This is a genomic window from Thermocladium modestius, assembly GCF_055398215.1.
Genome location: NZ_AP043731.1, coordinates 1,584,431 through 1,638,755, shown reverse-complemented (window position 1 = coordinate 1,638,755; position 54,325 = coordinate 1,584,431). Strand labels below are relative to the sequence as shown.

The following is a 54,325-nucleotide window of genomic DNA, read 5'->3' as shown; positions in this document are numbered from 1 at the left end:
TAGGAAGCTGGCCAGGCTTATGGATGAGGGTATCTGGGCTGTAGTATTGGGGCCTAGAATGGTAGGAAAGACTAGCTTGATTAAGGCCACAGCCAAGGGATTCAGATCAATCTATGTCAACCTATGGGGAGCCAGGGGATTAAACGATCTCCTTGAACGAATGATAAGGGGACTCCCAAGGGACTCTATGGGAAGGAAGATGCTCTCCGGCTTGGACTCAATCACGCTAAGCCCAATCCCGTCGATAACTATAAAGAACAAGAGCAAGATAATAAGCGATATACTAGAAGAACTTGGGAGCAGAGGAAAGGTGGTGATTATACTGGATGAAGTGCAAGAACTTAGATCCGTCACCAAACCACTTTGGGATCTCCTATCATATATATTTTACACGTTTCGGAATATTTCCTTCGTGTTCACCGGATCCATGACAGGCCTAATCAAGGTGATACTATCGCCGCCAAATGGCTCTCCCCTAGTCGGGAGAAAACCAGTCAAGCTTGAACTCAACCCATTCACTGAGATCCAGTCAAAAGAGTTCTTGAGACGCGGATTTAGCGAGGCAGGCATGTCAATCCCGAATAATATAGAAGAAGTGCTAGTCGAGTTGGATGGAATACCCGGCTGGCTCACTCTTTATGGCCATCTAAGGGTTAATCAAGGATTAGACCATTCCAGAGCGCTGGAGGAGACCAAAATAGAGGCATGCAAAGTTCTCAAGGAATCCTTTCTCCACTTTCTAGAGGATAAGAGAAACAAAGAGCTCTACCTAGAGGTAATAAGAAGGATGCCGGGCAGATGGAGCGAAATAAAGAGGGGACTAGACGTGAGCGATGAGATTCTAAGCAACGCGTTGAGATCCCTTCAGGATTGGTTTTTCATAAAGAAGGTAAATGAGGTCTATGATTTACATGACAAGATTATGAGGTACTGCGCCATAAATGACCTACTTCGTTGAACTTTCGATTTCAAGAACAACTATTCATGAAATTAATGCACAGTCATTCAATCACCCATCAAGTTCTTCACGTACTCATGTGTCTTGACCAATTTCTTTCTAGTCTTCTCGTAGTTTCTAGACCCTTTCTTTTTTCTAGATAAAGACCTTTGCAATATCTTTATCCTCCTCTTCACTTTATCGAAAACTTTGGGGTTCCCTATCGCCACGCCGTCCGAGGTTTACGAGTTTCTCCACTCCTAGATCTATCCCAACCACCCTCCCAGTCTTCTCAAGGGGCTTCTTCTCCACCTCAGTCTGAAATATGGCGTGCCAACCAGTGGAGCTCTTCTTTATTATGACTCCCTTTACCTTGCCTTCCAACGGTCTGTGGAGGAGTACTTTTACCTCGCCTATCTTAGATAGAACGAGTCTATCTCCCTGAACTTTGAAACCTGACTGGTTGTAAGATGACCTTCATGGCCTTCTTATACCTCAGTTTCCTCACTCTCCTCCCTTTCTTCTTCAGTTTGTGAAGAGCGTTGACATTATACCAAAGCTGATTGTTCACCATTTGGAGGGCTTTGGAGTGGACCAGTTCCTTCCCTTCTATTTTCAAGTCCTTCAACATTGCCTGAGTTTCCCTGGGCGTCATCTTCCTACTCTCTTTCCTCGCATTGCTCACTGCATCTAGCAAGGCGTTGTATACTTTAGCTTCGATTTGCATTGTTTTGAGGAGTTTCTCCTCTACTTCCCTCGCTGGGTAAACTGTACTTGAACGAGAGTTGAATTACGTCGCTCTTTTCCCTTGGCCCTCCATGCTTTCTCAATGCCTCAAGCGTTGCTTGTCCGCTTTTTGGTAGCTATAAGAAGGTTTCTATGAGGGGGCTATCCATCCCCTCCCTGACGGAAGGGGACTTCCGCCCCCCTTAACCCCCAGAAAGTTAAATGGGAATTAAGCCATGATTACTGACCGCGCGGCCAACGCTAAGGACTCCACCGACTCATCTGACTTAACGGGCTTCAGCACCGTTATCCTTCCATCCTTCAGATCTATGAAGCCACCGCTCCTCAACCTCTCAACCACGTAGTCCGCAAATTGAGTACCAAGCCAATAATTCATGGTTCTATATACCTTGGAGTACCTCAGCTTCAAGTTGCCTCGCTTGGATGCCTCCTTTATTAAAAGCAATGCCAGCTTAGCGCTGGCCTGTGGGGACAGCATGAATTCCATAAATAAAACAATGCTTAAAATTGTTACTGTCGACTTAATGGTTTGATAATTGAAGGTTAAATCCATTCATTGAGGCTAGACGCCCCAACGGCAGGCCTAGGTTGATGGAGAAGGATGCAGTCGGTTAAGGCGGCGAATCCCCTTTTTAAATAGGCATTAAAGCACGTACGGCGGCTCCAGCTATGAGGAGGGGATGGCTGGCTCCCTCACCGCCTTAAAGGGGCGAGGCTTGCTGTTCTTTATCAATGTTTATCTAGCATTTCCCTCAGCGTCTCGTGAATTGCTATCGCGCCGTACCCCCGCGCCAGCTTGGATATGGATAATTTGACGTATTTGATCACGTCGCCGCTGAGCTTGGACAGTCTATCCACGACGTAGAGGGGAAGAGGGTATCCCTCCCTCGTCGTCAATTCCCCAATTAGAGCAAGAACGGATGGATCTAAGGGCTCGGTTGCCTCCACGTACATGGGCAGTAGGTGGGGCTTGTATTGAACATAGAAGGACGAGAGATCACCGTCGGAAATGGGCACGGTGAGCATGACCCCGGCGTACCCATCAGCTCGCCTGTTCTCCTCCATAGCCACGAACAACGGCATCCTCTCATCAACATCAAGCCCCGAGTACCTATTCACCGTAACATCCTTCGAGTGAGCCAGCACGGCTGCCCCTCTATTTCTGGCCGTGGATAACAATACAGACTTGGCCCTCAAGTACTCCCCGCTATCCGTGTTGAGCCTCACCGTTCCATCCAGCAACACGACGCACTCACCCCGAGAGGCGGAGAGCAGTTGAGCAGCCACGTCGAATTCCACCGCCCTCGCCTCCACCGACAGCTCGATCGATTTCCCCAACAGGAGGGGCTTCAATACGGTAATCCTGGACTTACCCATGAATTCCATTCCAACGGCATTTATAATGCCTAACCTAGCGCCCGCGTACGTCACCTCGGCGAACCCGGAATCCACCGCTATGAGGCACTCGACGCCGTTGGGAGGGGCTTGAGGCGCCCTGATCAACTTGCCTTCCAGCTCATGAATATACGCCCTATTCTCCAGCCCCGGCAGCTGAACCTCCACGAACTCGTATATACCCCTCACGAATTGGTCAAGGATAGACGCGCCGCCTCACCTCCCTCAATATGGCGTGCAGTAGTCCCGAATCGATTAGGGATTCGCCGTCCACCACGCCGGCCTCCCTGAGCACTTGAAGCGTAGGGCTGGGCAGATCAACTTCAACCAGGCTCTTCGACTTCAAAAGGGACTCCAACCCCATCAATGTCACGGAGGCGCCGCGCCTTCTCTCCCCGACTACAATGCCGACCAACTTATCGACGCAGTACTTAACCCGCTTGTCTCCAGCCTCCCTGACACGCGCGTTCATTAGCTCGGATAATTCGGCTAGCAATTCATCGAATAGGGCGGATAGGTAAATTGTGAGGGGAACACCATTCACTATCAATCTATCCCCAACCCATTCAATGCACTTATCCTTGACGGTGCAGATTATTGACTTGAGGGGAACGCCGTCTATTATCAACGGCGCGGCGTCGCTGCCCCTATTGATCACCGTGACCAGCCCAAGGCCTGGGTTCTTGCCGGTCATGTCTATGATCACATCATGGGGTTCAGATGACTCCAGGCAGGGAACTCGCTTGCATATGGGGTACCGCTTCGCAGTGATTATCGCCACATCAAGAGACATACTTCTTCTCTACCAACTTGGCCCTCCAGAGAACCTCCAGGTAATTAATTACCTGTTGGGACTCCATTCCCAGCGATCTGCCGGCCTCTATCTCATCGATGCCAACGTTGGGTCCCTTAAACGCTATGTACCTGACCAGGGGAAGCGGCGCGTTGAGCTTCACCGCTATTTCGCGCAGCTTGGCATCCACGTCGGCCTTGATCTTGATCAATCTATCCAACTGCTCTCCCCCGTCTTGATCCACCGGGCCTAGGTCTATTACTGGGGCATGCATTACCGCCTTCGCCTCCAGCCACCGTGCAGCGTTGGAGTACCTCGCCAATACCTCCCTGGCCCTCTCAATGCCTGTAGCCAACGATCCACGTGCCTGTCTAACCTTGCTGCTTAAATCGGCATATATTCCATTTAATTGATCGACGACGCCCATCCTGGCCAGCTTGGCTAGGTCATCCATTATTCCATCCATATCTATGTCCTCCAGGGAGGGGGCCCAGTCCTCCGCTAGCTTGGAGAGGCGGCGAGCGGATTCCGCAAGCGATCTGTATTCGTTTAGCATAGATAATATGCTGGAGATGGACTTAGCGACCTCCAGGATTTTGGCGTACTCCTCCTTGGCATCCTCCATTATGGCCTCCAGGGACTTGCTTGCCGCGTCGAGCGACATACCGTTTAGTTTTTCAATAGAATCGGCCATTGTAGACGCAAGCTCATTATATTTGGAGCGAAGTATATCCATTATGCTGGGGGGAATCAAGGCCGCGTAGCGATCCAGCTCCGACTCAAGGGCATTGAGCAGCGACGCGCAGGATTCCAACGATGCCTTGGCCCTCCCCAACTCATTGCTCAGCGATTCCCTAGCCTCATTCAATGCCTCCTCCACATCGTCCAACGCGAGCCGGAGCGAGGCGTATTTCTTCAATTCATCCTCGCCGGGTTTCACGACCGTGGCGAGCATTTTGCAATCATCAAGCATTCCCTGCGCCCTGCGAATCAATTCCCCGGAGCCAGGCAGCTTAACCCGAACCCTCCAATCCCCAGCCTCCATAGTGACCTGCTCCTCTCCATACGATGAGATGATGCCATCCAATTCCTTACACATGGCGTCGATTCCAGCCTTGAATGATTGCGAGGAGATGGGAAGCATCTTATCGCCCACCTGTATGAGGAGGCCCCTCATCCTCATTAATTGAATTAAATCGCCCTCCCTGAATTCCCTCCATAATTGAACCGGCAGTATAGCCGCTATTATGGACTCCAACTCCCTCTGCGTCGCTTGCCTCCCCGCCCTGCTCAGGTAATCCAGCACAACTCGCTCCACCAGCGAGATGCAGGGCTTATCGCCGCACTTGAATGAGTCGGGGAGGTCCCTCGCATCGCCGCTTATCCACTGCTCAACTATCCTTCGAATCCCCTCCCTCTTGCTCTCCCTGCGGCGCATGCCGATCGTATACCTCAACAGATCGCTCCGTAACTCCTCCTTGAATGAGTTAAGCCTATCGAGGAACGCCCGGGCTCGCTCCACGAACACCCTATACTCCGCGGGCGGATTGGGCTTGTCCATTAATGCCAGCCCCATAACGGTTTGCCGCGCCTCATCCAACTTATCGGAGCCGATTGGAACCACCATGACGTGGCCATCAACTGGAAATACGTCCTTCCAGCGCAGCTTGGACAACGACTTCTTAATCAAGTCCTCCAAGTCCCTCGTCAAGAGAGAGGAGCTGGCCGCGATAAGTATCAATCCATCCACTGGCTTGATGGACTGCCCCATCCTCACTTCCCCCCTAAGCACCACCTCATCCATTACCCTCTCCGCGGCTGGGCCCCACTCGATTCCTACGAATCCAAGCCTGGCATCCAGGGATTGCTCGCTCACATTTATTACCATGTTTCCCTGGGCGCCGAGTTGAGCGGAGCCGGAGATCAACCTAATCAAGTGCTTCAGCACAGCCGGCGCGCCCTCCTGGGCTAATTCCCGCATTATCGGCTCCACGTCGCCCAGCCCAGTCGACCCCCTCTGCTTGAACATAGCGCGGTGTATGTCCTTCTTCAACTCATAGGCCCTCACGTACTTGATGCCCAGCCTTCGAAGCTCCTCCTCCGCGGCGGTTGGGAGAACGGCGTGCAGCATCACCCGCTCCCCGGAGTAGCGGGTGTAATGGGAGCCGTACTCTATTGATAGGTCCCTTAAATCCTTGAATGCTATGGGAAGCAAGCCAAACAGCATCCGTACTCCATTTAGCCCAGCAACAGCCTTGGAGTCGCTTGGATCGATCTCGGCCACCAATACCTCCTCCGCTATACCGCTCACAGCCAATGCCTGGGGAGAGACTCCCAATGCATCGATAGAAACGGGGATCCCGCTCAATATAAGGGGAGATAGGTCCACGTACGTCTCCAGCAATTCTCGGAGTAGGTCCGAGTCCATCCATTTCAGTTCATCCAACGCAAATGACGCCAGGACATCCGCCGTCAATTGGCGGCCGGACTCAACGACTCTGTCCAGCAACTTGGCGGTGAGCTTAATCATGTTCCTCGGCGTTACCGTGCCCCCCTCCCCGCTGGCCGCTGCTAGGTAGAGGAAGGAGAGGGCCTCCCTGGTGAGAGGCCATAAATCGCCTCCCCCCGCCGCTGTCTTGAGGTCGTTGAATGATCGTGTTGAGTAGGCCGCCAATCTATTGGATATTATGGCCTCGTAGAGCCAATACGGGAACCTCTCGTCTATTATGATCTCCCTATACACCCTTCCCTTGGTTATATCGAAGAGGTCCGGCACATTGCTCTTGAGGATGTTATAGTAGAGGTGTGGAGTGAAGGCGGCTATAACCATTACCCCCGATAGATCCGCCGCATCTATGCCCAGCTGGTGCGCGTAGTTGCGGGGCTCGAGCAGCGCCCGCATTATGGTGCTCATGTTTACTATCAACTTCTTCACGTCGTCGTTGATGCCGCCGCTTATTGAGACCAGCCTCGTCAATTCATCGGCTTCATCCAGCATCACCACCAAGTGCTTGCTTCCACGCTTTGCGTCGAGTATCTTGCCCATTATGTTGAAGTCGAGGCCTATGCTCAAGCTGAGCCTCACCACCTTGATCCCCCGTCCTTCTATCAATTCCTGCGACGCATCCAATAACTCAGTCTTTCCCCAGCCGTAGGGGCCTATTATCACGGCCAATATGTTGTCCTGTCCCTGCAGGAAGGCGGAGAGCACCTTCTCCACCTCCCCGAGCTCCCTCTCCATGCCCACCGCGGAGTACCTCCGCTTTATTGAGGGCAATCCACTTGGGTTGAGGGGCCTATCCACAAATCCAAACGCGGAGTAGCTCATTATCGAGCAATTCTTGCCTGTTGAGTTAATTAAGTAAACATTTAAAATCGAGACGAGGGGGAACGGCATGGATATCGGGATACTCAGGGCATACGACTTGGATTGGACCCCCGAGGAGGTAAGGGATCTGGAGGACGCAATAAGGAGTCGAGGCCATTCCCCGAAGAGGGTTTACGTGGACCTCCTAAGGATCGACTTGGGGAAAGGCATCAAGATACGACAGCAAATAGGCCATCACTTGGACGACGACGTGACCGGGCTTCCCGGCGCCGTGTTGAGACACATGGGAACGATAAGGGACTTCGAGCAGTTCCACTACAGGATATGGGCGGCCAAGGCAATGGAGCGCGCCGGCACAGTCATCAGCAACCCCGTCGATGCCTGGGTCACCGCCGGCGATAAGTTCGCAACCGGCTTGGAGTTGGCGAGGCAAGGCCTCCCAGTCCCCCCACCACCGTGACGGAGAACATAATAACCGCCTACTGGGCCGCCAAGGAGTTGGGGCCCATGGTGGTTAAGCCCCTCAGGAGCGCAATGGGGTACGGCGTTGCGAAGATCGATGATGCAGATGAGGCCATGCATTTCTTCAGCTTCCTAACCAACATAAGCAAGCCAATACTGATCCAGAAATACATGGAGAAGGCAGGGGGAGGTGATTACAGGGTGGTGGTGGTGAATGGTCAGGCCATAGGAGCCGAGTTCAGGAGGGGAACCGGGTGGAAGAGCAACGTGGCGCAGGGAGCCACTCCCCTCCCAGCGAGGCTTGGCAGCGACGCGCTGGAGCTGGCGGTGAAGGCAACGGAGGCGCTGGGGCTCGATTATGCCGGGGTTGACTTAATGGAGACTCGGGAGGGGTTCATGATACTCGAGGTGAACCCGACGATGGCGTGGGCAGGATTCAAGAGGGCCACTGGCATTAACCCGGCCGGTCACATAGTGGATAACTTAATAAGAAAGATAAAGCGGTGAACTTCAGTTGCCATCCACCGTGAATATGGAGGCATCCAGCGATTCGGCGGCTAACTCATCCATTGATTTAAACGGTCTCCTAAGCAACACCTTGTTCACCCTATCCCTCGTGAAGCCGGGAAGCATTGAGAGCAGCTTGCTGGACGCCTCGTTTATGTTGATTGGAATGGAGATGCCTACAACGCTCCTGGGCCCGTGATCCACCACCACGACGTCCACCCAATCGCCGAGCCTAAGCCCTTGGGGGATAAATATCAACAAGGGGTACGAGCCCACCTGCCTCGCGTAAACGCCGCCCGGCGCCTGGGCCTCCACGTAGGCCTCCCTCAGAATGATTCCCCTTGGAACTACGCGCCTTATCATTTCCAGGTCAAATCTAGTCCTGACCCAGTTCTTCAACGATAGGAAGTACCTCTTGTGCTTCTCCAGCATTGACCTAATGGATCCCCGCTTGCCCCATAGGGGGGTTGGCTCCAGGACCAGAACCTGACGTAGATTCACCCTCCTAACCAACACGTTTGACTCCAACACCTTGCTCAGGAACTCCCTGTTGAGCATGTACGTTTCCTTGGTTTCCCCGGGCAGGCCGGCCACAAAGTTGATTCCAGGAAGCAAGTGAGGCAGGCCATTATGGCCGAGGACCCTCCCCACCTCATCCACGAGCTTCATAGCGGCCAAGGCCTCGTCCGGCTGCGTCTTCAAATTATTCAGCTTAATCACCTTGGGATCAGCGCTCTCAATCCCCATGGCCGCCACATCCCCCGGCGTGTGGTGCCTAATTATTGCCTTCAAGGCCGCCCTGCTCTCCTCCGGCCAATTATATATCGTGCCTGGATTCACGTTATCTATGTGAAGCACCCGTAGGCCCGGCGCCGCCGCCCTTATGCCTCTAAACAACCGCTCCACCGCGTCGGGGTCTGGGCGGGGGAAATCCAACCGTCCCGTGTCCCTTGCCTTATATGAAAGTATATCTGCCTGCCTCCCCACCCTGAAGTGCCTAACGCCGGCGACGTGGAGGGCCGCCACCTCGCGCGCAATTGCCTCCTCATCCCTGTACTCAACGCCGCCGTACCTGACAGTGGCGCAGAAACTGCATCCGCCGCTGACGTATCTTGGGCATGACCTGTAGGTCTCCAGTTCAACTATTAAATTGCGGCCGTGATTTGGGTGCTGAACCGCTATCCTGGCCCCCCTCACCGCGAACTCATTGATGGCAGCATACGATGAGTGAACCATAGCTGGGCTAACCCCCTCCAGCGAGAACCTCCTCGACGCTATCTCGTGAACCACTAGATCCAGGTCCCCGCTAACCACCAAGTCGTAATACTTGGAGAAGAAGGATCTGGGCACCGCTATGGATCCACCGCCGGCCCCAAATCCAAACCGGGCCACGGGGCCTCCAAGTACCTTGGGAACCCCCAGGCCGCCCACTCGAATCAACTCCCTCAACGTTATGGGCTCCCCGCCCAAGTATTTCCCCGGAGTGACTATCCCAGCCATCACCACCAACAACTTGGAGCCGCTTACCAGATCGGCGAAGGCATTCCAATCCCGACGAGCCTCGTCCACGGTAATGTATCTGACATCTATTGATGGATCCACCGACCAGATGGCGCCCGCGACGTACCTGGCATACACGTCGAGGTACGGGGGAACCCCCAGGCCGGCGGGCTCATCATCATACCCATCCAATAATACTACCCTATCCACCGATGCCCGGGGCAGCATAAGACTTAAATCTTGCTCCTGCACGCGAACTTGGATGAGGAAGTGATTATAAGGAGGTGAGCTGAAGCCGAACTCGTGATGATGAGGCATTTGGTTGATGCGATGATATGCGCTGGAATTGCTGACCAAGCTAATGCCGACCCCCTTGAGCGGTGGTTGCCGTTTTGCTTTGTCACGTAGCTATGGCGGCTTGCCTAATGCTCCTCAACACGGATCTAAATATGTCCCGGGAGCGGTTGGAGACGACCAACGTGACGACCAAGTAGACCAGCGTCGTTAACAGGAACGCGGCAAGTATCTCGACTATCGTTATGTAAACATCGTGGACCAGCTTGAATCTTACATGCTGCGCCGCAATGTACACCAACGCAGCCGACGCGAGCGTTGGCGCCACGTAGTCCCGCAGTAAGTGGTGGAGCGGGAGCTCCACTTGCATCTTGCGTATCCTCATTGTCCTCAGCGTGAATGATGTGGAGAACGCTATTATATTGGAGATCGAGAATGCCATCACTATCGCGAAGGGCAGGTGCTTTATCAAGAAGTAAATGGGGATCGCAAGCACTATGTAGAGGGACGCCCTAACCAAGTGCAATAGCTTCGAGAATCCTATATGGGTCCCCCAGTATGTGCCGATGCCCACCTCGCCCTTGAAGTCCGACTTATCCACGCCGCTGATCAGGTTATCAGTGAAGGTATTCACCAATGACACGGTATTCGACACTAGGAAGAAGAGGATTGGAAGGTAGAGGGGACCTATTAAGTCCAAGTCATTAGGCCGCAGCAAGTCTATTATCAAGGGCTCGAAGCTCGCCACCGTCAACACTATGGACGTGTTTATGAAGAGGGAGAGCAGCATGTCCCTGTAGACAACCTCCAGCCTGCCCCGCTCTAGCAGTTCCCCGTACATTATGCTGGGTATCACGTTGGGCATGCTGAATAGCCTACCTATTGCGCGGAGGACGTTCCAGACCCCCAAGTCGATCAAGGACCCAAGCAATCCTATGACCTCGGTGCTGAGGGATGAGATCGTATCCGCTATGGAGCTCATCATGGAAACCCACGACGCGCCTGCGGACCACTTGAGCAACCGCTTGAAATCCATTGATGGCTTGTGAAATCTAATGGTAATGGCAAGGGAGTAGGAGGCTGAAGAGAGAACTATCAAGAAGGTGCTCCAGAGCACGGCGTATACTGACCAATCCAGTAACATTATGAGGGGGATCACCAACAGCTTAGCGGCTGATGAGACTAGGCTGGACGCCACGTAGGCCTGCCTGTTCTTTACGAGGAGCACGGAGCCCGTTACTGATTGAACGTAGCTGGTGAGGGCCGTCAGCAACGTGATGGTCAATAGCAGGTATGCATACTCGCCTGACTCTCCCCATAGGGGAATCAGGTAGGCCACGGACATGGCCGCGCTCACTACATAGAAAACGCCCACCAATTTCATAATTGCCACCACGTTGATCGATCCATCCTTGGCCACCGCCCTGGACGCCGTGAATGATGGGATAGTCACGGGAAGCGAGGAGAAGGCAACGGCCGAGTTAACTATGTTGAGGAGCCCCAAGTAGTCCAGCGTCAATTTCCTGGTTATCGCTATGTTATAGACGGCGCCGCTGAGCAGCGAAAGCACGGTGGCCATGAAGCCCACGGCCCTGGGGCTTAGCCTCATTAAGGCGCGAGGGCATTCACTCGTTTTAAGCCTTTTCATAGTCATGATAGCCGCATGTAAAGAAGCGGATTTTCCCCTATGCGCTAGAAATCCTTATAATATATTGAATTGAGGCGATTTTATGTTATCCATATCGGGCGAATTGGCGAGGAGGATAATTGAGGAGGCCGATGCACGCGGGCTGGATCCCCAGCAGTACCTATCCATCCTATTAAGCAAGGCCAGTCCACAGAGAAGGCTGGACCTGCTTCCGCTCAAGTATAAGGCCGAGATAGCCGTGGCCGTCGCCAGGGCTGCCCTAGAGACGTTCAAGAAGGCCGCGGTGGTTTGGAGCGCTGGGAAGGATAGCACTGTGGTGCTCCACGCCGCCCTAAAGGCTAGGGAGGCGACTGGAAGGGATTTTGACGTGGTTTTCATTGATCACTTCATGCATTTCGAGGAGACGCTGAAGTTCATCGAGGACGTGGAGAGGCAGTGGGGCTTGAAGGTTATATTCAAGGGGAACGAGCGGTTGAGGGGGTATAAGTATGGGGATGAGGTTAAGGTTGATGAGTTGGATCCGAGGGATAGGGAGGAGTTGTTGAAGATAGGGTACACGGCGCCCAGCTTCAAGTACGCGTTGAACAACGTGGCCGCCAATCACTTGTTGAAGACGGTGCCCATGAATGAGTTCATCAGGGATGGCGGGTATGAGGGCGTGTTCGTGGGGATTAGGTGGGATGAGAACCCGGCCAGGGCTGGTGAGGTTTTCTTCAGCAGGAGGCAGGAGCCTCTTCACGTGAGGGTTCACCCAATCCTTCCATTCACTGAGAGGGACGTGTGGAATTACACGCTTGAGAATAAACTGCCCATAAACCCGCTCTATTATAGGGGTTTTAGGAGCATTGATGATAAGTACGAGTCCAAGCCAACAGGGGATAAGCCGGCCTGGGAGCAGGACTTGGAGGGGACGCCTGAGCGCGTGGGGAGGGCCCAGGATAAGGAGGGCATAATGGAGCTCCTCCGGAGATACGGATACATGTAAGGTTCCACGCGTTCCGCTGAGTTTCAACGGTGTACCTTAATAAGAAATGCGGAGGGGATTAGATGAATGAAGAGGCCCAACATAATTCTATTAATAATAGATACGCTGAGGGAGGACCACGGCAAGGGATTGGAGGCACTGGAGCAATTTGGTTTCGTCAAGTATGAGAATGCCATAGCCCCCGCTCCATGGACCTTGCCGAGCCACGCGTCGATTTTCACAGGCCTTTACCCGTCAATGCATGGAATACATGAATCGTATGGGGTCTACGTGGGCGAGAAGATGGCAGAGCTATCCTCGGCTAAAATGGAGGGACTACGACTGGGATTGCTGGGAGAGTTGGGGGACTATGGCTATGATACATATATAATCACCGCCAACCCATTCATAACTCCACTGCACGGCTTTCGCGGAACTAAGTCAATCCATTTACGCGGCTTCCTCTACTCCCTGGATAATGCCTATCTCAATGACTTGTTGAGGCTGTACAAGAACCACTTGAGGCTGGCCAGGGAGTTGATGAGGAGGGGCCAAGCGTGGCTGTCAATTAAGGGCGCGTACTACTTCGCAAGGAGCAAGATAGACCAGGCGCTGGTGAGGGCTGGAATTTACGAGAGACCGATACTGGAGAAGGGATCTAATCTAATACTGGAGATATTAGACGATGCGTTGAGGGGAGGGAGGAGGACCGGGATTGATCTGCGGAAGGACGAGGGCAGCTTCTTCCTGTTCATAAACATGATGGAGGCGCATGCTCCCTACGTGGCGGGTGACATAGATGACTCCCTATCCGTGAACGCCTATCTAGAGGCAGTGTTTAAGGGAGAGGCACCAAGAGAGGCCGTGAACATATGGAGGAAAAGGTATCCGATTCACTCTGCCTATGCCGTGAGTCGCGCCTTGGATATAGTCAGGAAACTTAGCCTTGTGATCGATGATTCCCTCTTCATAGTCACCTCGGACCACGGGGAACTGCTTGGGGATGGCGGCTTCAGCCACGGTTACTTCTTAGAGGATGGGGTGTTAAGGGTTCCCCTCTACATAAGGTGGCCACGCGGCATGACGGCGTTGAAACAGGAGGGGCAATTAATCAGTTTGACCCAGGTTCCATCATTGATTAGGGGCGTCGTAGATGGGTCGACCCCCGTGATCGGGAGGAGGATCGCCATGGCGGAGAGCTTCGGATCTAACTTCAACTATTCGGGACGCATATCGGTAACCGAGGAGGAGGTGAAGAGGGTATTCTCGCATAGAGTCAAGGTTTACTTGCAGGGAGGGAAGTGGTTCGTATACAATGAGGGGACAGATTCCATAGAGAAGGTGGAGGGAATGGGCATGGATGAGGCTAAGGCCACGGCCAAGAACTTATTGCAATGGTGAAGCATTCATCCAGTTCTGCCTGAGCAGCCCCCATCAATTTTACCAGTGATAGATGCAGCTGATCTCATACATGGATCGATTCCATGATTAAATTTTTAAATCGCTATTGAGCCCTCTCTCAATGATCTTGGTAACATATATGCCTTTTTATAGGATACATGAGGTATTGGAGTACTTCCAGAAGAACGTGGAGGCCATAAAACCAAGTTCAGCCATTGTCTACGTCGATAATGTATTTCACGATAGGCAAAAAGAGATGCTACGGAATATAATTCCAGGCAATATGGATGTGAGGGTTGGGAATTGGCGCAGCAGGAGCGGGACGTGGTTCACCATGCTGAGGGACCTGCAGGGAGCCGGCGATGTGGCGATAATGGATAGCGATAACGTGATTGATCCCATGTTTTCAGCTGTTCATCCGCTCATGAACTATGATATGTATACCATATTGGATAGAGAGGCGTGGGGCAGGGGTGCTCCGAATACCATGATGAGGAGCCACAAGTTGGGGGAGTTAAACGTTAACGGCACTACAATAACGGTGTTTGGATACAGGATCTATGAACCTAACCTAATGAGGAAGGGGACTGTCCTCTTTATAGGGCCCAAGCAAGTAGTTGTTTATAGGAAGTTGCCTTCATTGGATGTAATAAATAAGGTGGAGGAGGCGTTTCTCGATGTTCCGCCGGAGCTCCGTCCATTCATAAATGACGAGGGCGTATTGGGGATACTGGCCTACTTGAGCGGCATCAAGGTAACTCCATGGATAGTACTCAGCAATCACATGCATCACGGATCAGAGCATCCAGCGTCTAGGACCAGAAAGGCAATAGTTGCCAGTGCCCAGTTGAAGTTTGCTAAGTCCCTTCAGAAGAGGTTCAAAATGAAGGAGTTCACCCTATATAGAACAAAGTATTTCTTGTCGCTCATCAAGGATATTTGGTACCTATATTGATCCTCACTCCCGGGATGGAGCCGATCCTCCGCTAGAGCCGATCACAAGCACTGGATTCCATTAACGAACAGCATCACTATAAATACAATTGAAGGCGTGAATTCGAGCGATAGCCGCATTATGTTGCTTTTTCCTTGGTCTTTCTGTGATTGCGTTCACCGCATGGTCATACTTATTTTCAATTAAATAAAAACCATTCCATGAAGGGCCATTCCTTTCCCGGCGGAAGAAGACCTCCACTCTCCACTAAATTAAATTAGGGCTTAACCAAGCGAGCCCTCAATGGATGCAGTATTAAGCGCAGCGTTTTTCCCAGCTCCGTGTGGAGGCAGTGCATCTGGGTTCAGAGGCTGGCATGTTTACGCAGCTGCTGGATTGTCAAAGCAGGGATTCCGCTCCATAGCAATGAACCCAGTAAGCTGTGGATCTGTATCGCTGGACGTAGTTGATGGAGTGCCTGTGTTGGGCATTCCCATAGACGTTGGACGGAGCTGGCCTCTCAGGGTAATTAATGGAGCAATAAAGGGACTGCTTGGTTATGATATGGAGTTGAGCGGGTTATCGCTCCATTACGGGGAGGTCCTACGTGATCTATCGGAGGGAGCCGTGCTTTACCTACACGGGTATCACAGGAGAAGCGAGGCTTGGTTGGCTTTGCGGAAGCTGTCACCATCCATGAACGGGGAAACGAAGCTTATCCTTCAAAACCACGCATCCCCCCCTCCCCACGGCTTGCGCAATGGGAATCCAATCCGTAAGTCAATATGGTATGTTAGAGAGGACGAATTACGGAGGCTACGGGCCTTCTTCTTTGCGTTGACTGAGGCCGAGAAGAGGTACTTGGAGGGATTGGGAGCGGAATTCGTTAAGGTTAGGCCTATGGCAGTTAACTTCGACTCCCTGATACCAGCAAGTGAAGAGCGAAAAACAATTATCAAGAGAGAGCTGGGATTGGATGAAGATTCCATATACGTGGTAATGTACGGAGGCGGGCTGGAGAAGGGAGTGCACTACGCTCCATTAATACACGGCGAGCTTCAAAGACGGTTCAAGTCAAGGCTAATAGTGACGGGCATACCTGATCACCAGGAGGGAATATGGAGGTGGCTGGAATCGCATGGGGTTACGGCATTCCTAAAATCAAGGCTATCCCACTCCGATTACCTGAAACTAGTGTCAGCATCTAGCGCATTCATAATGCCGGCTAGGAGCAGCATCATATACGGCGGAATAACTGTTTCCGTGATGGAGGCATTAGCGATGGGCATTCCAGTAGTGTCTCCAACCCTAATTCACTTCCCCGATCTTCATAGAATGAAGGAGGTGGGCGTCGCCACTCGTTTCGTAGATGAGCCAAGGGATTTACTGGACTTCTTGGACGAGGTAGTATGGGTATTGGAGAACAGGGACAGCTTCAATCCAAGTAGAATACATGAATTGGGGCAGCTCTATTACTCCTGGGAGGCCTTTTCAAGGGACTTCAGCGAGGCGGTGACAAGCCTGAGCTAAAGATAGCTGACTCCCCTACCCCGGAAGCAGCGATTACCTCTTCTTTTTTTATCAATTCATGCTTCAGTAGAGGCAATCAAAAGAATGCGCTGACCAACTTTAGAAAACCAAGAAGCACAACAATAAGGAATACAGGCCTGAAACGCTGCTTCATATGTACCTCAACATGTTTTTAAAGCGGCACGGAATGATTTTGGCGATCACCGCATGCGGGATTGCAATAACATGGATGTGCTGTTCTCTCCGTGGAGGTATGATTACATAAAGAGCGCCGTGAGGAAGGAGCTTGGATGCTTCATTTGTTCTTATGTTAAGGATGATAAGGACGACGATAATCTAGTGGTGTTCAGGGGCAGGAAGTGCGTTGTATTGATGAATAAGTATCCATATAATAGGGGGCACGTGATGATTGCCCCGTACAGGCATGTCCCCTCGCTGGAGGATTTGAGCGATGATGAATTGATGGACTGCTCCAACCTAATTCTGGCCCTTATTAAGGCGGAGGAGGAGATATTATCTCCGGATGATTTCAACGTGGGCATAAACGTGGGGAGAGCCGCTGGGGCTGGGTTGGAGGAGCACATGCACGTGCACGTCATACCCAGGTGGATTGGGGACGCAGGCGCCATTCCGTCCAGTTACGGCTTCAGCGATGTGGAGAGGGATATGAGGGAGATAATGCTTAAACTGAGGAGCAGGCTGGGGGGCTTGGTCTACCGTGATAGTGACGGCGAAGAAATTCATACCCATTGAAACCAAGCTACAGGAGGTGAGGCAACCGGTTATGGAGGCGGGGAAGTTAATCGATAGAATCGGGGAGGTGATAGACTCCCTGATAAACGATGTAGAGAAGAAGGGCAATGTGATTAACTTGGGAATATCCGTGTCGCCCCTGAGCATAGGTAGCATTGATGGATTATTGGTGGTCGTCTGGGCGATGCTTCAATGATTCGCAAGATCTGCGCGAGCAACTTCAAGGCGATAGGCGAGAAGTGCATTGAGGTGGGACGAGGATTGAATTTGGTGGTGGGCCCCCCGGCCTCGGGCAAGAGCAGCCTCATGGAGTCCCTGGCGTTCCTTATGCAGAGCAAGGGAGAGGATTGGCTGATCACTGAGGGAAATTTCCTGGTAATACATGATTTACGGGACGTGATAAACGGGATGGATGGGTCGAAGATCATGGGCATTGGAATCGGGGTCGATGTGGATGACTTCATGAGAAGTTTCCTCGAACCAAGCGGGGTGATGGCTAGGACCATAGAGTATGAGTATAAGTACAGGCACTCAGATGGGTGGGTTTCGCAGACTGTGAAAATAGATGGGGAGGAGATCACATTCGAAAAGGATGGGGATGGCGGCATGATGACCAGGCCAAGGCCCCTAAGGCTATGCACTCCGCCGGCCTACGTAATGCACGAGGATGCATTGATGCCGTGCGAGAATTCAAGCGAGGTGGGGAGGGCTCAAGCTGCTTTATTCGCGTTAAGGCAATCCCTGCGGGATCGCTTCTTCTTCCTGGGCGAGAACAGGGTGGCTTGGTGGAAGAGAACCTTCGAGACCACGGTGGACTTACCAACTCATTCTGTGGGGGGAGACGGACAGTACACGGTTCATTTTCTATCCATGATACTGACCAAGCCAGAGTACTCGGAGGGGGCTCAAGCCATTAAGGCCATGCTATCCAGGCTTGGGGTGGATGACGTGACGGCCGGATTTGTGGAGCCCAATAGGGTGTCGGGCTACTTATCCATGAAGGGACGATGGGGCCCCCTCTACCACGCGGGGCTAGCCATTAGGTCGCTGCTCCCACTGCTGGTCCAATTGGCTATATCGCCCAGAGGATCCACAGTGGTCGTGGATGGGGTCGATATTGGGTTGAACGAGGAATGGCTGGAAATGATAATTGACATTCTATTGAGGGCAAGCAAGGATATACAGATAATAGCTACGTCCAGGTACGCCCCAAAGAGTAGCGGGGTGAATTTGGTGACTTTATGATGGACGCCGATTACGCCTCCAGGAACATGCCTAGTTAAGTGGCATGCCTATTCGAGGAACCGCCGCGCGCCTTATACATCAATTTCCCCCTTTCATCTAGCTTCTTTATGAGGAGGCCGGCGGCCGTTAACTGCTCCACGGCGGATAGGAGCTTCGCCATGCTTAGACCCCTTTCCTTACCCCAAGCCATTAACTCCTCCTTACTCACTCCTCCCCTGTTTACTATGAAGGACAGCAAATCATCGGCTATACCCCCAGGCCCCGAGACTTGACGCTGCTCCTCCCCTGGGGAGGGGAAGAGAAATGACGTTATGCTGGCATCACTGCCCTTCTCCTTCTTGGACTTCCTAGGCACGAATTAACCCAGTCCAGCTCAATATAAACTTTCCTTAATGACCTACAGATGCCCATGAAGGCCAAAGGGGAGGCACAAGCAATTGCGACGCACTCCAAACCACCCTCAACGCCGCGAAGCATGCAATAGAATTAATTATACGTATTCGCTTCTATTAACTAAGTTTCTGGCATCCCTCCCCTCCAAGAATTTTACCACATTGGTCACCGCGCTCATGATGACCTCCCTGCTTACCTCGTCGCTGTAGGTGGCGCCGCCAGCTATGTGGGGGGTTCCAAGCACGTTGGGAAGCGAATGCAGCCCCGTCTTTGTCTTCATAACCGACTCGCCGGATCCGTAATTCCACCAAACATCCGTGCCGAACCTAATGCCGGGCCGCCTCTTTAATTCCTCATACAGGTCCTCCTCAACTATCACCTCTCCCCTGCCCACGTTGACCAATATGGATTCATCCTTCATATTACTCAGGAAGTCTCTCCCTATGATGCCCCTCGTCTCCTTCGTGAGGGGAAGAGACACTATAACCACATCGGCCCTTCCTGCCAGTCTTGGCGCGTCGGTGGATGGGTGGACCTCATCGATGCCCGGCGCCGGCGCTCCGCTTCTGTTTATGCCTATCACCCTCATTTTGAATCCCTCCTTACCTATCCTGGCCGCCTCACCGCCTATACCCCTGGTTCCGAAAACCATGAGGGTTTTCCCATGTATTAGGTAAGGTTTGGAGTAAGGACTTGATATGTACGCGGACCTGTTCGGCGTCGTGCCGTTCAATCCCTTGGCAAGCGCCAGCACCAAGCTCCACGCAAACTCCGCCACGGGCCTTGAGTAGGCGCCTGCATTGCTCAGCACAGCAACGTGGGGAGGTATTGCATTAAACGGTAGGTGATCCACCCCCGCGGAGAACGTCTGTATGGCGCGGAGTCCCCGTAGCTTGCCGATCATGGATAATAGGTCCAGGTCTCCCATGCACCAACAAAGCAGGGCAACGGCCCTCGCCATTGTCTCCTCCTCCATATCGCTCACCATCCTTGCTTGGAAACCATGATTCTCCAAGTACTTTATGGCCTCCCCAGGTAAGGGAATCGTAGTCAAAACGATATCCATCGCTGCCATAGAAATAGCTGGCTATTAAGCATTTAGGGCTAGATGACCATTATGAATTGCCTGCCCCATGAGCAATACAAGAGCCTAGACCCCTGGGAGCCATCCAGGTGAAACCGCATGGTTAACTTCATCATATGGTGACCTCATCATCGATACCGCCGCTCGAGTGCTTCCTGATCGCGGCCGAGACGATCCCTATCAACATGATCATTAACAAAAAGGAGAGCACAATCATCGATTTAAAGGTGAGCGGCCATAGAACTGTCACGTGCACGATTGGGGCTATCCTCGCCACGTAGTCCTGCCCATTCACTTGCACCACGACGAAGGAGGCGGAGGAGGGTACGCATATGGTCCTCGCGTCAAAGTACGTTAAATTGCCGATCACCACCACATAATTGGATATTGGGAATCCAAGTATATCTGTGACCTTGACCTTCATCGAGTTGACGGGCATGTAAATGGACTCATTGGTGCCATTGATCACCACGCCGCGTTGAGATAAGACGGCCCCATCAAGCGCCAACGCCACCGACACGGAGGAGCCGTTCCTCACGTAGCCCAGCGATACGGGGAAACCATACTGCTCCCTCTCTCCGTTAACCAATAAGTATGGAGAGCCGGGGCACGTGGTGGCATTGGTCTTGATGGTGATGGATGTCCTGTAGAAGAGGGGAACGGTTATGTATGGATCCAGCAGGGTCACGTTTACGTGCCCGAGCTGGAATGAGTAATTATTGACGACCACTATGGCGGAGTAGGTGCCGGGAGGCACGCATACGCCTGGGCCTGGCCTTATGGTTGACCTACCATTACTGAGAACAACCGTTCCATTGAGCGGTTGACCGTCAAGCGACACTATGTTTATGCCATCCGATAACACGTTCAAGCTCAGCGAAGCGGAGCCCGTAGGTATGGAGCTGATGCTTAGGTTCATGAAGGGAACTCCGTTGAGGAAGAGCGTCACGTTGCTGGGCACCCTAACTCTCAATTTTCCACCGGAGTACTGTCCCCCGCTTATTATTAGGTTGCTGCATGCGGGAGTTATAGATATCGAGGCTGGTTCCGTTGTTATCGATGAGATGGAGATGTTCCTAACCAGCAATTGGGATGGAAATAATTGAATTAACGGAGTAAATGAAGACCCCCCGTACTCCACGTCATAGAACGGTTGGCCGATCACGTAGGCCATCCCCGTGTTGAAGACCGTGGTGTAGTAGACTGGATTTATGGAGGCGTAGGCCAATCCACTTGTGTTTAGATAAATAAGGACTTGCGGTGTAAAGGCTATTATTGTCTCCTGCGTGACGGGCAATTGGAACCCGCCCACCTCAGTGTAGTTTTTAATCACGTTCATTGGATGAGTGAATTGAGACTTGATCACAACGCCGCCGGGACCTATGAATACCACCTTAATCAACGCGTAGAGGAAGGAGAAGCCCGGAGGGGTTGGTATCGTTATGTTATCGCTGCCGGGCGAGAGCTTCACTGTATAATTGACGCCGGGCTCCAAGTAACCATAGGGAGAGGGGGGTGGGTACTGCCCCAGCGTCACGTAGAGCCCGTACACGGAGCCGCAGGGAGCGGTAAGCGAGGCGTACTTGGGCGAGTAGAAACCAATGTAAGGGGCGGCCGTGCCATTGCTGTATATTATCTGTATACTGGATATGCCGATATAGGACCTGGGGTCGGGGTATATTAACCAATTAATGGAGCCGCTGGAGCATTTCTGTGGAAGCAGCACTGCATTGCCCGTTAATTGATATTGATACGAGTAATTGCCTTGCTGCACGTAAATATAGCTGAGCTGAGTCGTCGATGCCAGCGCTATGGGCAAGCTAAGCAATGCTACCATCAATGCCAGCAATGGTCTTGCGTCCACTTGGCTTTGATCAATCATTGCAAAAATAAGATAACGTTTAAAATCTCCCTCGGCTCTTCACAGCCATGAAGCTGGTGTACGCCGACGCCGCCGTGACCTTAACGGCATTCTTCCTAGTGGTTAACGTGGCCCTTCCCTCCTTCTCCGTGGCCGAGGCCGGCCCCATAAGCTTAGCTAAGCCGTACACACTCAACTCCGACGTGTTGGCGGTGCTGCCGTGGCTAGTCTCCATGTTATTGACGATACTCACCATAAAGGAGACTTGGTTCAATGCAGCCATAGCCTACACGCCGCTGGAGGAAGTCACCAGCAGGGTTTATAGAATAATGGCGTTCTTCATGTTGTTCCTCAACATAGCTATACTGATAATATTGATCAATTATCTTCTATCTATGAAGCCCATCTAGCCTCCTGGGCGGCGGCGCTATCCAGTCTATTACCTTGCCTGGATCTACAGCAGTTATGGTTATTATTATGGGGCCCATGGGGCTCTCCCCATCTTGCGACACGAAGGAGACAGCGCCGGCAAACGCCGCTTGCTTGTGGAGTTTTATCTCTATGGTGTCCCCCACGGCGCTGCTGCGAAGCACCTCCCTGGCCAGCCTAGCTATGCCAGCCTTGCCGATCAATTTTCTAAGCGGCGACAGCGAGGAAAGGGAGTGGCTGACCCCCACAACGTAGCTCTGACCGTTCTCCTCCACCATGGTTAATTCCATGTCCACCAAGTTCAGCACGGCCGCCTTTACTTTATTTGGATCCTCCGTTGGATTCACCGCCGCCTTTACCGAGAGCTCCATCGAGCCTACACAATGGCCTGGATTATATTCCTTACTGACTCGCGTAGCGACTCCAATCCATCATCGTTCAAGATAATCCTATCCGCCCTGCTTATCAGCTCCGCCAATCCGAATTTCAACTCCCTGTAATCCCTCGCAATCAAGTCGCTTGGGCTCCTTGGATCGTCCGGCCTCCCGCGGTTCTTGAGCCTACTGAACCTGACGCCCATGGATGAAGCCACGTATATCAAGAAGACGGAATTAAATCTCTCCCTGAGGGCGTCCAATTCATCCACGCTTCTCAACCCCTCAACCACGGCATTGCCCTCCTCCATCTCATTAATGAGGTCCACCACCACTGCCCTTGCCCCCCTTGTTATGCGGAGGTACACTGATGCCTCATCGGTGGACATGCCCAGCTCAGCCGCTCGGCGCCTAACTATATCACCCATTGAGTACACCCTGAACCCAGCCTCCCCGAGGAGCCTGCTCACCGTGGTCTTGCCGGCCCCTGGAAGCCCAGCTACGCCTATTATCACTGGTCTAGGCGAGGGACGGCCATTTAAAGCATTACCGTTGATTGAAGCCCCACGCTCAGCGTATAACCCATCCAACTGCCATGTATTTAAACGCCTATTTCAACAACTCATCGGTGAACATCGAGGAATTAGTGGAGGTGGTGGAGGGCAAGGCCAGGATACTCGTTCCCAACCCCATGAAATATACGGTGGGAGGCAGGCCGGAGCCAGCCAAGGCACCCGTGTTTTTCAATCCATTGATGAGCAACAACAGATCAATATCCGTGGCCGTCCTCCGGGCATTCATGGACTCCAGGGGAGGCGGGGCCACCGTGTGCGAGCCCCTCTCGGGAAGCGGCGTTAGGGGGATCCGGTACTTGCTGGAGGTCGATGGAGTCTCCAAGGTAGTGATGGGAGACCTAAGCCGGGAGGCGCATGCCTTAATTATGAGGAACTTAGAGAGAAACGGGGTTAGCGATAGAGCTGAGGCGGTTAGGGGAGACGCCAACGAGCTGCTGTCCAGGGTGAAATGCGATGTCGTTGATCTAGACCCGTTTGGATCCCCTGCGCCGTTCATTTCATCCGCAGTAAGGGCGCTCCGCGATGGTGGATTACTATGCCTAACAGCAACGGACTTGGGCGTGCTTGAGGGGAGGCATTACAATAAGGCGGTTAGGCGGTATGGAGTATTCCCATTAAGGGTGCCCTTCTCAAGGGAGGTGGGGCTTAGGGCATTGATTGGGTTTGTTGTGAGGGAGGCATTGGTGCTGGATGCCGGCGTGATTCCCTTGATTGGATACCACGAGAGGCATTACTATAGGGCATGCGTTGTGGTATCCAAGGACAGGGCGGATGCCGTGGAGTCGCTGAGGAACATGGGCTTCTATGGATATAACCCAAGGACGCTGAAGCGGTGGTTAACGCGCGGATACCCAATAGGAGCCCCCGGCTTGGGGGGGCCGGTGTGGATAGGTGGATTGATGGATCCGGAGTTCATGGATGGGGCAGTCAGGAAGGCGGGCGATGACGTGAAGGCATTCATGGAGGCATTGAGTAAGGAATCCATTGCCCCCCCGCTCTACTTTAGATTAAGCGAGTTGGGACGCGTAATGGGCTTCACCCCATCCATAGATGCATTGATGGAGACAGCATCATCTATTGGAGTAAGGGTGTGGAGGACGCACTTCGCAGTGGATGGATTTAAGATCGAGGGGGATCACAAGCTCGCGAAGCTGATTTCAGCGTTAAGTGGCTCCCCACATTAATTTCGAGCGGCTTGGCTGGGCCTGATTACCTCTATCTTTCCATCATCCACAACGGCATACCCTATATCCAGGATCTCGCTTATCTTTACCGCCTCCTCCCTCACGTCGTAGTCCAGCAGGCGGAGGTTGGAGAACTCGGCAAACCGGGCGTGCGCCGATGCAAGGAGGTGAGCGTTGACCACCACGTCGCCTGCGCACAGCTTCGTGATTCTCTTGTTGATAGAAGCCCCGGGATCCCTGGGGGTCAGATCGACGTCCTCAAGCACCTCCTCCCCGAATAGCTCTGCCAACGCCAGCGCATGCTCGCTTGCCGCTTCCATTCCTCCCTTCTCATACTCATAAATGGTCCGCCTGCCCACTGACAGGGCCTCCGCTAGATCACCCAGGCTAAGCGAGTGCTCCTGCCTCATCCTCCGCAGGACGCGGCCGTTTACCTTGGCCTTTATCATGCCTCTCTCCTTGAATAGCTTGGGCATCCTGCCCTCAGCGATGTTGCCCAGGGTCTTTGGGTTTATCATGGATATCCCATCCCTCCGGTACACCGTGTCGTCCTCAAGCTTCTCCCCGCCATTGCTCTCCGCCACTATCATGGTCATGATGCCCAGCTTGGAGAAAGCCAGGAGATCTATGGCGTTATCCTCGCTCACGTCGCCTCCATCGGTGGTTACCTTAATTAGTGTGGGGCCTTTCTTGGTCTTGGAGGCTATCGTATAGCTGTACTTGCCGTCCGATACAATAACGGTCCTTCCCGTCCTTGATAGGTATCTAATGGTTTCCTCCAGGACCTCCACGTCTATGCATTGATGGACCGAAATATAAGCCTTTCCTTGCATGACGATGTTGATGCATGTGATTCCCAGGATCCTGCGGCTATATCTTCCTGCCGACCACCAATGCGTGAGCCACGTCGTAGGGCTCCAAGTGAACCGTGGTCTCTACGTCGAATCCCCTCTCCTTTAGGGCATCTATCTCCCGCTTGAACGTCTCAGACGGCTCCTTGGTCACGTCTATCGACATGGCCTTTATGACAAGCACCACCCTCCCGTCCTTGTTGAGAAACACATCAGCGTTGTCAGCCAATACCTTGGCCTGGAAGGGCTGGGCCACGTCTATATAGACTAGGTCTACCTTCTTAACAATGGATATGTACTGCTCCGGGTACCTGGCGTCCGCCAGTATAGGTATCACGTTGCGGCGGCCCTGGTCTATTATCCTCTCCATGAACTCCCTGAAAACCCTGGGGCTGAACTCAACTCCATAGATAGTGCCGCTGGGCCCCACTATGTCACTCATGTGGCTCACCGTGGTTCCACTGGCTGCTCCCAGGTATAATATCTCGCTTCCCTCGCCGAGGGGCATTACTTTCAGCCCATTCATCAAGGCGGCGGCCAGCTTCGATCTATATGGATTCCACACCCTGTACTCCACGCCGTTCATGTTTATCAATTGCTCCCCATACACCCGCCTCCCTGGAGTTAAATTGACCGTGGCCAGCCTGGCGCTGCCGTCCTCGAAGTGGACCCAGTAAACGCCCTTGAATTCATGCTCCTCAACGCTCACTGCCTTTATCGACATCTATATCGCCCATCCCCCCGCTCTTATTATCTCTTTCCCCTCCATTGCCTCCTCCCCCCGCTCCTTCCTCCCCCTACATGCCGCTCCTGGTGCTGCTCCGGCTTCTTCGCGGGGGGCTTGGCGTAGAGGGTCTTTATTTCCTGTATCCTCTTCATTAAGTCCTCCTTAAGTTTAGGCGCTATGAAGTTCCCAGTGAACGCGTCCGCCTTAGCCGCTATAGCCAGCTTGGCGGCCAACGCCCTCGCTATCTTGCCGCGCTGCCACCGGGGCGCCCTGAATATTTCCTGGAACTGGAATAAAATGCCGTGCTTCGGTGGCCTGCTGCCGGTTCTCAATGCCCTGAACAGCGCCTTCTCCGCGCCCAGCACTTGAATTGTTGAGGCCGGCATCATGGATAACCTCATCAAGCCCCCGGCCAGCATTATTAGACGGGCACCCAGCAGGGAACCCACAAGTTCGCGTATGTTCGGCGCGACGTCCTTCATGGCATCATCTATGTACTGCGTCACCTCGTTCCTGGCGTTATATAGATCAATGAATTGCTTGGCTATGTATTTTATTTGTTGTATATCCCAGTCAGTCATGGATGCCCCGACGCTCCTCCTGGCAGCCTCGGCTATCTTCTTCGCCCTGTCCTCCTGCAGCTCTGGAACTGCCTTGAGTATATTATCCATGGTGTAGTTATCCCGCTGGCCAAGCTCGAACACCAACTTGGCGTATTCTATTTGCTCCCTAGTCAATCCATCCAGTTCAGGGAAGTGGAGACCATACCACTCCTTCATCCTAGAGGCGTATAGATTCAGTATCTTATCCATATCATCAACTGCACTTATGGCTTGAGCAATGAAGAGGTCCCTCTTCTCCGCGGTCTGCCTTATCTTTCCCCTGGTCTGCGCCACGGTGGCCTCGAACAATTTATCCTTGTACTCCTCAAAGCTCAACCCGTAGAGGGAGGCGACGTATTTATCCTTGAACTGGCTTCTGAACATGAGGCCTACCTTGGACGGCAATTCCGCCTTCACCTCAACACCGGTCTCCTTCAGGCTCACATTTCGCGCCATCTCCTTATGCTCCAGGGATACTGCGGACACGCCTCTTCCCTTCAACCTGCTTATCAATGCAATTACCTCATCTATCGCCTGTCCCTGCTCCATCGCCGTCAATTTACGGGCTATCTCATCCACGTCTCCCTCGAATAATTCCTTGTCTATGACGTTGCCATTCTCGTCCAATGCAGCAACGCCCAATGCATCCAAGACGATGTATGCCATACTCATAGCGAATCAATTCCAACGTCGATTAATAAACATTATCCTTACATTGCTGAGCAAGTCGAAACACCCCCGGAAAACGCGAAACAGGGAAATACTGGAGGCTATGCTTGAAACTAGATGGGATTAGTCCTAGACCCGCTGGAGTACGAGCTCACCAGGGCCATCTACTCGCGAATACCGGGGCTCAACTTCTCCGGCGACGCGGTTGCCGCGCGGGAGGCGCCCCAGTTCTGCAACTCGCCGCTGAGCGATCTGCGTGGACTGGATTGGAGCGAAGTAACCATAGTCATGCCAGCGTTGGCCGAGAAGCCCAGGCAACGGGGATTGATTATTGCCGTGGAGGGCAGGTCCCTCTCCATTTTATCCGGGATGGGAATAAGGCCCGACGTGGTGGTGACGGATTTCGACTTCGAGCCGGAAAAGTTGATCGGCTATGATGGTGTGGTGCTGGGGCACGCGCACGGCGATAATATGGGCATCTTCAAGGGTTACGCGGGTAGAATGGCCAGAATAATACCCACCGTCCAATCATGGCCTACGGGATGCTCAATACTTCCGCCCGGGTTCACCGATGGAGATAGGGCGGCCTACATAGCAGCGTATATGGGGGCACGAATCATCCATGTCTATGGGTTCAAGCCCGATGTGGTGATAAAGCGAGACGATGCGGTGAAGAGGGCGAAGCTGGACGTCGCAAAGATATTCATGAATAGGGTGGCCCGCATCGTTGATGTGAAGATTTATTGACATATATTTATGATAATATCAATTTAATAATGGCGAAAAGTTTAATAAACTGTGAAATAATAAGATACTGGAGTAAAGATTTGGGCACCGCCCAGTGCGGGGGTAAACCCAAGGGCGGTAAAAATCGACCTCCCCGGGGCCCGAGCCCCGGTGGAGGAAACCAAATCTCTCTTTTCCATGTAAAATTAGTAATAATACTCCATAACTATTACATCAAAGAAGGCACTCCCTCTCCGCACCTCCCGGGGGAACACCCCGATGCGATTGAAGCCGGCCCTCTCATACAGGCGAATCGCAACTTCATTCACTGAGAACACTTCCAATCTAACCTTGCTGAACTTCGATCTGCCCTCCTCCAACGCGCTTCTCAAGAGCGAGGAGCCCAACCCCTTCCCCCTATACCCCCTCCTAACCAATATGCCGAGCACTCCCACGTGTTGAACCTCGGAGTTAATCCTGAGGGGCACTATGTCGCACCAACCCACTACCCTGCCGTCGACTTCGGCGACCTTCATGACCACGCGGCCGGCACGTACATCGATTATCCTGTCAGAGAACCACTTCACCTCATCCTCGAACGAGGGCTTGCTGGAGTAAAGTATTAAACCGAGGTCCCGGTTATCATTCACCTCATCATAGAATGAATAATACGTCTCTATTACATCTAAGAGATCCGTCCACGCGATGTCCCTTATCTTGTACATATTCGCGAAAAACCGTTTCAGTTTAAATAGTTGCAGTACACGAGAAATGCAGTTTTCGGCTCTGCCCGCTCTAAAACCGCTTTCCTTCTTGGTTCGCCTCATGATGGTTTTTGCCGCTGCCAGCGAATCTAGGAGTCGCGGGTGGGGGGCTATTCATGGAGAGGCTGGGCATCGAGCACGTGCCATCCTCTGAGAGACATGGAAATCCCATAAATCAATTCACTCTATGGTTAGCCAGCAATTTAACCGTGGCCGATTATGGCCTGGGCGCAATACTATACTCGCTTGGCCTGCCCATACAAGTCCTAGTCTCCATAATGGTGATTGGAAATATAGCGGGCGGCCTCCTCGTTGGGTTGTTGGCAGCAATGGGGCCTGAGTTCGGTTATCCTCAAATGATGATTTCGAGGGGAGTATTCGGAGGGCGGGGGAACGCCGTCTTCGCGGCGGCCAATTGGGTATCCACCATAGGTTGGTTCTCCGTGAACGCCATAATAGGGGGTTACTTAATATCATTCATGCTGCCGCGCATTCCGCTTTCCCTCTCAACGGTGGCCTCGGTTGCAATTCAATTTATTATAGCATTATACGGATACGATGCCATACATAAAATGGAGAAGTGGCTATCGGTGGCGCTGGGGGCTTTGTTTGCCGTGGCTGCCGCGGTGGCCATAATCACAGCGCGGCCAGTCGCCGCTGGGGGAAGCGTTAACCCGGAGCTGGTGGCCGTGGGACTGGCCACGGTGTTCAGCTACATAATGTCGTGGGGACCATATGCCAGCGATTATAGCAGGTACCTGCCGGAGAACACAGGAAAGGCTAAGATAGTCGTGGGAGCCATGGCTGGCGGGGCGTTGGCTAGCGCATGGAGCGAGGCGGTGGGCTTCCTAGCCAGCGCGGCGACGGGGAACTCCACTGGCTCTCCAGCCGTCTTGGCTCAATTAATGGGGAGGTTCGGCGGTGCATTCTCCGCACTGGCAATTATCGCCCTCTTCCTAGGCGCGCTGGCGGCCAACGTGCTTAACTTATACACCAACTCGCTGTCGGCCATGGTTTTGTATCCACGCATGAAGAGGCAATCCGCCACTATATTGGCAGTAACGGCCGGAATCGCGCTGGCGGTGGTAGGAGGGTTGAATTTCGAGGGTTACTTCGAGGGATTCCTATTGATGCTGGATTACTGGATAACTCCATGGATAGGCGTAGTCATTGGGTCCTACTACATCAAGCGGAGGGTGACTAAGCAAAACGTGGAGGAGCCGGTCAAATTCAACTTTAAATCCATAGCTGCATACGCGATCGGACTTGCAGTGTCGATTCCATTCATGAACCTCAGCGCGGCGACGGGGGGATTAATCCCCTTCACGGGTCCCATATCATCAATTATGGGAGGGGCCGACGTGAGCTACTTCATAAGCTTTGCTGTGGCAATGGCGGCGGCAGCAGTATAGCATTTTATGCACACTATCGTATTTTCTGCATTCAATTAAAAGTATTTTAGCCATGAGTGCCGTACCGGTCATATGGAGGAGAAAAAGCTCGGGATAGTGTTCGCGTCTGGGGCCGCCAACAGGGTGTGCTGCGTCGTGGTTTACACGGCCGCGGCGCTATCAATGGGGTGGCGGGTAACCATTCACTTAGTCAACGAGGGGCTGGTGGCGTTTAGGAAGGACACGGCAAACAAGTTGTGGAGCGATGATATTAAGGATTATTCAATCGTGCTTAAGGAATACGAGAAGTACTTGAGTGCGTTCCTGGGCAACGTCAAAGAAATGATAAAGCAAGGCAAGTTCCAGAACTGGCCAGAGGCCTTGGCAGACCTAAAAAACACGTTCGGGGACAAGCTTCACATATATGCTTGCCCGCTGGCAGCAGCCACGTATGGCGTGAAGAAGGAGGACTTGCTAGACATAGTGGACGACATAAAGGACGCAAACGCCTTCTTGGAGGAGGTATATGGAGGCGTAACCATGTATATATGATCAAGCCGATCCTACAATTCCCAGCAATGAAGCAAATGAACCATCATGACTCGCCTTCCATATATTATGGAGACTGCGATCTCAAGTCGTGGGGCCCACCCACCTAAATCCATGTTTCTCGTATATTTCCCTCACCCTATTTGACTTGAGCATGTTATATGCCCGCCGAGCATCGCTGCTGGCCCACGGCATTAATGCCATGGCTAGTCTACCCACTAACCTAGGCTGCGGCGCCGAGTAATCCAGGCGCCAGTAAATAGCCTCCGTCCTCCAAACTATGCCTGCATCTATCATGCCCGCATTGATCAAGGCCGGTATTTCCCTGTGGTGTATTTTGGTTAAGAAGGCACCCCCGGCGATTAATTCATCGTAGCCGCCGCAATTATCCTGGAAGGCCTTGGCGAACATAGCCCCAATGCCCTCCGTCATCGGGTTCGGAATTGCCACTCGTCGATCTCGTAGGTCACACCACGTTAGCACGGGCTTGCCCACGTAGGCGATCACAACATCGTTTTCCACGTATTCAAACGAATCGGCGACTTCAATGCCGTTTAGCATTGACGGAGGAAGCGACGCTATCTCGGGTCTGTAATCCATCACTAGTCCTCCAATTCTCATGGCTTCCCCCAGCGCCCTCCTCCTGGCTAAACCGGGCGGTATTGTCTCAATAACCGCCTTAATTCCGCTTGAGTTCAAAATGCTCAACACATCCCTAGCTGCAAACCATTGATTGCCGGCCATGGTTATTTTAACCCCAGATAAGTCGCCGACTACATCCTCCAACACATTAACGCCAGCAAGAGTTACGTCAATCACCATGAAATGAGCAATTAACGGAGATTTAATATTGCTTTGCCCAGAGCCAGCGCCGCCAATGGGAGAACCAAATCCTTATTTACCATAAATGCGTAAGGAAAACATGGTTCATAGGGTAATAATTCAAGTATCCGATCTAGATAAAGTGGACGGGGCATTGGTTTCGTGCCGGAACTTGTTGGACGACATGCCGGATGCTGAGGTAGAGGTGGTATTCCACCAATCAGCCATAGAGGCAGTAAGGAGGGGAACTCCTAGAGAGGGAAGCGTGATGGACCTAATGAGTAGGGGAGCCAGGATCGTGGCTTGCAAGAACTCGATGAGGACCAGGAACATGGGGGAGGAAGAATTGATCGCTGGAGTCTCCATAGTGAAGGCAGGAGTTGGCGAAATAGTTAGAAGGCAGGCAGAGGGTTGGATCTACTTAAGGCTGTGATAGAGAGGATAAGCCTTGCCTTTTAAGGTGGGGTTATGTTTTTGTTAAGTGTGTAATTGTTTCGGCGGTTGGTTGATTCTTGGGAGCGGGGGTGTACCCCCACAATGCCGACCGCCGCGATGAAGCAACGAGTAGCCCTAAAGGAGAGTAAACCCCAAGACCCCGGGAACCCCAGCCCCTCAAGGCGGTGAGGAGGTTGGTCGAATCCCCTCTTACTCAATCGCCAGGAGGGGATCATTATTTCCATTACCCCTCAAATCGTTTAGGGTTGGGCCGAGAGGTGGGGTCGTCCTTCCTCCCCTACATGTCGTGTACCCATTTGATGAGTTTCTTAGAGGATTGCTTCACCGCCCTCCTGACTTTACTGGAAAGATGGAGTAATTACCCACCTTACCGGATTATTCCAAGTCATTCCCACCGCACTGAATTACACGTAACCTCATCGCTTCTAATTAAGCCTTCACTGCCCTAATCGATTATCCAGCGGCGAGGCATCACTGCTTTCGCTTCTTTATTTCCTCATAGGTGTCCAGTATTCTCCTCGCCATTTTGTAATGCATGTAATCCACCAACTCATTGTCGACTCGTATGGCCCCGATCCCCGTTGATGCGGCCTTCTCATATTCTTGGACAACCTTCTTGGCCCAATCTATCTCGGACTCGGTGGGGGCATACACCCTATTGGCTATGGGCACTTGATTGGGGTGAACCACTTGGCGGCCCTTGAACCCCAACCTCCTGCTAATGCTTGAATCCCTCTCGAATCCCTCCAAATCATCTAGATCCATGTAGACCCCATCCAAAGCAATCACCCCAGCGGCGGCCGCGTCCACGGGGATCTTCATCCGCGCGTAGCCATACTCAAGCCCATCCTTGCTCCACGTCAAGCCCAGATCCACGGCCAAATCCCCGGCCCCAAATCCCAATGCCATCACCTGCTTCATGGAGGCCATGTAATGCGCGTTAACAACGCCAGCCGCGCTCTCGACGAGGGGAATCACGGGAAGAACAACGCCCAGCGAGGCGAGTCTTCCGATTACGGCGGCCACCCCCTCAGGAGTGGCCTTGGGGAGCAGCACCCCATCGCAATTCACCGCCGCCTTCAAGTCGTCCTCGAACCACGGCGATCCATACGAATTCACTCTTATGAACACCCTATATGATGATCTCAACGCGGCGACTTCCTCGGGAATTGATTGCCTGGCGGCGTCCTTCTGATCGTTGGGCACGCCATCCTCTAAGTCCAATATAATCGCATCCGGTTTCTCCGTCATAGAGAGCGCGCTCTGTATGTAGCGGGGCTTGTTTGCCGGTATATAGAGCAGGGACCTGAGCAGCACTAGCCGTCCCTGCCCGAGCTCTTTTTATCTTTTCTTTTATATCCATGGATATCTCTATATATTCTAATATAGTAGTACTTAACTCGTGGTAGTTATAATTGGAGGGTCTAACCCTAAAACCGAACGGCTTTTAAGCCGGTATTTTCTCTATTTTTCCCGAACGAGGTAATAAAGAGGTGACCCAAATGACATATATAGGGAAAATATCTCCCAACGACAAGAAAAACAAGATCAACGAGGCGATTAAGGAAAAAATATGGCTGGCCAAGTACCTGCTCAGCGGTGAGGCTCTGGCCGATGCAAAGAAAATGAACGCGAGACGGCCGCCAACCGAGGCGCTGGACCTCATATACGGCGATCCGACGCTGGCACTGCCATCGCAGCGGCAGCGAATGGATGCGTGATGCGATTCAAAAGAAACAAATTCTCAAAATAAAACTCATCAATCACGATGTACTTGATTCCATTATTTTCAAATAGGTGTTAATGCTAGGTGAATTCATCAACGCACCTATTCGGGGATGATGGCTCCCCTGCTCATCAGGAATAAATTATCGCTTTCCCTGGGCGACACCGCGACCACTAACGATCCCACCCGCGCCGCCTCCCGCATCAATGAATCCCCCCTCTCGGAATCCACCACGTTTATCATGATCACTACATCGAAGCTGGAATCGCGGAGCGGCAGCATCTCCCCATCCCCACACACCAAATCGGCGTCCCAAGCCTTGGCGAGCCTCAACATGCCCAACGAAACATCCACTCCAACGTAGCGGGAACTCCCAAGGAAGTAACCCGCGCCGAGCCCCATGCCGCAGCCAAGATCCAGCACCCTGGACCCCCGCCTAACCAGGTAAGCGGCCTTATGATAACCACTCAGAGACTCAGAGCCGTAAAGCTCCAGGTAAGAGTTGGCCAGATTATCGTAATACTCCACAACGTAGGCCTTACCCATCATCGGCTCACCCCCTCATCGGGGAAGCGCCGCGGGACTTTATGGAGCGCACCAATAAACCCATCACCCGCTCAACGCTCGCTCCCCTAACCGTCAATGCAGCCGCCTCCCTATGCCCGCCCCCCTCGCCGCCGCTTGCCTTGCCCATGACTTGAAGCATGGAGGCTATATCCATTCCCCTGCTCCTCCCTATGACTCTGACCTCATCATCGTGGTCGGACACGACGAAGGCCGCCGTGCACCCCAGCTCCAACATCTTGCCAGCCACGAGGGATTCAAAGGCATCCACCTCAGTCACGCAATACACATCATCCCCATGCCTATACGCCCTCATCCTCAAGACCCCCTTGAGGAGCGCCATCCTGGTAGACCTATCCTCCTCCCTCCTCAGCATGGCCAACGCATCTCCATAAGAGGCGCCAAGCCTTATCATGGCCGCGGCGGTCTCGAGGGTCCTCGCGCCAGCCCTCAGGAACCTCCCCGTTTCACCCACCAACGCCAGCAGCCCTAGTTGGGCAGTCCTTTGGTCAGGCCTGAACCCGGCCGCGCTGGTCAACTCGAACACCAGCTCAACCGTGCTTGGAGATAATGGATCGACCAACTCCACGTCCCCGCTTAGGTTCCTCACCGCGTGGTGATCGATTATTATAGTTGCAGTGGGGCTCCCCCTCACGGATTCGCCCAATTGGACTTGCGATGCCGTGTCAAGTATGACCAAGACGGAGTTAGAGGCATCGCACTTCCCGTAATCTACGGAGAGGCCCACAGACTTCAATGCAGCTGCCGCATCAGATGAGGGCTTGCCCTCCGCTGCCATGCAGGTCCTCTTGCCGTTAATGGTTAGGTAGGAATTCAGGATAACGGATGAAGCGACTGCATCTAAGTCAGGGTTTCGGTGAACTGCCACCACTGCCTCTTGACTCTTCTTGAATAGATCCAATGATCTCGCTATCGCTTCTTCCATCTAATTGGCCCCTTAGGTGCATGCTAATTAAGCTATCCAAGATGTTTAGGCAGTACTGGGACGCTTCATCTGCAAGGGACTTGGCATCGCCATCCGTGACCTCTACATCCACATCAACGGAGATCAGGAGGGATTGTGGATCCATTACCTCTATATTCACATTAAAGCCCTCCAGGAAGTCCCTGGGGACCTTGGATACTATGAAGTCGGCAGTGGCCTTGCTTGCTATCTCTATTATCCTGGACAGCTCAGCCTCCGCCGGGGGCCGCTCCTGCCCCAACGGAACCACCCTGCATTAAGCTATTAACCCTGGTCTCTATATCGCTCATCTGCTTCCTAAGCATTTGCTCCTGCTTAGCTAGGGTCTTCACGTGTAGGTCCAGCAATTCCTTCCTATCCTTCAGGTCTTGGAGCGCTTGGTCCTTGTTAACCGATATCAAGAACGTGCCCACCGCCTTGTATAGCTTCGCATCAGGGGTTAGCTTCTCTATCTCGCTTATGGCTCTGTCTATATCTTTCAGCTCTGCTTCATATTGTTGTTTCTTCAACAATAGCTGCTGCAGCTGCGTGTCCAACTCCTGCAGCTTCTCCAAGTCCGCCCTAACTGATGGGGGCAACGACGACATAGTAGAGCCGGGCATTCAAGGTTTAAAAATTTGCCCACCAAGTACCAAACCGCGTGCCTGAGCGATCAAATCAATCCCTCCCGGCTCCCGAGTCGCCTCCCCCGCTGGAGATTATAGAAATGGATGCCTCAATCAAGTAAATGCTCTTGGCCACCCCATTCACCAAGCTTCTCAGACCGGTTAAATCTTTGGCCGTCGCGATCACCTCCAAGCAGCCGTTCGGCATCAACCTAGCCTCTACTAATCCCTTCCCGGACTTGAACTCCTTCTCCAATGCCCGGAAAACGGATGCCATCAAATCGGCGTTATCGCCGCACACCGTGAATATAGCCCTCATAGCGTCACCGCCTCGACGCCGGATATGCTGATGGCCGGTCCACATGGACCCAGGTCTAAGCCATCCAAGAACTCCAATCGCCACCCATACTCCGTTCTCATCATTACCGCAATTGCATCGCTTACTCCTCGCAACTCCCCTGGATCAACGGATGGATATAATTGAACCCCCAGGGCCTGGCTTAATGCATCCGCCACCCACGCTGTGCCAACCATCACCAGGGACGAGGCGGGGCGATGCCTTACCACGTGCATGTCTTGAAGAAGCTTAACTCCTCTTAATTCCATGCCGATCTCGAGCTTCCCCCTCCTATATACATTGATCGCCGCCGGGTTCCCACTTCGCTCTACCACCTGAATTACAGTGTCATCAACGGATCTCCCCAGCAATAGCCTAAGCGGGGTCTTGCCCCTATTTAACTTGGCCGAGCCGGGGATGCACTTGATCAATTCATTGATGAAGTGCCGAGTTCGCTGGGATGGATTTCTCGACGTCGTTATGAGGATCATCATCACTTCTTATTCTTAACCTTCCACTGCGCCTTGAGGTTCTCAACGTTCTTCAATTCCTCGGGAGCCACCGTCTTCCCCATGATGGTTTGAGGAGCCCACGCGCCTCCGGCAAACGTGAAGCCGCACTTGGGACACTGCCATATGCCAAGGGCTATCCTCTTCATCCTGGTGACAGACTTACACCTAGGGCACCTATGCCTCCCCTTCTGTTTAACCTCTATCTGAACAACTCGGCGCCTTATGCCAACTCCATACCTAGCCCCAAACCTACCGGCTGGACCGACGTCCTTGGTGTGGCTGAACGGCATGCGAAACACGGCACGAAATCTCTTATTAAATTTTTACCTTAACGGAGTTAAGGAGGAGAAGGACGCGTGGAGCTGAACGCCATCGAGCGCTAGGTCCATGGCGTTGCTTGACTTAATGCGAGCAAGCCCACTCCGAGGGGCTGGGAGAGGTTAGTTATGGATTAGGAAAAGCATTATTAAGTCCGGTTCGTTTGGCATTGCTCAATGAGTTATGAGGACGCGGAGGACGCGGAGGCCCAATATCAAGCATTGAAGGCGGCGGATGAGGAGGCCCTGGAGATGGATTATTCGTTGAGGTACGGTAACGGCTATAAGACGCTATTTGATAGGTACAGGAAGGAATTATCATTGGACGAGGAGAAGAAGACGATAAAGCTGAAGGAATTGGAGGGAAGGCACGGATTAATTGAAGGCTTGGTTAGGAGGAGACTGGATGATTTGGGAGTACCGGAGGACGCGCTGGGCTTGTTGTGGCACTACATGAAGGCCCAGGCTAGTGAGGTAAATCTAAGGATGCAGTTATTAATGGCTAGGCGGGACTGCAGCATGACCGATCTATTGAGGGCGGGAGTATTGATGCACGCCTCCAAGAATTTATTATTCATACCGGAGTACCTAATACCATTCCTGATGCGGACGACCGCGCCAAAGCCCCTCAGGGCCAGCGATGTTTTGGCGAAGTACGTGGATAGCCCGCTGGACATGGCGCTCGCGGAGGTGGCGGCGTGGAACATGCGCCCCAATAGGGCATTCATGACCGCGATATACGGAGTGGATCCCCTCAAGGCGTTGGATGCAGAGTTCATAGGGGACGTGGCTAGGCTGGGGGATGGGGAGGAGCCCGTCTTGAATCCCCTCCTGGACCCAATGGAGTTGAGGCGGGAGTTGATTAAAATTAAGGACTCAATGAGTCGAGAGCTGAGGGGCAGGATAGGCATTCATGGGGAGTACGCGTTCAATAAATCGATTAGGTGCGGCGCCACTTACATGCTGTTCTCGGAGAATAGGAGGGGAATAATGTTTCTCTGCCCCTGGCTTGCCGTGTTCAATAAGTTGCTGCGGACGTATGTGGGCACGCCCAAGCTAGTGGTGATAGAGACCCCCTACAGGCCGGAGGCTGGGGATTTTTACCGGAGGCGGGTGGCAAGCGATTACGGCCTGAGGAACGTGGCTTTCGCGTTCATGGAGGGAAACGACGTTACCATCCTAAAGCCGCGGGGCAACTTCTTCGAGGAGCTGATAGATGTATTATATGAAGGCAACTTCAGCGTGACCGAGGAGTGAGGCCGCGGGTAGTGGATCTATTTGCCGGAGGCGGCGGGTTCAGCGAGGGGTTCAGGGAGGCGGGGTTCGATGTGTTGCTGGGGCTGGAGGCGGATTGGAGCGCGGCCAGAACCTTTAGCTCCAACTTCCCAAACGCCGTCACGCTGCCCCGAGATGTAAGGGAGATCTCCGGCCGCGACGTGGCCAGGTACGTGGGGGACGTGGATGTAGTTATTGGAGGACCCCCATGCGAGGCGTTCACAACGGCCAACCCGAACAGGATGAGGGAACCCCTGGATAGGCTTTACGTTGATGAACTGGGGCAGCTAACCCTTAACTTCATACGGTTGGTAGGCGAGCTACGGCCAGTAGTATTCGTGATGGAGAACGTGGCGGCCATAATGGAGGGGGGACTGGAGAGCGCGTTGAGGAGGGAGTTCGAGCGGATTGGGTACCCCGTCTTCTTCAACGTGCTGCATGCTGAGGACTTCGGGACGCCCAGCGTTAGGCGGCGAGTCTTTATTTCCAATATAAGGATAAATCCTCCCAGGCACGGCAGGATGATTACCGTCGGCGAGGCGCTGGAGGGATTGCCTCCCCCGGACTCCGGCTTCCCTAATCATGAGACCGTCACGGTTAGCAGCAGCAAGATGAGGAGGATACCCGGGGTGCCGAGCGGCTCCTCCCTGTATAAGTTCAGGGGCGCAAAGCACCTGCACTCAAACTTCGTTAGGCTGAGCATCAATAAGGTGGCGCCAACCGTGATGGGGAGCGTGAGGTTCATACATCCCCTGGAGGACCGCGTGCTCACTGTGAGGGAGCAGGCGAGGCTGATGGGGTTCCCCGACTCCCACGTATTTCATGGAAGCAAGGATGAACAATTCAATCAGGTAGGGGAGGCCGTGCCCGTTCCATTAGCCAAGGCAATCGGGACCGAGGTGATGAAGGCATTGATGGAGGAGGGGGCTCGAAAACCTTAAAAAGGCATGGCTCTCCAACCCATCGAGGGCCCGTAGCTCAGCATGGTGGAGCGGCGGTCCTGGCATGGAGGCCGAGGCTCTTAACCACCGAATCGGGAGACACCCGTAGGCCGTGGGTTCAAATCCCACCGGGCCCGTCAAGCTTTAGCTGCATTCAATCAAGGAGGCGGTTCTTGGACTGTGCACGTTAGATCCAAGTGAGGAGTACACGAGGAAATTGTTATTAACGGGGAAGCCCTTCCCCATTTGACCAACTATGTCCGCACCAACCGGTCAAGATCTGGCAAAATACGAGAGGATAGTAATAGATATGGACATCTGCATCGGCTGCGGCGCATGCGTGTCCGTCTGTCCCTACAATGCCTTGGAGCTGGACGAGAATGGTAAGGCGAGGCTAATATGGGAGGCATGCCCAGACTCCTTCGAGTGCATCAAGGTGTGCCCCGTGAACTGCATGTGGAAGACAAGCGAGGCCCCGGAGGAGGCGAAGTCGAAGCAATGGTACAGGTTCAACAGGGAGCTGACGCCGGAAGAGAAGCAGATATTCGAGCAGTGGAAGGCAAAGTACGGCGTCAAATCAGACCCGATAAAGGCGTAATCCGGCGTTAAATCCGGAAACACAAATCAATTTTTACATTCAATTTTAAAGGGACTCCTCGATTTAATGGCATTGGCTATGCCGGACTTGACGTCGCCTAAATCCACGCATCCAATGCGTTGCTCACTCCATAGAAGCTCCATGGATCTTCTGGCCAATCTATGGAAGCCCACCTCCGATCCCTCCTGCAGCTTGGCGAAGGCCGCCGCCAGCACTATTAATCCCTGGATCAATTCATTCCTGTCAATTCGCCAAACTCGCTCCAGCACTTCATGGGCCTCCCAGAACCTCTCTGAGTTGAAGAGCGCGACAAAGCGGCGGAACGGGTCTGTCACTGCCTCCTCGCCGTCCAAATTCACCACCTCCACATCACCGCCAAGCGCGGCCCTCAGCCGCGCGGCGTCGGTCCCAGCATCATCGGATCTCGCATCTATCTCCAAGTGGTGACGGCCCACCCTCACATTGATTACTCGAAGGCCGGCCGCCCTTAATTCGCTCATCAACCTTCCCCGTACCTCCGCGGGGGGCCCGCTTGGGACGGCGGTCACCAGGAATAAGTACCTGCCCATTGCTTACCGCATCGGAGAGGGCAATTAAATGCCTCTCCCTGGTCTCCACTGGACAAATATTGGGAAGGATAATGCTTAAAAGCATGAATTAGTTTTAATATTATGGAGCGAAGTGAACTTGAAGTATTTATAGAATCGCGTGATATATTGTTAAAAGAAGAAAACTATGAGGAGGCCAGGAGAAAATTCCGCTGGCCCAGCGTCCGCAATTTCAATTGGGCATTGGATTACTTCGACTCCAGGGATGCCGGACGACCCGCTCTTGTCTGGATCAATGATGAATTGCTTGACTCCAAGGATAAGAAGGTATTCACCTACGGTAAATTAAGGGCTCTGTCCAACTCCATGGCTAATGGATTAAGGGAGCTGGGGCTTGGGCGTGGCGACGTGATCATGGTTATGATGGGCAATAAACCTGAGCTATTCATCTCGTTTCTAGCCATTATGAAAATAGGGGGTACGATATCGCCCGCCACCACTCTCCTCACGCCAAGCGACGTGGAGGATAGAACCAAGAGGGCAAACATAAAGGCCATAATAGCGGATTCCACCGTAGCCGATAGGGTGGATAGCGTAAGGGATAGATTGACCACGGTCAAGGCATTCATATCCACGGAGGCCAGAAGGGGATGGCTGGATCTAGGGGATGTATATGAGGGGAAGCCGGAGAACTATAGGCCGGACTTCACGACTGATGCTATCCACGACCCGCTGCTCCTCTACTTCACGTCAGGAACCACGGCTAAGCCCAAGATAGCTCGCCACACGTATGCATCGTATCCTGTGGGGCATTTGACAACCATGTACTGGACGGGAACGAGGCCGGGCTACCTTCACTACAACATATCGTCGCCCGGATGGGCTAAGTGGGCTTGGTCCACGTTCTTTGCGCCCCTGAACGCTGAAGCAGCGTCGTTCGTATACGAGCAGGGAAAGTTCAACGCGGCGAGGCAATTGATGGCCGTGGATGAGTACGAGGTGAACACCATATGCGCCCCGCCTACCGTGTGGAGGATGGTGCTTCTAGAGGATCTATCCAAGTACGACTTCTCATCCCTAAAAGGAGCCACGAGCGCGGGAGAGCCCCTGAACCCGGAGGTCATAGAGAGGGTAAGGAGGGGGGCGGGGATAACGATCAGGGATGGATACGGGCAAACGGAGACCACGCTCTTAATAGGCAACTTTCCCGGCATGATGGTGAAGCCGGGCAGCATGGGCAAGCCAGCGCCTGGATACGATATTGTGCTGGTTGATGAGGATGGAGCCCAGGCCAGGCCTGGAGTGGATGGACACATAACCGTGAAAATGGAGCCCAGGCCCATCGGCGTGATGACGGGCTACCACGACGATAATAAGAGAAACGAGGAGGTTTTCAGGCTAGGGCTTTACTGGACGGGCGACGTAGCCTTCATGGATGGAGATGGCTACTTCTTCTTCGTGGGGAGGGCCGACGACGTGTTCAAATCAAGCGATTACAGGGTAAGCCCGTTCGAAGTGGAGAGCGAGTTATTGAAGCATCCAGCCGTGGCTGAGTCGGCCGTCGTTCCATCGCCGGATCCACTGAAGGGATCGCTGCCCAAGGCATTCATAATATTGAGGCCAGGCTACTCGCCCAGCAGGGAATTGGCCCGCGATATATTTCTTTTTTCTAAGAAGAACATAGCGCCCTATAAGAGGCCCAGAATAATAGAGTTCGTGGATGAGTTGCCCAAGACCATCAGCGGAAAGATACGGCGCGTGGAGCTGAGGAGCATTGAGCGGAAGAGGAGGGAGGAGGGGGCTCGGGGTAATTGGGAATTCTTCGAGAGCGATTTCCCAGACGTGAGGGATATGAGGGTGTAGATTCACGGGCAGCGGCTTCGCAATCCTTAAAAGCGGTGGTGGTTGGCGCGATCTAAGGCCCCGGTAGCTCAGCCTGGTCAGAGCGCCTCACTGGTAAGGGGCCTTTCCAAGAAATGAGGAGGTCCCGGGTTCAAATCCCGGCCGGGGCTCTTCCGGCTTTAAAATCGCTTAAGCGATTAATTCTCCATCAATAATGGAATCAAGATGGGTGGGGCATACATCATTACATCAATGATGGAGTGGGCAGTACAGCGACGCGGAATTTCTTTCTATTAGTAGACGTAAGCCAGGAGGACACCGCCGAGGCCCTGCTCCTTGGCGTCCACGTGGGAGAGCACTCCATGCGACGTAGATAGGAATAGAAGACCTATCTGCCGGGCTGGTAGGTATTTCTCCTCCCACGCCGGTATGTCCCTGCTATCAATGAAGAACCGCGGCTTCACCGGCCCTATGGAGTTTATGCGCCCCAATAGGTTAACCACGTATTTGCCGCCGCGGCCATCATCTATGAACTCCACCTCCCCCACATAGCCGTACTTCTGCATTATGCGCAATACATTGCCCACCAACTTTGATGAGGGCCACACCACTACCTTGCTATAGCCCCTGAACTCCGCGTTCCTTATGGTTATCAATGCGTTGGACAGCACATCCAACATTACCATGGAGATTCGGAGAATCTAGCTGTTTATTAATTTTATGCCAGGAGCCGGGGATTCAAATTCAATTTGACAGCGGCAAAATTTAAATACAGTCCACCTATTCATGGCGTAATGAGCGATAAGAAGGAGGAACAGAGCGGCGGAGAGGAGCTGTTGGTTCCCATAGAGAAGTACATGGCGGCCGGAGTCAGGCTGGGCGCCAAGATATCCAATAACTACTTGATAAAGCGCGGCTTCATATTCTCAGTTAGACCAGATGGCCTCAGGATATTTAACTTGAAGAAAATAGATGAGAGGATAAGAACCGCGGCGAAAATGATTACCAGATACGAATCATCTAAGATAGTGATTCACTCGGCTAAGCCGTATGGGTTCAAGCCCATAGAGATGACGTGTAAATTCATAGGATGCAAGGCAGTGGCGGGCAGGTTCATACCGGGCTCGTTCACTAATCCATCCCTGGATAATTACATGGACGCGGAGCTTCTGGTGGTGACGGACCCGAAAACAGATATTCAATCCCTAACGGAGGCGGCTCAAGCCGGAATACCCGTCATAGGACTTGTGGACACGGACAACGAGCCGAGCTATATTGACCTCATGATACCATGCAACAACAAGGGCAGGGGCAGCCTCGCTTTGATCTTCTGGTTACTCACAAGGCAGGTCCTCCGCGAGCGCGGAGAAATACCGCCCACAGGGGACTTACCGGTCACACCGGATGACTTCAAGACCAAGGCAACGGCCCAGCTCCAATGAGTGACCCTACCCGCCGTGGACCGCGTGCCTAGGCATTATTTATAATTTCCACTAAAGCTCCAGTCCCTCCGTGAGGACGTTAATATTTGGATTGGGCTTCATAGCGACCCATATCGCAATTAAGCTATCGGAGTCAAGCGATGTAACGGTTACTTACAGAAGCCTCACTCCGGTAAAGAAGGTGTACGCCTCTATTCTGGAGGGCAGGGCTAGATTGATCAAGGTGGATCCAGTCAAGGATGAATTAGTTGACCTGGTCTCGAGCGCGGATGCCGTAGTGAATGCTGTGGGGGCATTAAGCGGGAACCTGAGGATGGCCCACGTCGATGTGCCAAGATCCATAGCGAGCGCGATGGCTAAGGCGGGAAGCGGGGGCACGTTGATACACATAAGCGCGTCCAACGCGTTGGGGCCCCGGGGTAGCTTAGTGAGGGAGGAAGAGCGTCACTGCGAAGGCGCTCGGCCAAGCAATGAATTCGAGGAGACCAAGTGCGAGGGGGAGAGGGTCGTTTTCGAGGAGGCTGGGCGGGGTGGGTATCCATTTGCTGTGCTCAGGCCAACACTGGTTTACGGCAGGTATGCTGCCCACAGCGAGTGGGGACTCATGTATAGGGCGGCCAAGGTTGGATTCATACCCAAGATAGGGGTGAGGGTCAGCGCGGTAAGCGCTGTTGATTTGGCAGCGGCCGTGGATGCATTGATACGGGCCAAACCGAGGGGGCTCTACATGTACCTCACAGAGTGCGAGCCGGTGCCCGTGGAATCGTTCATAAGCATAATGGCGGCGGCATTGGGCAGTCGCCGCATTGCTGTACCCATGCCCGCCCGGCTTGCCATGCTGGCGCTGCCCGGCAGCGTTAGGAGACTGGCCAAGTACGCTGGGGTGCGGTACGATTGCTCCAGCACCAGGAGGCTGTTGGGAAGCGTTGGGTTTAGGGAGGACGAGGTGGCCGGCAACGCGTTATTCCTCAGGAGACTGGAGGAGGCGGGGGTTGGGCTGGATTAGGCCTCCTCCCCAATAATCCTCATCCCCTTCACGTCGCTCAACTTAACTTCAGTGTAGTTGGAGAACAGATGTATCGGCACTTGAACAAACCTATCCTCCCGCCACGTCGGCTTCAGCTCGCCCTTAATGTTTATTGCCGCGCCGCAGTACTTACATTTTCCATTCTCTATATTCCACTCCAAGATCCTGAAGCCCCACCTGCGCACGATCACCCTGCCACAGCTTGGGCACCTGGTGTTCTCCAGCTCATGTCCAGGCACGTTTCCTATATAGACATACTTCAAACCCTCATCAATGGCTACCTTAGCATGCTTCTCCAATGTCTCCACAGGCGTCGGAGGCACGTTCATCATCTTGTAATCCGGGTGGAACCGGAGGAAGTGAACCGGCGTCTCAGGCCCCAACTCATCCACTATCCACCGGGAGACCCGCCTGGCATCTCCCAAATCATCCCCCACCCCAGGCACCACTAAGTCGGTTATCTCCACATGAATCCCCCGCTCCTTGAGGGCCTTAATCGACTCAAATATGGGCTCCGGGCTGGGAACCCCAACGAATCGCCTTAGAAAGGACTCATTTGCGTTGCCCTTGAGATCCACCGTCACGGCATCTAAGAACTGAGAGGCAACCTCTATCGCCTCATCCGTCATGTACCCATTGCTCACGAACGAATTGAAGAGGCCCTTCTCATGGGCTAGGAGCCCCACGTCCCTCGCGAATTCAATGAATATAGTCGGCTCATTATAGGTATAGGCAAAGCCATGCGCCCCATAGGCGGACGCCAAATCCACCAACAATTGAGGCGTCACCTCAAACCCCTCCACCCTCCTTCTCTGGCTTATGTCGGAGTTCTGGCAGTATTGACAAAACCAGGAACAACCCGTGGTCGCTATTGAAAAAACCGCGCTGCCCGGATTAAAGTGAAACAGTGGTTTCTTCTCTATTGGATCTATGTGGGCGGCGATTATGCGGCCGTAATTCATCAAATAAAGCTTCCCATCTATGTTCCACCTAATGCCGCACGCGCCCCAGAGACCGGGCGATACCTTGCACCTCCTCGGGCAGGCAGTGCACTGCACCACCCCACCTCCTAAGCTCCTATAGAGCTGGGCCTCCTTCATGAGACTATGAACCGCGTTCCTCCTTATTAACCGTTCCCTCCAGTTCACGGGCTATCTCTATCCAGCTCTTCCCGCGCCGCGCCATTTCCAGCACCATCATCCTGGTCTTCTCAGCGCAAACAAGGAAATCCCTCACAGCCATGTCCTTGATCAACGGATTCACGTCCATCATGTTATCCAACTCCAACGCCTCAGCCAAGAAACGTGCCAGCACGTATTCATTGCTGAGCTCTATTATTCGCCCCATGACGAGCCAGGCATCCCGCGGCTCCCTAACCCTAATGCCAAGGCCCAGAAGCTGTGACGCCGAGTCAAGGATCTTCAGGCATATCTCCCTCGCATTATCAGGGGATACGCTTGCAAGGTCCGCGTCCAAGTCCCTCTCCAGGTAACTCACTTCTTCTCTACCACTATCACGTTCTCGTCGATGAATATGTTCTCAGGCTTGAAGCCGAATTCCTTCAATATCTCCCTTACCTTATATCTATGATCTCCCTGTATCTCTATTCTATTATCCTTTATGGTGCCCCCCGCGGCCAACCGTTTCTTAAGCTCCTTTGTTAATTCATCTATTTCGAGCTTCCTTATGTCGCTGCTGTCTATATCTATCACGGTGACGTAATGACTCCTACGCTTCTCCGCCCTTATCCTTACCGTGGCTTGCTCCTTGGCTATCTCCTCAGTTACCTCTTCATTTGTTCCCAAAAGGGATGAGAGCAGGCTCTCCACATCGTCCTGCTTATCTCCGATTATTCCCTCATCGGACATGCCTTACTATACCCCCATGGCTAAAACAATTCACTCATTTAAAAGATTTTCGCCTCCCCCACGAGAGCCCCCGCGAGCGCCTCCAATGGGGAAGCTATAATTGATTTGAAATAATTGTTATTTTCATTAACATTAAAGGAAGCATGCATTTATTTGGCGGACAGCTTGCGCGCTTCGCGTTCAGTCTCCTTCAGCATGAGTATGTCGCCAACCCTCACGGGACCCTTTATATTCCTTGCTATTACCCTGCCCTTATCCCTGCCCTCAAGTATCTTAACCCTAACCGTGCTGACCTCCCCAGCAATTCCCGTCCTATCCAGTATCTGCACTACGACGGCGGCCGAGGCATCCTCATAGGGACTTAACTTCTCCTCGGCGGACATCTATCACCGCCTCTGCCTGCGCGGCTGCTCCTCCTGTCTCTGCTGTGGCTGAACTGGGTTCAAGCCCGCCTTGGCCCTGACATCATTCAATTGAGTTATCAAGTCATCCAATTGCTGGGAAGCTTGCCCCGGCTCTATTATTACAGCGGCCGCCGCCGTGGCCTCTATTCCAGCCGACTTGCCGAGCTTTTCCTTGCTTGGAACATATACGTAGGGCACGCCCCTCTCCTCGCACAGTAGGGGCAGGTGGGCCACTATCTCGGGCGGATCCACGTCCTCGGCTATTAGGACCAGCCTTGCCATTCCCCTCTCTATCATCTTGGTGGCCTCATTGCTTCCCTTCTTTATTTTACCGCTCTGCTTAGCTAGGCTGAGCACCTCGTACGCCTTCTCCGCCAACTCGGGCGGCACCACGAACCTGACATAGAATGGCTTGCCCTGCGGCGGATTCCCGTAGAAGGTCCTCGGGTCTATCGAGCTCATCTACCCTCAACGAGCCATACAATAAGCAGTTAAAAATTTTCCGCACAGAGGCAACCATGGAGGCTAATGGAGGGCAGATACGACGAGTCGTGTAGATGACCATCCCCTCCCCAAACCTGAACTAAATAATTGACGCGCTCCCTCACAGGTCTAGACTGTTCATGGAGGCGCGGAGGCTCGGCAATGCATCGGGCGTTGAATCGAGGGCTGACGCCAATCCGTTTAGAGAAGTTATGTCAACGACGGGCAGTGCGAAGCTTCCCTCCTCCCTCTTCCACGACACCACCACGGGATAGATGCGGGCCTCGCTGAGGGGTAGGCCAAGCTTCCTGGCTACCTTCATCCAATCATTCCGCATCGCCTCGGCTTTCCTTAAATGCGCCTCCACGACTCCCTTCATGGCATTCCTCCTCCACCTCTTTGCCTCCACCAAAACGACCCGGTCACCCTTTATCCCCACCACGTCTATCTCCATCAGCTGACCTCCGAGCCGCAGCCTCACGTTATTCATGGTCCTATAGCCCCAGCGGCCCAGTATGAAGGCCACCAATCCCTCAAACTCCCTCCAATCAATGGAGTCGATCAAATTGCCGATGCACGATGGATCCAGCTCCAGCGCGGCGAAGAGGCGGGGAACCGTCAATTTCCAATAATTTCCAATCCTCGATGCCTCGCTTCCCAAGGTATTCAGCACGGACATGACCTCCTCCTCGTCGAGTAATGACTCATTCAGTATCGACTCAATCGAGAAAACAGTGTTGGATTCGCTTGTTAATTTAAAAAGGGCCTCCACGAATCTATGCCTCACGTGATGACCTACTTCATTCATGAATGGATGATTTGAGGGTCAGGGTCTGAGAAATACTTTTCGCCCTTAATCCAGAAGCCCCTCCTCCGCTATGCGGAAAAGCGCCTCCTTCTCCGGATGCATGGGCGAGTCGAATATCTTAGCTATCCTGGTGTTCTCCTTGCTCTTCCTCAGCCAAAGCCTATAAGTCGCTCCATGCGCGACCACGTTACCCCCAGCCGGCTTTTGGGGATTGCCGAAGAAGACGTCGGGCTGCGCTATTACTTGGTTGGTGAACACGACGGCTATATTGTATAGATCCGCTATCCTGAGCAGCTGCCCAATGAAGTGATTCAGTTTCTGTTGCCTCTCGGCCAAGTTCTCCCTGCCTGGATACTCCGCCCTGAAGTGAGCCACCAGAGAGTCTATCACTATTAATCTTATCCCCTCAGAGTCTATTATCTTCTTGGCCTCGTCCACTATTATCATCTGGTGATCGCTGTTATAGGCGCGTGCGTACAATATGTTGCGAAGCGCCTCCTGCGGATCCAGTCCCCTGTACTTGGCTATTTGAACCACCCTCTCCGGCCTGAACGTGTTCTCCGTATCGACATACAACGCCTTGCCCCTCAACCCGCCCTTATCCTCCGGTAATTGAACCATGACGGCCAATTGATGGCACAACTGCGTCTTGCCGACCCCGAACTCGCCGACGAGCTCCGTTATGGCACGGGTCTCTATGCCGCCCCCCAGCAGCTCATCCAATGCCTTGACGCCCGTGGATATGTACTTAACGCTCCTCCTGTTCTCGTAAACCTCGAAGGCCGTTACAAATGACTTCAGCCCTATCAACCTCTGCGCTGACTGAATTATTTGCTTCGCCCTATCCTCGCTTCCAACTACCCCAAGCAAATCCCTTATGCTAGCGTAGGCAACGTCCCTAGCACTCATGAAGCCGGCCTCCCGCAGCTTCTGCGCAGTTACCTTACCCACGCCATCTATCTCCTCCACATCTATGGCCTCCTCAGTTGACGACCCGGACGACTGCTCCTCCACAACCGCGCTTCCATCCTCACCAGTAGTCTCGTCCTGCAACTCCCCTTCCTCTTCTCCCTCTAAGGAATCCTTTCTTCTAGGCATTGTCCTCAACGATAGGTTGATTTAAACCCTTGTTTAAAAACCTAACTAGGAAAAGGAACCAGCCCCGACCTTCAGCCTCGAGGGGTTCCCCGATGCCTTGAGGGCTACATTCCATTCACTGGCGATACTTCATTGAGAAACACAAGGACATCAGTGCGTTAATTTGCTCGTCACTGCATCCACAAAGACCCGTAGCTCATCATTTGCTAGCGGAGGACTCTATCTCGTTTATTAGCTTGACGGGGGTCATCTTTGTCTCGCTTCTCTGCTTGCTCATGTTCTCCACTATCTCATCCAGTTGATCCTCCAGCTTGCTGACCCTCTTATCCACGTAATTGATGAAGTAATTAACCGCGGCTCTCACGGGGGCATTCATGGCTCCCTTTAGGTAGAACTTGTTCACTATATCCTTCGCCCAGTATATGCTGTGGTGGAAGACCGCCTTCAATAACTCTATGTGCTCCGGGAGCAAGTTGTACTTATAAAGCCAACCGCCCTTATCGCTCCGCACGTGATTCATTGGGACGTAGAATAGCGGGACCAGCAAGCTCCTGTAGGGTCTCATCCTATCCACTAATTCTATGGTTTCCATGACGTCGTCCGGCGTCTCTCCGGGCAGTCCTATTATCATGGTAACGGCGGGTATCAGCTTCACCTCATGCATTACGGAGAGGCCCTCTGTTACCACGGTCCACCAATCCTCTATCTTATAGGGAGCAGCCTTGCCTGGCATTATCATCTTTGCCAGCCGCCTAGAGCCGGTCTCGAGGCCCACCTCGGCTCCCCACCAGTCCTGGTTCTCGTCCTCTATTATCTCCGCCAGCCTGGTCCCCATCTTGTACTTCGTCTCCCCATACAGGAAGCCTCCCAACGTTGTATGGCTCCAGGCAATAGTCTTGTAATAGGATTTAACCAGTTTGTGAAGGGCGATCAATTTATCCATGTCTGGCTCTATGGAGTCGGAACCATATAGGGGAACATCATCTGAGTGTATCAGCCCATTAACGACGCCGTTCCTGACGTTGACCTTCAACTCCTCCTCTATCTTGCTGAGGGGATACCAACGCATGGGTCGTAGGGTAACTGAGCAGAACGAGCAGCCGCGTGGGCAACCCCTTCCTATCTCTATTAATCCATTCACGCTGGCTCCCTTTATTGTGGATATCTCATCAACGCTGGGCACGTCCCTCCTGCCCACGTATAGGTACTTGGGAATAGGCTCCCCATTAATGGCTCTCTCAACCATGTCTACAACCAACTTCTCCGCCTCGCCGTCGAACACCATATCTATTCCGAAGTAATTCATCAACTCCGGGAAGTAAAGCCACTGCCATGCGGAGGGACCGCCGACGAATACCTTCAAACCATTCTTAGCCTTTGCCTCATCTATCTTCGGCTTTATTCTCATCATGAATTTCTTGAAAGTCAATGCATTGAGGGGCTCCTTCCCAACTATAACGGCCCAAGTAGAGGAGGGGGGATTCAAGCCGAAGTAATCATGGTGACTCAACATCAACACCTTCGCCCTATTCAGGTACTTGTCGACGTGATCTGGGTCTATTATGGCAGCCCTTATTCCGGCATCTATCAACGCCGCCTCCACCTTCCTCATGCCATAGGGAGCCTGCACGGGCCTGCCCAACTTATCCGTCTTCACCTTAGGCTCTGCAAGCCACTCATGGAACTTCTCAGAGAGGAAGGAGAAGGGCCCAAGCGTGACAAATATGGGACCGGTGGATAGGAAGCCCAGGAATTCCTTGCCGTGATAGTTACTCATCATGGATCTATCTGTTGTCAAAACAACATCAAAACCATCGTTCGCTAAAACCATAGATTTGCTTCCTCATACCCATAATAAATATTTTTTGCCTCTAAGCACGGAAAGCGGGGACGGCGGGATCAAGGTAGGACCCCCCTCCCTTCCCAAGGAACGACCTCATCCTTCCTCCACAAACATCGATTAATTTGTTGTAGGCAGTTTGCCGCAGGATGAAACATTATTTTACTTAATTTTTGCATTGTTAGCCGAGTTATGGATGCGACATTATTAGGATGGCAATGACTATGCCGTATATGGCTATGGTCTCAACGAATGCCAGCACCAACAGGAACATCACCATATCCCTCTTCTCAAGGGATGCTGATACTATGGCGGCTCCGGCAGTCCCCATTCCAACGCCGGCCCCCCCGGCTGCCAACCCGAAGGCCAGGCCAGCTCCAATTAGTTTCTCACCGCTGCTGGAGGCGGTGGTAGAGGAGGCAGTTGCATTTGAACTGGCGCTAACCAACATGGCGGCGGCCAAAACGGCCAGCGCGGAAATCATTAATGCACTCCTCCATTTATTTCGACTTATCATACTATTCGCGTAACCATCCTCATCCGATTTTTAAGCATAACTCTTATGCGGCCACACGAGGCGAATTTTGATGAGCCGATTGCCATCAAGCAAAATAATAGGCGCGTCTGACCCCTTCCCCGCCCTTGAGGGGGGTTCCCGGGGTCTGGGGGTGGGGGTTACGCCCCCTTGGCGCTACTCGGCCCCCTCCCCTACTGGTATTGCTGGGGTAGTCGGCCCCAGCCCCCCATCCTCAGAGAGTCGACCAGCAAGAAACAAAAAAACCCAAACAAAACATGACCTGAAAACACACCCCAGCCCCTAGAAGGAGCGAGGCTTGCTTTTTGATCATTTTTTGTCCCGCTCCGCTTCAGCATCATGCCGTTAATGCTTAATTGCTGCGGGCTGGGATTCCCGTGATGGAGTGCCTGGAGGAAACCAATGAGTTGATGGAGGAGGCGCTTGAGGCGGCGGCCAATGGAGGGGACCCCTCCTCGGTAGCCGATAAGTTGGCTGGATTGCCTTGTGGAAAGCCCTACCTGGATCTGCTGAGGGGCGGCGAGCCTCAAATCAATTCGGTGCTGGCCACCACGCATTATGCGCAATACATGCGGGGACGGCCCAGCCATGCATTGATCGAGTTGGTTAGAAGCGGGCTGAGCGAGGCGGGTCTCGCTAGGTACGTGCTTGGAAGGCCCAGCGACGCCGGAATAGCGGTGGACCTCTTATTTCACTTAGTGATGCTGAGGGTGACGGGGGACCCCATCTGGAGGAGGAGGCTGGAGACCAGACTTAGGCTTGTTATCCGCAACGGCGACCGGTAGCTCGTCAACATTTTCAATAACCTTTATAAAGTGCCGCCGGATAATTGAATTTCCATGAGCGAAGTGGATTGGAAAAACAGGGTCGGCACATTGTTGGAGAGAAACGTGAAGGATAATTATAAGCAATATATAGACGAGTTCCTCCTAAGCCTGGAGAGGCTGTACCAGAAGTGGTCCAGGGCCGATAAGGAATTGATGGAGAAGTACGCGTATAACATAACGATTCTCTCCAGCAACTCCGATAAGCCCAACGTGGTTAGGGCTAAAATGAACGCGTTCTACGCCTACCTAGTGCATAGGGGATACATAACTGCCTATAAGGCCATGAGAGAGAAGCTGGTGGCGGGCGGGGAGAGCCTGTACACTTGGCTAAGGATGTATAGGGCATTGTCGCTGTGATGTGGGTTCCCTTTGATGAGGAGTGATTGGAAAGCCAACGGCTGAGTCGTTCAGCTCATGGACCGGGGAGCAAAAGCGGCGTGGGTCGCTAGCCCTCCTCTTTCTTGCCTAGACCCCTCAATTGCTCCAGCATTTCATCCATCGGCATGTTTGTTATGGCGAGGGGCACCCTCTCCTTCCTAGCTATCTCTATTCCCAAGTAATCAGGCCTCTCGACGTTGTGGAGTATAATGACCGATGGCCTGAAGTTGGCGAACGCCATCATGGACTTCAGCGCTATTAGAGGGGAACGGCCGTACTTCACGTTGATGAATATGGCGGCGCGCTGCGTCGTGGTTCCGTATAGCTTGAAGTATTCATGGGATGGAACATCCAGTATCAACTTAATGCTATCCACCACCGTGTATCCATGCACGTCCATGTAGTCGACCGGCGGGGGCACTATAACGGTTCCCCTTATGCTCCTCAGGAACGTATCGAAGGGTATGGGGGAGTAGAAATCCCGCATGTCTATCACTGCGAGCCAGTACTTCTCGCCCAGGGATAGTTGCTGGATCAGCAATTGTATCTTGTAACCGCCCCTCTCCAGCTCTATGCCGAGGACGGCGTCCACGAATTTCTTCAAAAACCTAGCCCCCGGCGACTTACGGCGGCCCGACTCATAATCGCTTATCACGCTCGGCGTCGTGTTTAGTCTCACAGCCAATTCTATCTGGGACAAGCCGAAGTACTCGCGCCACTTCCTCATGGCCTTCCCCGGGGACTCGGAGAGAACTATTTCGCCCGCTATTCGGGCCGCTATGTCATCCACTATGCCCTTATCTATGTTGTGCACTATCGACTATTGTCTATTAAAAATATAAATATTGCCCTCCGATTTCGACGATCTCTCAAGAAGAGCTTATTATCTTTCTCATCACGAAGGGCAGTATGCCGCCATGGCGGTAATACTCGACCTCCACCTCCGTGTCGAGCCTGGCAATCACGTTGAACTCGATTACCTTACCATCGGGTCCCGTCGCCCTTACCGTCAACTCCTTATGGGGCGATATGTCCTCTATTCCAAGTATGTCGAAGACCTCCTTACCGGTCAAGCCGAGCGACTTCCATCCTTGACCATCCTTGAATTGAAGCGGCAGGACGCCCATGTCAACCAAATTGCTCCTGTGTATGCGTTCGAAGCTCTCCGCTATCACTGCCTTCACCCCCAGCAAGTAAGTCGCCTTGGCCGCCCAATCCCTGGAGCTGCCGGTGCCGTACTGCTTTCCAGCCAGTATTATGAGGGGAATCCCCTGTTCCTTATACTTCATGGCCGCATCGTAGACGCTCATCACCTCCCCCGTTGGAAGATACACGGTCCAACCGCCCTCCCTATCCACCAACAGGTTGCGCAGCCTCACGTTGCTGAACCCACCCCTCATCATTACCTCGTGATTGCCCCTCCTGGAACCATATGTGTTGAAGTCCTCAGGCTTCACTCCATTGGCCAGC

At 53.0% G+C, this 54,325-nt stretch carries 62 protein-coding genes, 2 tRNA genes and 1 pseudogene (2 of these 65 cut by a window edge); 27 read left to right on the top strand and 38 right to left on the bottom strand.

The features are described 5' to 3' along the window. Positions 1-958: the 3' portion of an AAA family ATPase gene (locus ACZ5ZS_RS08480; protein ID WP_188595637.1), read on the top strand. The gene continues 62 nt to the left of window position 1, outside the view; only the last 958 of its 1,020 coding nucleotides appear in the window; the start codon falls outside the window, past its left edge; the stop codon is at positions 956-958. A 50-nt stretch (positions 959-1,008) separates the two neighbouring features. Here ACZ5ZS_RS08480 and ACZ5ZS_RS08475 read toward each other — a convergent pair. From ACZ5ZS_RS08475 to ACZ5ZS_RS08455, 5 genes and pseudogenes are all read right to left on the bottom strand, one after another. Next, a pseudogene (locus ACZ5ZS_RS08475) lies at positions 1,009-1,768 on the bottom strand (RNA-guided endonuclease InsQ/TnpB family protein); the annotation flags it as partial. 124 nt (positions 1,769-1,892) lie between these two features. After that, positions 1,893-2,162: a hypothetical protein gene (locus ACZ5ZS_RS08470; RefSeq protein WP_162508573.1), complete on the bottom strand. Its 270-nt coding sequence runs from the start codon at positions 2,160-2,162 to the stop codon at positions 1,893-1,895. Between the two features lie 251 nt (positions 2,163-2,413). Then, positions 2,414-3,268 (bottom strand): DNA double-strand break repair nuclease NurA, encoded by an 855-nt coding sequence (locus ACZ5ZS_RS08465; protein WP_188595636.1) that lies wholly within the window; start codon positions 3,266-3,268, stop codon positions 2,414-2,416. Positions 3,269-3,275: 7 nt separating this feature from the next. Further along, a complete protein-coding gene (locus tag ACZ5ZS_RS08460; protein ID WP_188595635.1) occupies positions 3,276-3,872 on the bottom strand; it encodes a hypothetical protein in 597 nt (198 codons plus the stop codon). Next, positions 3,862-7,269: a DNA repair protein RecN gene (locus tag ACZ5ZS_RS08455; protein ID WP_188595634.1), complete on the bottom strand. Its 3,408-nt coding sequence runs from the start codon at positions 7,267-7,269 to the stop codon at positions 3,862-3,864. Before ACZ5ZS_RS08455 ends, ACZ5ZS_RS08460 begins: the two co-directional genes overlap by 11 nt. Between ACZ5ZS_RS08455 and ACZ5ZS_RS08450 the strand changes: the two genes are divergently transcribed. Together ACZ5ZS_RS08450 and ACZ5ZS_RS08445 are read left to right on the top strand one after the other, a co-directional pair. Further along, positions 7,268-7,660, top strand: coding sequence for an ATP-grasp domain-containing protein (locus tag ACZ5ZS_RS08450; protein ID WP_464858269.1), 393 nt, complete (start codon positions 7,268-7,270; stop codon positions 7,658-7,660). The two genes, ACZ5ZS_RS08455 and ACZ5ZS_RS08450, sit on opposite strands and share 2 nt — an antisense overlap. Further along, positions 7,657-8,169, top strand: a complete 513-nt coding sequence (locus ACZ5ZS_RS08445) for an ATP-grasp domain-containing protein (RefSeq protein WP_464858267.1) — start codon at positions 7,657-7,659, stop codon at positions 8,167-8,169. Before ACZ5ZS_RS08450 ends, ACZ5ZS_RS08445 begins: the two co-directional genes overlap by 4 nt. Positions 8,170-8,172: 3 nt before the next feature. Here the strand turns inward: ACZ5ZS_RS08445 and ACZ5ZS_RS08440 are convergent, their stop codons facing one another. Both ACZ5ZS_RS08440 and ACZ5ZS_RS08435 read right to left on the bottom strand, forming a co-directional pair. Further along, positions 8,173-9,879, bottom strand: a complete 1,707-nt coding sequence (locus tag ACZ5ZS_RS08440; RefSeq protein WP_188595632.1) for a radical SAM protein — start codon at positions 9,877-9,879, stop codon at positions 8,173-8,175. 190 nt (positions 9,880-10,069) lie between these two features. Then, on the bottom strand, positions 10,070-11,572 hold the full coding sequence (locus ACZ5ZS_RS08435) for a hypothetical protein (RefSeq protein WP_188595631.1): 1,503 nt from the start codon (positions 11,570-11,572) through the stop codon (positions 10,070-10,072). A 121-nt stretch (positions 11,573-11,693) separates the two neighbouring features. On the opposite strand from ACZ5ZS_RS08435, the gene ACZ5ZS_RS08430 reads away from it, so the two are divergent. From ACZ5ZS_RS08430 to ACZ5ZS_RS08400, 7 genes are all read left to right on the top strand, one after another. Continuing rightward, positions 11,694-12,596: a phosphoadenosine phosphosulfate reductase family protein gene (locus ACZ5ZS_RS08430; protein ID WP_188595630.1), complete on the top strand. Its 903-nt coding sequence runs from the start codon at positions 11,694-11,696 to the stop codon at positions 12,594-12,596. A 66-nt stretch (positions 12,597-12,662) separates the two neighbouring features. Beyond that, positions 12,663-13,976: a sulfatase-like hydrolase/transferase gene (locus ACZ5ZS_RS08425; RefSeq protein ID WP_188595629.1), complete on the top strand. Its 1,314-nt coding sequence runs from the start codon at positions 12,663-12,665 to the stop codon at positions 13,974-13,976. A 121-nt stretch (positions 13,977-14,097) separates the two neighbouring features. Continuing rightward, positions 14,098-14,931 (top strand): hypothetical protein, encoded by an 834-nt coding sequence (locus ACZ5ZS_RS08420; protein WP_188595628.1) that lies wholly within the window; start codon positions 14,098-14,100, stop codon positions 14,929-14,931. 282 nt (positions 14,932-15,213) lie between these two features. Further along, positions 15,214-16,440, top strand: a complete 1,227-nt coding sequence (locus ACZ5ZS_RS08415; RefSeq protein WP_188595627.1) for a glycosyltransferase — start codon at positions 15,214-15,216, stop codon at positions 16,438-16,440. A 207-nt stretch (positions 16,441-16,647) separates the two neighbouring features. Then, positions 16,648-17,193 carry an HIT family protein gene (locus tag ACZ5ZS_RS08410; RefSeq protein ID WP_188595626.1) on the top strand — a complete coding sequence of 182 codons (546 nt, stop codon included), beginning with the start codon at positions 16,648-16,650 and terminating at the stop codon, positions 17,191-17,193. Further along, the gene (locus ACZ5ZS_RS08405; RefSeq protein ID WP_188595625.1) at positions 17,159-17,389 is read left to right on the top strand and encodes a hypothetical protein; all 231 of its coding nucleotides are present in this window, start codon (positions 17,159-17,161) and stop codon (positions 17,387-17,389) included. The genes ACZ5ZS_RS08410 and ACZ5ZS_RS08405 overlap by 35 nt, the downstream gene beginning before the upstream one ends. Further along, positions 17,386-18,438, top strand: a complete 1,053-nt coding sequence (locus tag ACZ5ZS_RS08400) for an AAA family ATPase (RefSeq protein WP_188595624.1) — start codon at positions 17,386-17,388, stop codon at positions 18,436-18,438. The genes ACZ5ZS_RS08405 and ACZ5ZS_RS08400 overlap by 4 nt, the downstream gene beginning before the upstream one ends. Before the next feature lie 34 nt (positions 18,439-18,472). Here the strand turns inward: ACZ5ZS_RS08400 and ACZ5ZS_RS08395 are convergent, their stop codons facing one another. From ACZ5ZS_RS08395 to ACZ5ZS_RS08385, 3 genes are all read right to left on the bottom strand, one after another. Beyond that, positions 18,473-18,793 (bottom strand): hypothetical protein, encoded by a 321-nt coding sequence (locus tag ACZ5ZS_RS08395; protein WP_188595623.1) that lies wholly within the window; start codon positions 18,791-18,793, stop codon positions 18,473-18,475. 135 nt (positions 18,794-18,928) lie between these two features. Beyond that, positions 18,929-19,897, bottom strand: a complete 969-nt coding sequence (locus tag ACZ5ZS_RS08390) for a 2-hydroxyacid dehydrogenase (RefSeq protein WP_188595622.1) — start codon at positions 19,895-19,897, stop codon at positions 18,929-18,931. A gap of 130 nt (positions 19,898-20,027) precedes the next feature. After that, a complete protein-coding gene (locus tag ACZ5ZS_RS08385) occupies positions 20,028-21,797 on the bottom strand; it encodes a hypothetical protein (RefSeq protein ID WP_188595621.1) in 1,770 nt (589 codons plus the stop codon). A 47-nt stretch (positions 21,798-21,844) separates the two neighbouring features. Here ACZ5ZS_RS08385 and ACZ5ZS_RS08380 point away from each other — a divergent pair, with 47 nt between their 5' ends. Then, a complete protein-coding gene (locus tag ACZ5ZS_RS08380; protein ID WP_188595620.1) occupies positions 21,845-22,186 on the top strand; it encodes a hypothetical protein in 342 nt (113 codons plus the stop codon). Here the strand turns inward: ACZ5ZS_RS08380 and ACZ5ZS_RS08375 are convergent. Both ACZ5ZS_RS08375 and ACZ5ZS_RS08370 read right to left on the bottom strand, forming a co-directional pair. Then, positions 22,166-22,576 (bottom strand): RNA-binding domain-containing protein, encoded by a 411-nt coding sequence (locus tag ACZ5ZS_RS08375; protein WP_188595619.1) that lies wholly within the window; start codon positions 22,574-22,576, stop codon positions 22,166-22,168. The two genes, ACZ5ZS_RS08380 and ACZ5ZS_RS08375, sit on opposite strands and share 21 nt — an antisense overlap. 5 nt (positions 22,577-22,581) lie before the next feature. Continuing rightward, positions 22,582-23,094, bottom strand: a complete 513-nt coding sequence (locus ACZ5ZS_RS08370; RefSeq protein WP_188595618.1) for an AAA family ATPase — start codon at positions 23,092-23,094, stop codon at positions 22,582-22,584. A gap of 113 nt (positions 23,095-23,207) precedes the next feature. On the opposite strand from ACZ5ZS_RS08370, the gene ACZ5ZS_RS08365 reads away from it, so the two are divergent. Beyond that, positions 23,208-24,338, top strand: coding sequence for a tRNA (guanine(26)-N(2))-dimethyltransferase (locus tag ACZ5ZS_RS08365; RefSeq protein ID WP_188595617.1), 1,131 nt, complete (start codon positions 23,208-23,210; stop codon positions 24,336-24,338). Here ACZ5ZS_RS08365 and ACZ5ZS_RS08360 read toward each other — a convergent pair. The 3 genes from ACZ5ZS_RS08360 to ACZ5ZS_RS08350 all read right to left on the bottom strand — a co-directional run bounded on the left by ACZ5ZS_RS08360 (position 24,335) and on the right by ACZ5ZS_RS08350 (position 27,190). After that, complete coding sequence (locus ACZ5ZS_RS08360; RefSeq protein ID WP_464858262.1) at positions 24,335-25,129, bottom strand: helix-turn-helix domain-containing protein; 795 nt, start codon at positions 25,127-25,129, stop codon at positions 24,335-24,337. The genes ACZ5ZS_RS08365 and ACZ5ZS_RS08360 overlap by 4 nt on opposite strands. Positions 25,130-25,208: 79 nt before the next feature. After that, positions 25,209-25,913, bottom strand: coding sequence for a fibrillarin-like rRNA/tRNA 2'-O-methyltransferase (locus ACZ5ZS_RS08355; RefSeq protein WP_188595615.1), 705 nt, complete (start codon positions 25,911-25,913; stop codon positions 25,209-25,211). Between the two features lie 26 nt (positions 25,914-25,939). Further along, positions 25,940-27,190, bottom strand: a complete 1,251-nt coding sequence (locus ACZ5ZS_RS08350; RefSeq protein ID WP_188595614.1) for a C/D box methylation guide ribonucleoprotein complex aNOP56 subunit — start codon at positions 27,188-27,190, stop codon at positions 25,940-25,942. 114 nt (positions 27,191-27,304) lie between these two features. On the opposite strand from ACZ5ZS_RS08350, the gene ACZ5ZS_RS08345 reads away from it, so the two are divergent. After that, the gene (locus tag ACZ5ZS_RS08345) at positions 27,305-27,934 is read left to right on the top strand and encodes a 6-hydroxymethylpterin diphosphokinase MptE-like protein (protein ID WP_188595613.1); all 630 of its coding nucleotides are present in this window, start codon (positions 27,305-27,307) and stop codon (positions 27,932-27,934) included. A 185-nt stretch (positions 27,935-28,119) separates the two neighbouring features. Here the strand turns inward: ACZ5ZS_RS08345 and ACZ5ZS_RS08340 are convergent, their stop codons facing one another. Further along, complete coding sequence (locus tag ACZ5ZS_RS08340) at positions 28,120-28,638, bottom strand: GNAT family N-acetyltransferase (protein ID WP_188595612.1); 519 nt, start codon at positions 28,636-28,638, stop codon at positions 28,120-28,122. A 155-nt stretch (positions 28,639-28,793) separates the two neighbouring features. On the opposite strand from ACZ5ZS_RS08340, the gene ACZ5ZS_RS08335 reads away from it, so the two are divergent. After that, on the top strand, positions 28,794-30,089 hold the full coding sequence (locus ACZ5ZS_RS08335; RefSeq protein WP_188595611.1) for a purine-cytosine permease family protein: 1,296 nt from the start codon (positions 28,794-28,796) through the stop codon (positions 30,087-30,089). Positions 30,090-30,161: 72 nt separating this feature from the next. After that, on the top strand, positions 30,162-30,620 hold the full coding sequence (locus ACZ5ZS_RS08330) for a DsrE/DsrF/DrsH-like family protein (RefSeq protein ID WP_188595610.1): 459 nt from the start codon (positions 30,162-30,164) through the stop codon (positions 30,618-30,620). 81 nt (positions 30,621-30,701) lie between these two features. Here ACZ5ZS_RS08330 and ACZ5ZS_RS08325 read toward each other — a convergent pair whose 3' ends face one another. Beyond that, positions 30,702-31,439 carry a molybdate ABC transporter substrate-binding protein gene (locus ACZ5ZS_RS08325; RefSeq protein WP_188595609.1) on the bottom strand — a complete coding sequence of 246 codons (738 nt, stop codon included), beginning with the start codon at positions 31,437-31,439 and terminating at the stop codon, positions 30,702-30,704. 100 nt (positions 31,440-31,539) lie between these two features. On the opposite strand from ACZ5ZS_RS08325, the gene ACZ5ZS_RS08320 reads away from it, so the two are divergent. Continuing rightward, complete coding sequence (locus ACZ5ZS_RS08320; protein ID WP_188595608.1) at positions 31,540-31,872, top strand: DsrE family protein; 333 nt, start codon at positions 31,540-31,542, stop codon at positions 31,870-31,872. Between the two features lie 494 nt (positions 31,873-32,366). On the opposite strand, the gene ACZ5ZS_RS08315 is transcribed toward ACZ5ZS_RS08320, so the two are convergent. After that, positions 32,367-33,212 (bottom strand): HpcH/HpaI aldolase/citrate lyase family protein, encoded by an 846-nt coding sequence (locus ACZ5ZS_RS08315; protein ID WP_188595607.1) that lies wholly within the window; start codon positions 33,210-33,212, stop codon positions 32,367-32,369. Between the two features lie 185 nt (positions 33,213-33,397). Between ACZ5ZS_RS08315 and ACZ5ZS_RS08310 the strand changes: the two genes are divergently transcribed. Next, positions 33,398-33,616: a hypothetical protein gene (locus ACZ5ZS_RS08310; protein WP_162508800.1), complete on the top strand. Its 219-nt coding sequence runs from the start codon at positions 33,398-33,400 to the stop codon at positions 33,614-33,616. A 107-nt stretch (positions 33,617-33,723) separates the two neighbouring features. Here ACZ5ZS_RS08310 and ACZ5ZS_RS08305 read toward each other — a convergent pair whose 3' ends face one another. The 7 genes from ACZ5ZS_RS08305 to ACZ5ZS_RS08275 all read right to left on the bottom strand — a co-directional run bounded on the left by ACZ5ZS_RS08305 (position 33,724) and on the right by ACZ5ZS_RS08275 (position 36,914). Then, complete coding sequence (locus ACZ5ZS_RS08305) at positions 33,724-34,170, bottom strand: class I SAM-dependent methyltransferase (RefSeq protein WP_188595606.1); 447 nt, start codon at positions 34,168-34,170, stop codon at positions 33,724-33,726. Positions 34,171-34,174: 4 nt separating this feature from the next. After that, complete coding sequence (locus ACZ5ZS_RS08300) at positions 34,175-35,131, bottom strand: DHH family phosphoesterase (protein ID WP_188595605.1); 957 nt, start codon at positions 35,129-35,131, stop codon at positions 34,175-34,177. Further along, complete coding sequence (locus ACZ5ZS_RS08295; RefSeq protein WP_188595604.1) at positions 35,052-35,411, bottom strand: DUF3194 domain-containing protein; 360 nt, start codon at positions 35,409-35,411, stop codon at positions 35,052-35,054. The genes ACZ5ZS_RS08300 and ACZ5ZS_RS08295 overlap by 80 nt, the downstream gene beginning before the upstream one ends. Beyond that, on the bottom strand, positions 35,380-35,757 hold the full coding sequence (locus ACZ5ZS_RS08290) for a prefoldin subunit beta (protein WP_188595603.1): 378 nt from the start codon (positions 35,755-35,757) through the stop codon (positions 35,380-35,382). The genes ACZ5ZS_RS08295 and ACZ5ZS_RS08290 overlap by 32 nt, the downstream gene beginning before the upstream one ends. Positions 35,758-35,827: 70 nt before the next feature. Next, positions 35,828-36,094, bottom strand: coding sequence for a hypothetical protein (locus tag ACZ5ZS_RS08285; protein WP_188595602.1), 267 nt, complete (start codon positions 36,092-36,094; stop codon positions 35,828-35,830). Then, positions 36,091-36,609, bottom strand: a complete 519-nt coding sequence (locus ACZ5ZS_RS08280) for a Brix domain-containing protein (protein ID WP_188595601.1) — start codon at positions 36,607-36,609, stop codon at positions 36,091-36,093. Before ACZ5ZS_RS08280 ends, ACZ5ZS_RS08285 begins: the two co-directional genes overlap by 4 nt. After that, complete coding sequence (locus tag ACZ5ZS_RS08275; protein ID WP_188595600.1) at positions 36,606-36,914, bottom strand: 50S ribosomal protein L37ae; 309 nt, start codon at positions 36,912-36,914, stop codon at positions 36,606-36,608. The genes ACZ5ZS_RS08280 and ACZ5ZS_RS08275 overlap by 4 nt, the downstream gene beginning before the upstream one ends. Positions 36,915-37,118: 204 nt before the next feature. Here ACZ5ZS_RS08275 and ACZ5ZS_RS08270 point away from each other — a divergent pair, with 204 nt between their 5' ends. From ACZ5ZS_RS08270 to ACZ5ZS_RS08255, 4 genes are all read left to right on the top strand, one after another. Further along, positions 37,119-38,198: a hypothetical protein gene (locus ACZ5ZS_RS08270; RefSeq protein ID WP_188595599.1), complete on the top strand. Its 1,080-nt coding sequence runs from the start codon at positions 37,119-37,121 to the stop codon at positions 38,196-38,198. Further along, positions 38,195-39,157: a DNA cytosine methyltransferase gene (locus tag ACZ5ZS_RS08265; RefSeq protein WP_188595598.1), complete on the top strand. Its 963-nt coding sequence runs from the start codon at positions 38,195-38,197 to the stop codon at positions 39,155-39,157. The genes ACZ5ZS_RS08270 and ACZ5ZS_RS08265 overlap by 4 nt, the downstream gene beginning before the upstream one ends. 26 nt (positions 39,158-39,183) lie before the next feature. Next, positions 39,184-39,294 (top strand) — tRNA-Lys (locus ACZ5ZS_RS08260). 119 nt (positions 39,295-39,413) lie between these two features. Further along, positions 39,414-39,755: a 4Fe-4S dicluster domain-containing protein gene (locus ACZ5ZS_RS08255; RefSeq protein ID WP_188595597.1), complete on the top strand. Its 342-nt coding sequence runs from the start codon at positions 39,414-39,416 to the stop codon at positions 39,753-39,755. 26 nt (positions 39,756-39,781) lie between these two features. Here the strand turns inward: ACZ5ZS_RS08255 and ACZ5ZS_RS08250 are convergent, their stop codons facing one another. Continuing rightward, complete coding sequence (locus ACZ5ZS_RS08250; RefSeq protein ID WP_188595596.1) at positions 39,782-40,324, bottom strand: DUF309 domain-containing protein; 543 nt, start codon at positions 40,322-40,324, stop codon at positions 39,782-39,784. A 102-nt stretch (positions 40,325-40,426) separates the two neighbouring features. Between ACZ5ZS_RS08250 and ACZ5ZS_RS08245 the strand changes: the two genes are divergently transcribed. Together ACZ5ZS_RS08245 and ACZ5ZS_RS08240 are read left to right on the top strand one after the other, a co-directional pair. Then, positions 40,427-42,166, top strand: coding sequence for an acyl-CoA synthetase (locus ACZ5ZS_RS08245; protein WP_188595595.1), 1,740 nt, complete (start codon positions 40,427-40,429; stop codon positions 42,164-42,166). A gap of 57 nt (positions 42,167-42,223) precedes the next feature. Continuing rightward, positions 42,224-42,315, top strand: a tRNA-Thr gene (locus ACZ5ZS_RS08240). A gap of 123 nt (positions 42,316-42,438) precedes the next feature. On the opposite strand, the gene ACZ5ZS_RS08235 is transcribed toward ACZ5ZS_RS08240, so the two are convergent. Then, positions 42,439-42,831: a 30S ribosomal protein S8 gene (locus ACZ5ZS_RS08235; protein WP_188595594.1), complete on the bottom strand. Its 393-nt coding sequence runs from the start codon at positions 42,829-42,831 to the stop codon at positions 42,439-42,441. Between the two features lie 108 nt (positions 42,832-42,939). On the opposite strand from ACZ5ZS_RS08235, the gene rpsB reads away from it, so the two are divergent. After that, a complete protein-coding gene (rpsB, locus tag ACZ5ZS_RS08230) occupies positions 42,940-43,587 on the top strand; it encodes a 30S ribosomal protein S2 (protein WP_188595593.1) in 648 nt (215 codons plus the stop codon). Positions 43,588-43,657: 70 nt separating this feature from the next. Continuing rightward, positions 43,658-44,593 carry an NAD-dependent epimerase/dehydratase family protein gene (locus tag ACZ5ZS_RS08225; RefSeq protein WP_188595592.1) on the top strand — a complete coding sequence of 312 codons (936 nt, stop codon included), beginning with the start codon at positions 43,658-43,660 and terminating at the stop codon, positions 44,591-44,593. Here the strand turns inward: ACZ5ZS_RS08225 and amrS are convergent. From amrS to ACZ5ZS_RS08180, 9 genes are all read right to left on the bottom strand, one after another. Continuing rightward, on the bottom strand, positions 44,590-45,714 hold the full coding sequence (gene amrS, locus ACZ5ZS_RS08220; protein ID WP_188595591.1) for an AmmeMemoRadiSam system radical SAM enzyme: 1,125 nt from the start codon (positions 45,712-45,714) through the stop codon (positions 44,590-44,592). The two genes, ACZ5ZS_RS08225 and amrS, sit on opposite strands and share 4 nt — an antisense overlap. Before the next feature lie 4 nt (positions 45,715-45,718). Next, on the bottom strand, positions 45,719-46,111 hold the full coding sequence (locus ACZ5ZS_RS08215) for a hypothetical protein (RefSeq protein ID WP_188595590.1): 393 nt from the start codon (positions 46,109-46,111) through the stop codon (positions 45,719-45,721). Beyond that, complete coding sequence (locus ACZ5ZS_RS08210; protein ID WP_188595589.1) at positions 46,108-46,482, bottom strand: SUI1 family translation initiation factor; 375 nt, start codon at positions 46,480-46,482, stop codon at positions 46,108-46,110. The genes ACZ5ZS_RS08215 and ACZ5ZS_RS08210 overlap by 4 nt, the downstream gene beginning before the upstream one ends. Before the next feature lie 149 nt (positions 46,483-46,631). After that, on the bottom strand, positions 46,632-46,865 hold the full coding sequence (locus ACZ5ZS_RS08205) for a 30S ribosomal protein S28e (protein ID WP_188595588.1): 234 nt from the start codon (positions 46,863-46,865) through the stop codon (positions 46,632-46,634). A 3-nt stretch (positions 46,866-46,868) separates the two neighbouring features. Next, complete coding sequence (rpl7ae, locus tag ACZ5ZS_RS08200) at positions 46,869-47,348, bottom strand: 50S ribosomal protein L7Ae (protein WP_188595587.1); 480 nt, start codon at positions 47,346-47,348, stop codon at positions 46,869-46,871. A 142-nt stretch (positions 47,349-47,490) separates the two neighbouring features. Beyond that, a complete protein-coding gene (locus ACZ5ZS_RS08195; RefSeq protein ID WP_188595586.1) occupies positions 47,491-48,177 on the bottom strand; it encodes a restriction endonuclease in 687 nt (228 codons plus the stop codon). A 45-nt stretch (positions 48,178-48,222) separates the two neighbouring features. Then, entirely contained in the window at positions 48,223-49,275 is a 1,053-nt protein-coding gene (gene radA / locus ACZ5ZS_RS08190) for a DNA repair and recombination protein RadA (RefSeq protein WP_188595585.1), read from the bottom strand. Positions 49,276-49,474: 199 nt separating this feature from the next. After that, positions 49,475-51,106: a B12-binding domain-containing radical SAM protein gene (locus ACZ5ZS_RS08185; RefSeq protein ID WP_188595584.1), complete on the bottom strand. Its 1,632-nt coding sequence runs from the start codon at positions 51,104-51,106 to the stop codon at positions 49,475-49,477. 199 nt (positions 51,107-51,305) lie between these two features. After that, positions 51,306-51,632 (bottom strand): ATPase, encoded by a 327-nt coding sequence (locus ACZ5ZS_RS08180; RefSeq protein ID WP_229657608.1) that lies wholly within the window; start codon positions 51,630-51,632, stop codon positions 51,306-51,308. Between the two features lie 398 nt (positions 51,633-52,030). Between ACZ5ZS_RS08180 and ACZ5ZS_RS08175 the strand changes: the two genes are divergently transcribed. Both ACZ5ZS_RS08175 and ACZ5ZS_RS08170 read left to right on the top strand, forming a co-directional pair. After that, on the top strand, positions 52,031-52,435 hold the full coding sequence (locus tag ACZ5ZS_RS08175) for a hypothetical protein (protein ID WP_188595583.1): 405 nt from the start codon (positions 52,031-52,033) through the stop codon (positions 52,433-52,435). A 54-nt stretch (positions 52,436-52,489) separates the two neighbouring features. Then, positions 52,490-52,834 carry a hypothetical protein gene (locus ACZ5ZS_RS08170; RefSeq protein ID WP_188595582.1) on the top strand — a complete coding sequence of 115 codons (345 nt, stop codon included), beginning with the start codon at positions 52,490-52,492 and terminating at the stop codon, positions 52,832-52,834. Positions 52,835-52,922: 88 nt separating this feature from the next. On the opposite strand, the gene ACZ5ZS_RS08165 is transcribed toward ACZ5ZS_RS08170, so the two are convergent. Further along, a complete protein-coding gene (locus ACZ5ZS_RS08165) occupies positions 52,923-53,669 on the bottom strand; it encodes a helix-turn-helix domain-containing protein (protein ID WP_425445005.1) in 747 nt (248 codons plus the stop codon). A gap of 55 nt (positions 53,670-53,724) precedes the next feature. After that, positions 53,725-54,325: the 3' portion of an aconitate hydratase AcnA gene (acnA, locus tag ACZ5ZS_RS08160; protein WP_188595581.1), read on the bottom strand. 2,060 nt of this gene lie beyond the right edge of the window; only the last 601 of its 2,661 coding nucleotides appear in the window; its start codon lies beyond the right edge, outside the window — the gene reads right to left on this strand; its stop codon occupies positions 53,725-53,727.

Excerpts from the sequence above, each read along its gene's own strand:
- ACZ5ZS_RS08460 (WP_188595635.1), bottom strand. The coding sequence starts at position 3,872 with ATGTCTCTTGATGTGGCGATAATCACTGCGAAGCGGTACCCCATATGC.
- ACZ5ZS_RS08250 (WP_188595596.1), bottom strand. The coding sequence starts at position 40,324 with ATGGGCAGGTACTTATTCCTGGTGACCGCCGTCCCAAGCGGGCCCCCC.
- ACZ5ZS_RS08345 (WP_188595613.1), top strand. The coding sequence starts at position 27,305 with ATGGGATTAGTCCTAGACCCGCTGGAGTACGAGCTCACCAGGGCCATC.
- ACZ5ZS_RS08380 (WP_188595620.1), top strand. The coding sequence starts at position 21,845 with ATGAAGCTGGTGTACGCCGACGCCGCCGTGACCTTAACGGCATTCTTC.
- ACZ5ZS_RS08435 (WP_188595631.1), bottom strand. The coding sequence starts at position 11,572 with ATGAGGCTAAGCCCCAGGGCCGTGGGCTTCATGGCCACCGTGCTTTCG.
- ACZ5ZS_RS08400 (WP_188595624.1), top strand. The coding sequence starts at position 17,386 with ATGATTCGCAAGATCTGCGCGAGCAACTTCAAGGCGATAGGCGAGAAG.
- ACZ5ZS_RS08285 (WP_188595602.1), bottom strand. The coding sequence starts at position 36,094 with ATGAGGGCTATATTCACGGTGTGCGGCGATAACGCCGATTTGATGGCA.
- radA (WP_188595585.1), bottom strand. The coding sequence starts at position 49,275 with ATGCCTAGAAGAAAGGATTCCTTAGAGGGAGAAGAGGAAGGGGAGTTG.
- ACZ5ZS_RS08175 (WP_188595583.1), top strand. The coding sequence starts at position 52,031 with ATGGAGTGCCTGGAGGAAACCAATGAGTTGATGGAGGAGGCGCTTGAG.
- ACZ5ZS_RS08290 (WP_188595603.1), bottom strand. The coding sequence starts at position 35,757 with ATGTCGTCGTTGCCCCCATCAGTTAGGGCGGACTTGGAGAAGCTGCAG.
- ACZ5ZS_RS08430 (WP_188595630.1), top strand. The coding sequence starts at position 11,694 with ATGTTATCCATATCGGGCGAATTGGCGAGGAGGATAATTGAGGAGGCC.
- ACZ5ZS_RS08330 (WP_188595610.1), top strand. The coding sequence starts at position 30,162 with ATGGAGGAGAAAAAGCTCGGGATAGTGTTCGCGTCTGGGGCCGCCAAC.
- ACZ5ZS_RS08385 (WP_188595621.1), bottom strand. The coding sequence starts at position 21,797 with ATGATTGATCAAAGCCAAGTGGACGCAAGACCATTGCTGGCATTGATG.
- ACZ5ZS_RS08325 (WP_188595609.1), bottom strand. The coding sequence starts at position 31,439 with ATGGTGATTGACGTAACTCTTGCTGGCGTTAATGTGTTGGAGGATGTA.
- ACZ5ZS_RS08455 (WP_188595634.1), bottom strand. The coding sequence starts at position 7,269 with ATGCCGTTCCCCCTCGTCTCGATTTTAAATGTTTACTTAATTAACTCA.
- ACZ5ZS_RS08185 (WP_188595584.1), bottom strand. The coding sequence starts at position 51,106 with ATGGTTTTAGCGAACGATGGTTTTGATGTTGTTTTGACAACAGATAGA.
- ACZ5ZS_RS08320 (WP_188595608.1), top strand. The coding sequence starts at position 31,540 with ATGGTTCATAGGGTAATAATTCAAGTATCCGATCTAGATAAAGTGGAC.
- ACZ5ZS_RS08245 (WP_188595595.1), top strand. The coding sequence starts at position 40,427 with ATGGAGCGAAGTGAACTTGAAGTATTTATAGAATCGCGTGATATATTG.
- ACZ5ZS_RS08450 (WP_464858269.1), top strand. The coding sequence starts at position 7,268 with ATGGATATCGGGATACTCAGGGCATACGACTTGGATTGGACCCCCGAG.
- ACZ5ZS_RS08375 (WP_188595619.1), bottom strand. The coding sequence starts at position 22,576 with ATGGAGCTCTCGGTAAAGGCGGCGGTGAATCCAACGGAGGATCCAAAT.
- ACZ5ZS_RS08470 (WP_162508573.1), bottom strand. The coding sequence starts at position 2,162 with ATGCTGTCCCCACAGGCCAGCGCTAAGCTGGCATTGCTTTTAATAAAG.
- ACZ5ZS_RS08270 (WP_188595599.1), top strand. The coding sequence starts at position 37,119 with ATGAGTTATGAGGACGCGGAGGACGCGGAGGCCCAATATCAAGCATTG.
- ACZ5ZS_RS08340 (WP_188595612.1), bottom strand. The coding sequence starts at position 28,638 with ATGTACAAGATAAGGGACATCGCGTGGACGGATCTCTTAGATGTAATA.
- ACZ5ZS_RS08305 (WP_188595606.1), bottom strand. The coding sequence starts at position 34,170 with ATGATGGGTAAGGCCTACGTTGTGGAGTATTACGATAATCTGGCCAAC.
- ACZ5ZS_RS08300 (WP_188595605.1), bottom strand. The coding sequence starts at position 35,131 with ATGGAAGAAGCGATAGCGAGATCATTGGATCTATTCAAGAAGAGTCAA.
- amrS (WP_188595591.1), bottom strand. The coding sequence starts at position 45,714 with ATGAAGGAGGCCCAGCTCTATAGGAGCTTAGGAGGTGGGGTGGTGCAG.
- ACZ5ZS_RS08170 (WP_188595582.1), top strand. The coding sequence starts at position 52,490 with ATGAGCGAAGTGGATTGGAAAAACAGGGTCGGCACATTGTTGGAGAGA.
- ACZ5ZS_RS08355 (WP_188595615.1), bottom strand. The coding sequence starts at position 25,913 with ATGTCGATAAAGGCAGTGAGCGTTGAGGAGCATGAATTCAAGGGCGTT.
- ACZ5ZS_RS08390 (WP_188595622.1), bottom strand. The coding sequence starts at position 19,897 with ATGGATATCGTTTTGACTACGATTCCCTTACCTGGGGAGGCCATAAAG.
- ACZ5ZS_RS08180 (WP_229657608.1), bottom strand. The coding sequence starts at position 51,632 with ATGATAAGTCGAAATAAATGGAGGAGTGCATTAATGATTTCCGCGCTG.
- ACZ5ZS_RS08195 (WP_188595586.1), bottom strand. The coding sequence starts at position 48,177 with ATGAATGAAGTAGGTCATCACGTGAGGCATAGATTCGTGGAGGCCCTT.
- ACZ5ZS_RS08205 (WP_188595588.1), bottom strand. The coding sequence starts at position 46,865 with ATGTCCGCCGAGGAGAAGTTAAGTCCCTATGAGGATGCCTCGGCCGCC.
- ACZ5ZS_RS08335 (WP_188595611.1), top strand. The coding sequence starts at position 28,794 with ATGGAGAGGCTGGGCATCGAGCACGTGCCATCCTCTGAGAGACATGGA.
- ACZ5ZS_RS08350 (WP_188595614.1), bottom strand. The coding sequence starts at position 27,190 with ATGAGTATGGCATACATCGTCTTGGATGCATTGGGCGTTGCTGCATTG.
- rpl7ae (WP_188595587.1), bottom strand. The coding sequence starts at position 47,348 with ATGAGCTCGATAGACCCGAGGACCTTCTACGGGAATCCGCCGCAGGGC.
- rpsB (WP_188595593.1), top strand. The coding sequence starts at position 42,940 with ATGAGCGATAAGAAGGAGGAACAGAGCGGCGGAGAGGAGCTGTTGGTT.
- ACZ5ZS_RS08255 (WP_188595597.1), top strand. The coding sequence starts at position 39,414 with ATGTCCGCACCAACCGGTCAAGATCTGGCAAAATACGAGAGGATAGTA.
- ACZ5ZS_RS08210 (WP_188595589.1), bottom strand. The coding sequence starts at position 46,482 with ATGTCCGATGAGGGAATAATCGGAGATAAGCAGGACGATGTGGAGAGC.
- ACZ5ZS_RS08415 (WP_188595627.1), top strand. The coding sequence starts at position 15,214 with ATGGATGCAGTATTAAGCGCAGCGTTTTTCCCAGCTCCGTGTGGAGGC.
- ACZ5ZS_RS08425 (WP_188595629.1), top strand. The coding sequence starts at position 12,663 with ATGAAGAGGCCCAACATAATTCTATTAATAATAGATACGCTGAGGGAG.
- ACZ5ZS_RS08275 (WP_188595600.1), bottom strand. The coding sequence starts at position 36,914 with ATGCCGTTCAGCCACACCAAGGACGTCGGTCCAGCCGGTAGGTTTGGG.
- ACZ5ZS_RS08235 (WP_188595594.1), bottom strand. The coding sequence starts at position 42,831 with ATGGTAATGTTGGATGTGCTGTCCAACGCATTGATAACCATAAGGAAC.
- ACZ5ZS_RS08420 (WP_188595628.1), top strand. The coding sequence starts at position 14,098 with ATGATCTTGGTAACATATATGCCTTTTTATAGGATACATGAGGTATTG.
- ACZ5ZS_RS08310 (WP_162508800.1), top strand. The coding sequence starts at position 33,398 with ATGACATATATAGGGAAAATATCTCCCAACGACAAGAAAAACAAGATC.
- ACZ5ZS_RS08410 (WP_188595626.1), top strand. The coding sequence starts at position 16,648 with ATGCGGGATTGCAATAACATGGATGTGCTGTTCTCTCCGTGGAGGTAT.